The 56,307-nt window shown below is 71.9% G+C and carries 54 protein-coding genes and 1 tRNA gene (2 of these 55 cut by a window edge); 31 read left to right on the plus strand and 24 right to left on the minus strand.

The window, feature by feature from the left end; all coding sequences use genetic code 11:
• The 4 genes from H293_RS0101140 to H293_RS0101155 all read left to right on the plus strand — a co-directional run.
• On the plus strand, positions 1-236 hold the 3' portion of the coding sequence (locus tag H293_RS0101140; protein WP_020116046.1) for an energy-coupling factor transporter transmembrane component T. Its footprint begins 856 nt before the window's first position; only the last 236 of its 1,092 coding nucleotides appear in the window; its start codon lies off the left edge, out of view; the stop codon is at positions 234-236.
• Positions 233-1,963 carry an ABC transporter ATP-binding protein gene (locus tag H293_RS0101145; RefSeq protein WP_020116047.1) on the plus strand — a complete coding sequence of 577 codons (1,731 nt, stop codon included), beginning with the start codon at positions 233-235 and terminating at the stop codon, positions 1,961-1,963. Before H293_RS0101140 ends, H293_RS0101145 begins: the two co-directional genes overlap by 4 nt.
• Complete coding sequence (locus H293_RS0101150; protein WP_020116048.1) at positions 1,960-2,823, plus strand: ECF transporter S component; 864 nt, start codon at positions 1,960-1,962, stop codon at positions 2,821-2,823. Before H293_RS0101145 ends, H293_RS0101150 begins: the two co-directional genes overlap by 4 nt.
• Before the next feature lie 284 nt (positions 2,824-3,107).
• A complete protein-coding gene (locus H293_RS0101155; RefSeq protein WP_020116049.1) occupies positions 3,108-3,527 on the plus strand; it encodes an aggregation-promoting factor C-terminal-like domain-containing protein in 420 nt (139 codons plus the stop codon).
• 12 nt (positions 3,528-3,539) lie between these two features.
• On the opposite strand, the gene H293_RS0101160 is transcribed toward H293_RS0101155, so the two are convergent.
• Complete coding sequence (locus H293_RS0101160) at positions 3,540-4,790, minus strand: hypothetical protein (RefSeq protein ID WP_020116050.1); 1,251 nt, start codon at positions 4,788-4,790, stop codon at positions 3,540-3,542.
• Between the two features lie 104 nt (positions 4,791-4,894).
• On the opposite strand from H293_RS0101160, the gene H293_RS0101165 reads away from it, so the two are divergent.
• Positions 4,895-5,593 (plus strand): YoaK family protein, encoded by a 699-nt coding sequence (locus H293_RS0101165; RefSeq protein WP_020116051.1) that lies wholly within the window; start codon positions 4,895-4,897, stop codon positions 5,591-5,593.
• 25 nt (positions 5,594-5,618) lie between these two features.
• Here the strand turns inward: H293_RS0101165 and H293_RS0101170 are convergent, their stop codons facing one another.
• On the minus strand, positions 5,619-6,452 hold the full coding sequence (locus tag H293_RS0101170; protein ID WP_020116052.1) for an alpha/beta fold hydrolase: 834 nt from the start codon (positions 6,450-6,452) through the stop codon (positions 5,619-5,621).
• A 105-nt stretch (positions 6,453-6,557) separates the two neighbouring features.
• Here H293_RS0101170 and H293_RS0101175 point away from each other — a divergent pair, with 105 nt between their 5' ends.
• Positions 6,558-8,810: an XRE family transcriptional regulator gene (locus H293_RS0101175; RefSeq protein ID WP_020116053.1), complete on the plus strand. Its 2,253-nt coding sequence runs from the start codon at positions 6,558-6,560 to the stop codon at positions 8,808-8,810.
• Between the two features lie 41 nt (positions 8,811-8,851).
• Here H293_RS0101175 and H293_RS0101180 read toward each other — a convergent pair whose 3' ends face one another.
• The gene (locus H293_RS0101180) at positions 8,852-10,021 is read right to left on the minus strand and encodes a steroid 3-ketoacyl-CoA thiolase (RefSeq protein ID WP_020116054.1); all 1,170 of its coding nucleotides are present in this window, start codon (positions 10,019-10,021) and stop codon (positions 8,852-8,854) included.
• A gap of 250 nt (positions 10,022-10,271) precedes the next feature.
• Between H293_RS0101180 and H293_RS0101185 the strand changes: the two genes are divergently transcribed.
• Positions 10,272-11,510: a cytochrome P450 gene (locus tag H293_RS0101185; RefSeq protein ID WP_020116055.1), complete on the plus strand. Its 1,239-nt coding sequence runs from the start codon at positions 10,272-10,274 to the stop codon at positions 11,508-11,510.
• Here H293_RS0101185 and H293_RS48890 read toward each other — a convergent pair.
• On the minus strand, positions 11,497-12,531 hold the full coding sequence (locus tag H293_RS48890; RefSeq protein ID WP_106968223.1) for a flavin-containing monooxygenase: 1,035 nt from the start codon (positions 12,529-12,531) through the stop codon (positions 11,497-11,499). The two genes, H293_RS0101185 and H293_RS48890, sit on opposite strands and share 14 nt — an antisense overlap.
• A gap of 832 nt (positions 12,532-13,363) precedes the next feature.
• The gene (locus H293_RS0101195) at positions 13,364-15,370 is read right to left on the minus strand and encodes a bifunctional glycosyltransferase 87/phosphatase PAP2 family protein (protein WP_020116057.1); all 2,007 of its coding nucleotides are present in this window, start codon (positions 15,368-15,370) and stop codon (positions 13,364-13,366) included.
• Positions 15,371-15,680: 310 nt separating this feature from the next.
• Here H293_RS0101195 and proP point away from each other — a divergent pair, with 310 nt between their 5' ends.
• Together proP and H293_RS0101205 are read left to right on the plus strand one after the other, a co-directional pair.
• Positions 15,681-17,045: a glycine betaine/L-proline transporter ProP gene (gene proP, locus H293_RS0101200; RefSeq protein WP_020116058.1), complete on the plus strand. Its 1,365-nt coding sequence runs from the start codon at positions 15,681-15,683 to the stop codon at positions 17,043-17,045.
• An 87-nt stretch (positions 17,046-17,132) separates the two neighbouring features.
• Positions 17,133-17,804 carry an O-methyltransferase gene (locus H293_RS0101205; RefSeq protein WP_020116059.1) on the plus strand — a complete coding sequence of 224 codons (672 nt, stop codon included), beginning with the start codon at positions 17,133-17,135 and terminating at the stop codon, positions 17,802-17,804.
• Positions 17,805-17,815: 11 nt separating this feature from the next.
• On the opposite strand, the gene H293_RS0101210 is transcribed toward H293_RS0101205, so the two are convergent.
• The 3 genes from H293_RS0101210 to H293_RS0101220 all read right to left on the minus strand — a co-directional run bounded on the left by H293_RS0101210 (position 17,816) and on the right by H293_RS0101220 (position 19,673).
• Positions 17,816-18,208 carry a hypothetical protein gene (locus H293_RS0101210; protein ID WP_020116060.1) on the minus strand — a complete coding sequence of 131 codons (393 nt, stop codon included), beginning with the start codon at positions 18,206-18,208 and terminating at the stop codon, positions 17,816-17,818.
• A 157-nt stretch (positions 18,209-18,365) separates the two neighbouring features.
• A complete protein-coding gene (locus tag H293_RS0101215; protein WP_020116061.1) occupies positions 18,366-18,983 on the minus strand; it encodes a hypothetical protein in 618 nt (205 codons plus the stop codon).
• 6 nt (positions 18,984-18,989) lie between these two features.
• Complete coding sequence (locus H293_RS0101220) at positions 18,990-19,673, minus strand: hypothetical protein (RefSeq protein WP_020116062.1); 684 nt, start codon at positions 19,671-19,673, stop codon at positions 18,990-18,992.
• A gap of 67 nt (positions 19,674-19,740) precedes the next feature.
• On the opposite strand from H293_RS0101220, the gene H293_RS0101225 reads away from it, so the two are divergent.
• A complete protein-coding gene (locus H293_RS0101225) occupies positions 19,741-20,229 on the plus strand; it encodes a GNAT family N-acetyltransferase (RefSeq protein ID WP_020116063.1) in 489 nt (162 codons plus the stop codon).
• A 265-nt stretch (positions 20,230-20,494) separates the two neighbouring features.
• Here the strand turns inward: H293_RS0101225 and H293_RS0101230 are convergent, their stop codons facing one another.
• Positions 20,495-22,528, minus strand: coding sequence for an MDR family MFS transporter (locus H293_RS0101230; protein ID WP_020116064.1), 2,034 nt, complete (start codon positions 22,526-22,528; stop codon positions 20,495-20,497).
• Positions 22,529-22,690: 162 nt separating this feature from the next.
• Between H293_RS0101230 and H293_RS0101235 the strand changes: the two genes are divergently transcribed.
• Positions 22,691-23,641: a peptidoglycan-binding domain-containing protein gene (locus tag H293_RS0101235; RefSeq protein ID WP_020116065.1), complete on the plus strand. Its 951-nt coding sequence runs from the start codon at positions 22,691-22,693 to the stop codon at positions 23,639-23,641.
• A 60-nt stretch (positions 23,642-23,701) separates the two neighbouring features.
• Here the strand turns inward: H293_RS0101235 and H293_RS0101240 are convergent, their stop codons facing one another.
• Positions 23,702-24,370: an HAD-IA family hydrolase gene (locus H293_RS0101240; protein ID WP_020116066.1), complete on the minus strand. Its 669-nt coding sequence runs from the start codon at positions 24,368-24,370 to the stop codon at positions 23,702-23,704.
• 193 nt (positions 24,371-24,563) lie between these two features.
• Entirely contained in the window at positions 24,564-25,145 is a 582-nt protein-coding gene (locus H293_RS0101245; RefSeq protein WP_020116067.1) for a TMEM165/GDT1 family protein, read from the minus strand.
• A gap of 361 nt (positions 25,146-25,506) precedes the next feature.
• On the opposite strand from H293_RS0101245, the gene H293_RS0101250 reads away from it, so the two are divergent.
• From H293_RS0101250 to H293_RS0101265, 4 genes are all read left to right on the plus strand, one after another.
• The gene (locus H293_RS0101250) at positions 25,507-26,151 is read left to right on the plus strand and encodes an HNH endonuclease family protein (protein ID WP_020116068.1); all 645 of its coding nucleotides are present in this window, start codon (positions 25,507-25,509) and stop codon (positions 26,149-26,151) included.
• A gap of 71 nt (positions 26,152-26,222) precedes the next feature.
• Positions 26,223-27,902, plus strand: a complete 1,680-nt coding sequence (locus H293_RS0101255) for an alkaline phosphatase D family protein (protein WP_020116069.1) — start codon at positions 26,223-26,225, stop codon at positions 27,900-27,902.
• A gap of 231 nt (positions 27,903-28,133) precedes the next feature.
• Positions 28,134-28,580, plus strand: a complete 447-nt coding sequence (locus H293_RS0101260) for a DoxX family protein (RefSeq protein ID WP_020116070.1) — start codon at positions 28,134-28,136, stop codon at positions 28,578-28,580.
• Positions 28,581-28,803: 223 nt separating this feature from the next.
• Positions 28,804-29,367, plus strand: a complete 564-nt coding sequence (locus H293_RS0101265) for a DedA family protein (RefSeq protein WP_020116071.1) — start codon at positions 28,804-28,806, stop codon at positions 29,365-29,367.
• A gap of 497 nt (positions 29,368-29,864) precedes the next feature.
• On the opposite strand, the gene H293_RS0101270 is transcribed toward H293_RS0101265, so the two are convergent.
• The 3 genes from H293_RS0101270 to H293_RS0101280 form a co-directional block, all read right to left on the minus strand.
• A complete protein-coding gene (locus tag H293_RS0101270; protein WP_007381695.1) occupies positions 29,865-30,095 on the minus strand; it encodes a DUF2277 domain-containing protein in 231 nt (76 codons plus the stop codon).
• Positions 30,096-30,170: 75 nt separating this feature from the next.
• Entirely contained in the window at positions 30,171-31,628 is a 1,458-nt protein-coding gene (tnpB, locus tag H293_RS0101275; RefSeq protein ID WP_020116072.1) for an IS607 family element RNA-guided endonuclease TnpB, read from the minus strand.
• The gene (locus tag H293_RS0101280) at positions 31,625-32,209 is read right to left on the minus strand and encodes an IS607 family transposase (RefSeq protein WP_028807441.1); all 585 of its coding nucleotides are present in this window, start codon (positions 32,207-32,209) and stop codon (positions 31,625-31,627) included. The genes tnpB and H293_RS0101280 overlap by 4 nt, the downstream gene beginning before the upstream one ends.
• A 176-nt stretch (positions 32,210-32,385) precedes the next feature.
• Between H293_RS0101280 and H293_RS0101285 the strand changes: the two genes are divergently transcribed.
• Positions 32,386-33,300, plus strand: a complete 915-nt coding sequence (locus H293_RS0101285) for a ketopantoate reductase family protein (protein ID WP_020116074.1) — start codon at positions 32,386-32,388, stop codon at positions 33,298-33,300.
• Between the two features lie 56 nt (positions 33,301-33,356).
• On the opposite strand, the gene H293_RS0101290 is transcribed toward H293_RS0101285, so the two are convergent.
• A complete protein-coding gene (locus H293_RS0101290) occupies positions 33,357-33,869 on the minus strand; it encodes a GNAT family N-acetyltransferase (protein ID WP_020116075.1) in 513 nt (170 codons plus the stop codon).
• 133 nt (positions 33,870-34,002) lie between these two features.
• On the opposite strand from H293_RS0101290, the gene H293_RS0101295 reads away from it, so the two are divergent.
• Positions 34,003-34,989, plus strand: a complete 987-nt coding sequence (locus H293_RS0101295) for an alpha/beta fold hydrolase (protein ID WP_020116076.1) — start codon at positions 34,003-34,005, stop codon at positions 34,987-34,989.
• On the opposite strand, the gene H293_RS0101300 is transcribed toward H293_RS0101295, so the two are convergent.
• Positions 34,947-35,573: a dihydrofolate reductase family protein gene (locus tag H293_RS0101300; protein WP_020116077.1), complete on the minus strand. Its 627-nt coding sequence runs from the start codon at positions 35,571-35,573 to the stop codon at positions 34,947-34,949. The two genes, H293_RS0101295 and H293_RS0101300, sit on opposite strands and share 43 nt — an antisense overlap.
• A 59-nt stretch (positions 35,574-35,632) precedes the next feature.
• A complete protein-coding gene (locus tag H293_RS0101305; RefSeq protein ID WP_020116078.1) occupies positions 35,633-36,829 on the minus strand; it encodes an MFS transporter in 1,197 nt (398 codons plus the stop codon).
• A gap of 252 nt (positions 36,830-37,081) precedes the next feature.
• On the opposite strand from H293_RS0101305, the gene H293_RS0101310 reads away from it, so the two are divergent.
• Both H293_RS0101310 and H293_RS0101315 read left to right on the plus strand, forming a co-directional pair.
• A complete protein-coding gene (locus H293_RS0101310) occupies positions 37,082-37,630 on the plus strand; it encodes a YciI family protein (protein ID WP_020116079.1) in 549 nt (182 codons plus the stop codon).
• 61 nt (positions 37,631-37,691) lie between these two features.
• The gene (locus H293_RS0101315) at positions 37,692-38,657 is read left to right on the plus strand and encodes a YihY/virulence factor BrkB family protein (protein ID WP_020116080.1); all 966 of its coding nucleotides are present in this window, start codon (positions 37,692-37,694) and stop codon (positions 38,655-38,657) included.
• Positions 38,658-38,678: 21 nt separating this feature from the next.
• Here H293_RS0101315 and H293_RS0101320 read toward each other — a convergent pair whose 3' ends face one another.
• Together H293_RS0101320 and H293_RS0101325 are read right to left on the minus strand one after the other, a co-directional pair.
• The gene (locus tag H293_RS0101320; RefSeq protein WP_020116081.1) at positions 38,679-39,104 is read right to left on the minus strand and encodes a DUF6003 family protein; all 426 of its coding nucleotides are present in this window, start codon (positions 39,102-39,104) and stop codon (positions 38,679-38,681) included.
• Positions 39,105-39,165: 61 nt separating this feature from the next.
• Positions 39,166-40,722, minus strand: a complete 1,557-nt coding sequence (locus H293_RS0101325) for an IS200/IS605 family accessory protein TnpB-related protein (protein WP_397895334.1) — start codon at positions 40,720-40,722, stop codon at positions 39,166-39,168.
• 477 nt (positions 40,723-41,199) lie between these two features.
• Here H293_RS0101325 and H293_RS0101330 point away from each other — a divergent pair, with 477 nt between their 5' ends.
• The 3 genes from H293_RS0101330 to H293_RS0101340 all read left to right on the plus strand — a co-directional run bounded on the left by H293_RS0101330 (position 41,200) and on the right by H293_RS0101340 (position 43,586).
• Entirely contained in the window at positions 41,200-42,537 is a 1,338-nt protein-coding gene (locus H293_RS0101330; protein ID WP_028807444.1) for an MFS transporter, read from the plus strand.
• A 138-nt stretch (positions 42,538-42,675) separates the two neighbouring features.
• A complete protein-coding gene (locus H293_RS53615; protein ID WP_020116084.1) occupies positions 42,676-43,146 on the plus strand; it encodes a hypothetical protein in 471 nt (156 codons plus the stop codon).
• Positions 43,147-43,247: 101 nt separating this feature from the next.
• On the plus strand, positions 43,248-43,586 hold the full coding sequence (locus H293_RS0101340; RefSeq protein WP_020116085.1) for a hypothetical protein: 339 nt from the start codon (positions 43,248-43,250) through the stop codon (positions 43,584-43,586).
• A gap of 44 nt (positions 43,587-43,630) precedes the next feature.
• On the opposite strand, the gene H293_RS0101345 is transcribed toward H293_RS0101340, so the two are convergent.
• Positions 43,631-43,702, minus strand: a tRNA-Val gene (locus H293_RS0101345).
• Between the two features lie 211 nt (positions 43,703-43,913).
• Between H293_RS0101345 and H293_RS0101350 the strand changes: the two genes are divergently transcribed.
• The 7 genes from H293_RS0101350 to H293_RS0101380 all read left to right on the plus strand — a co-directional run bounded on the left by H293_RS0101350 (position 43,914) and on the right by H293_RS0101380 (position 50,221).
• Positions 43,914-44,684 carry a DUF4097 family beta strand repeat-containing protein gene (locus H293_RS0101350; RefSeq protein WP_020116086.1) on the plus strand — a complete coding sequence of 257 codons (771 nt, stop codon included), beginning with the start codon at positions 43,914-43,916 and terminating at the stop codon, positions 44,682-44,684.
• A gap of 79 nt (positions 44,685-44,763) precedes the next feature.
• Positions 44,764-46,140: a hypothetical protein gene (locus tag H293_RS0101355; RefSeq protein WP_020116087.1), complete on the plus strand. Its 1,377-nt coding sequence runs from the start codon at positions 44,764-44,766 to the stop codon at positions 46,138-46,140.
• 135 nt (positions 46,141-46,275) lie between these two features.
• Positions 46,276-46,464 (plus strand): hypothetical protein, encoded by a 189-nt coding sequence (locus H293_RS0101360; RefSeq protein ID WP_020116088.1) that lies wholly within the window; start codon positions 46,276-46,278, stop codon positions 46,462-46,464.
• Between the two features lie 13 nt (positions 46,465-46,477).
• Positions 46,478-47,191: a hypothetical protein gene (locus H293_RS0101365; protein WP_020116089.1), complete on the plus strand. Its 714-nt coding sequence runs from the start codon at positions 46,478-46,480 to the stop codon at positions 47,189-47,191.
• Entirely contained in the window at positions 47,188-48,204 is a 1,017-nt protein-coding gene (locus H293_RS0101370) for a DUF6895 family protein (RefSeq protein ID WP_020116090.1), read from the plus strand. The genes H293_RS0101365 and H293_RS0101370 overlap by 4 nt, the downstream gene beginning before the upstream one ends.
• On the plus strand, positions 48,201-49,121 hold the full coding sequence (locus tag H293_RS0101375) for a DUF6895 family protein (protein WP_020116091.1): 921 nt from the start codon (positions 48,201-48,203) through the stop codon (positions 49,119-49,121). Before H293_RS0101370 ends, H293_RS0101375 begins: the two co-directional genes overlap by 4 nt.
• A complete protein-coding gene (locus tag H293_RS0101380) occupies positions 49,118-50,221 on the plus strand; it encodes a serine hydrolase domain-containing protein (RefSeq protein WP_020116092.1) in 1,104 nt (367 codons plus the stop codon). Before H293_RS0101375 ends, H293_RS0101380 begins: the two co-directional genes overlap by 4 nt.
• Positions 50,222-50,301: 80 nt before the next feature.
• Here H293_RS0101380 and H293_RS0101385 read toward each other — a convergent pair whose 3' ends face one another.
• Positions 50,302-51,666 (minus strand): alpha-lytic protease prodomain-containing protein, encoded by a 1,365-nt coding sequence (locus H293_RS0101385; RefSeq protein WP_020116093.1) that lies wholly within the window; start codon positions 51,664-51,666, stop codon positions 50,302-50,304.
• Between the two features lie 160 nt (positions 51,667-51,826).
• Positions 51,827-53,452: an alkaline phosphatase D family protein gene (locus H293_RS0101390; RefSeq protein WP_020116094.1), complete on the minus strand. Its 1,626-nt coding sequence runs from the start codon at positions 53,450-53,452 to the stop codon at positions 51,827-51,829.
• A gap of 105 nt (positions 53,453-53,557) precedes the next feature.
• On the opposite strand from H293_RS0101390, the gene H293_RS0101395 reads away from it, so the two are divergent.
• Together H293_RS0101395 and H293_RS0101400 are read left to right on the plus strand one after the other, a co-directional pair.
• Positions 53,558-53,776, plus strand: coding sequence for an FmdB family zinc ribbon protein (locus H293_RS0101395; protein WP_028807445.1), 219 nt, complete (start codon positions 53,558-53,560; stop codon positions 53,774-53,776).
• Between the two features lie 57 nt (positions 53,777-53,833).
• Complete coding sequence (locus tag H293_RS0101400) at positions 53,834-54,460, plus strand: DedA family protein (protein WP_020116096.1); 627 nt, start codon at positions 53,834-53,836, stop codon at positions 54,458-54,460.
• Here the strand turns inward: H293_RS0101400 and H293_RS0101405 are convergent.
• The gene (locus tag H293_RS0101405) at positions 54,435-55,259 is read right to left on the minus strand and encodes an HAD family hydrolase (protein WP_020116097.1); all 825 of its coding nucleotides are present in this window, start codon (positions 55,257-55,259) and stop codon (positions 54,435-54,437) included. The genes H293_RS0101400 and H293_RS0101405 overlap by 26 nt on opposite strands.
• Positions 55,259-56,307: the end of a phosphoribosyltransferase gene (locus H293_RS0101410; RefSeq protein ID WP_028807446.1), read on the minus strand. 1,420 nt of this gene lie beyond the right edge of the window; only the last 1,049 of its 2,469 coding nucleotides appear in the window; its start codon lies off the right edge, out of view — the gene reads right to left on this strand; its stop codon occupies positions 55,259-55,261. Before H293_RS0101410 ends, H293_RS0101405 begins: the two co-directional genes overlap by 1 nt.

The raw sequence follows: 56,307 nt of genomic DNA on the forward strand, positions 1-56,307 counted from the left end.
CCCCGCGCACCCGATACCGCCCTGACCTCTGGACCACCCGGTCCCTCCTGGTCGCCGGTTCCGGCGCGGCCGTGGCGGCGGCGATGTTCCTCGCGAGCGTCGCCGACCCGGTCGCCCTGCACCCCGGCGTGGTGCCGCTCGTCGCCCCCGTCCTCCCCCTGTGGCCGGCCGCGGCGGTCCTCGTGGGCCTGCTGCCGGCCTTCCTCGCCCCCGCCCCCAAGGAGCCGTCGTCGTGATCCGCTTCGAGGATGTCTCCGTGACCTACGACGGCGCGTCCGAACCGACCGTCCAGGGCATCGACTTCGAGGTGCCCGAGGGTGAACTCGTCCTGCTCGTGGGCCCGTCGGGGGTGGGCAAGTCCACGGTCCTCGGCGCGGTCGGCGGGCTCGTCCCGCACTTCACCGGCGGCACCCTGCGCGGCCGGGTCACGGTGGCCGGCCGCGACACCCGCACCCACAAACCCCGCGAACTGGCCGACGTGGTCGGCACGGTGGGCCAGGACCCGCTGTCCCACTTCGTGACGGACTCCGTGGAGGACGAACTCGCCTACGGAATGGAGTCGTTGGGCCTGCCGCCGGCGGTGATGCGCCGCCGGGTGGAGGAGACCCTGGACCTGCTGGGCCTGGCTCCGCTGCGCGACCGCCCGCTGGCCACGCTCTCCGGGGGCCAGCAGCAGCGCGTGGCGATCGGCTCGGTCCTCACCCCGCACCCCGAGGTCCTGGTCCTGGACGAACCGACCTCGGCCCTGGACCCCGCGGCGGCGGAGGAGGTCCTGGCCGTCCTCCAGCGTCTGGTCCACGACCTGGGCACCACGGTCCTCATGGCCGAACACCGCCTGGAACGCGTCATCCAGTACGCCGACCAGGTGGCCCTCCTGCCGGCCCCGGGCGCACCCCTGCGGGTGGGCACACCGGCCGAGATGATGGCCGTGTCCCCGGTGTACCCCCCGGTGGTGGACCTGGGCCGCCTGGCGGGCTGGACCCCGCTGCCTCTGACGGTGCGCGACGCCCGCCGCCGGGCGGGGGACCTGAGGGAGCGGCTGGCCGTACATGTACCGACGGACAACGCACCCGCGGCCGCCGACGGCGGGACCGCCCCACCGGGGCCACCCGCACCCGACCACGAAAGCGAAACGGGTGGTGCGGGTGGGAACCCCGGAACGCCCCGCCGAAGGCGGGCGTTCCGCAACCGCTCCACCCCACAGGCGGCACCAAACCTCGCCGACGTCACCGCCCTCTCCGTCCGCCGAGCCCACGTCCAGGCCCTGCGCCACATCGACCTCACCATCACCCCCGGCGAGACCATCGCCCTCATGGGCCGCAACGGCGCCGGAAAGTCCACGCTCCTCAACACCTTGGTCGGTCTCGTGGCGCCCTCCGCCGGGACCGTCCAGGTCGGCGGCGCCGAGCCCCACCGCATCACCCCGCGCGACCTCGTCCGCCGAGTCGGGCTCGTCCCCCAGGAACCCCGCGACCTCCTCTACGCCGACACGGTCGCCGCCGAGTGCCGGGCCGCCGACACCGACGCCCACGCGGCCCCCGGCACCTGCCGCGCTCTCGTCACCGACCTGCTCCCGGGCGTGACCGACGACACCCACCCCCGCGACCTGTCCGAAGGCCAGCGCCTCGCGCTCGCCCTCGCCGTGGTCCTGACCGCCCGGCCGCCGCTGCTGCTCCTCGACGAGCCGACCCGAGGCCTGGACTACGCGGCGAAGGCCCGTCTCGTCCGCCTGCTCGGAGAACTCGCCGCCGCCGGTCACGCGATCATGCTGGCCACCCATGACGTGGAACTCGCCGCCGAGCTCGCCCACCGGGTGATCCTGCTGGCCGAGGGCGAGGTGATCGCCGACGGCCCGGCGACGGACGTCATCACGTCCTCCCCCTCCTTCGCCCCGCAGGTCAGCAAGATCCTCGCCCCACAGCGCTGGCTCACCGTCGCCGAGGTGCGGAAGGCCCTGTCATGACCCGGGACCCCGTCACGACCCGCGACCCCGTCGTGCCCCGGACTCCCGTCAGGACCCGAGCCGTCCACCTCGGCCCCCGCTCCGTCCTCACCCTCACCCTGGTCAGCGCCGTGGGTGTCGCCGCCTTCGGCTGGCCCTTCCTCGCCCCGCCCGCCTCCCAGGTCGGCGCTCACGCCCAGGACGCCCCCTGGCTCTTCGCCGGGCTGCTGGTCCTCCTCGTCGCGGTGGTCGCCGCGGCGCTAGCGGAGTCGGGGCTGGGCCCCAAGGCGGTGGCGATGCTCGGCGTGCTCGCCGCGACCGGCGCCGCGCTCCGGCCGATCGGCGCGGGCACCGCGGGCATCGAGCCGATGTTCTTCCTGATGGTGCTCAGCGGCCGCGTCCTCGGCCCGGGCTTCGGCTTCGCGCTCGGCAACGTCACGATGTTCGCGTCCGCCCTGCTCACAGGCGGGGTGGGGCCGTGGATGCCGTTCCAGATGCTGGCGATGGGCTGGTTCACGATGGGCGCGGGCCTGCTGCCGGTGCCCGCCCGCGCGCGGGGCCGAACGGAGGTCCGGCTTCTGGCCGCCTACGGCTTCTTCGCCGCCTTCGCCTACGGCACGGCCATGAACATGGCCGGCTGGCCCTTCCTGGGCGCCCTCGCCTCGGACATCGCCTTCGACCCGCACGCCGGTGTCCCCGCCAACCTGGCCCGATTCGTCGCGTACTGCCTGGCCACGTCCGTCGGCTGGGACCTCGGGCGGGCCGTGGTGACCGTGGTCCTGACGCTCACCCTCGGGCCGGCCCTCCTCAGGGCGCTGCGCCGGGCCACCCGCCGCGCGGCCTTCGAGGCCCAGGTCACATTCGAGGCGCCCGAGCGGTGAAGCGCCCCACATGACCCAGCTCACCTACTAAGGGGAACAGTAGGAACATTTCCGACATAACGCCCATCGCGCACGCCCTCTGACCTGCGCTTTGAGAGCCGGATCACATAGGCTGCCTTTCCCGGCGATTCGACCACAACTAGTAAAAGGGGTCATTGCGGACGCCGTCCGAGCCTGTTTCTGTGGACGACGTCGCACGGCGCCGACAAGCCCACGGGCCTCGGCGCCGACGCATGTCCCCCGGGCAGCGAGCGACACCACCGTCCCCGAAGAAAAGGTTCCTCGTGTCCGTCTCCCGCTTCGCCCGCCGCATCGCTTCCCCGAAGAAGGCCATCACCACCGTCGCGATGGCCGCCGCCACCGCCGGCCTGGTCCTGACCGCGGCGCCGGCCCAGGCGGCCACGACCAACTCCTCCGCCCAGGCCAAGGCCATCGCGCACAAGATGATCCCGAACGCCGCGCAGTACAACGCGTTCAGCAGGATCGTCGAGCACGAGAGCGGCTGGGACGTCAACGCCACCAACTCCTCCTCCGGCGCCTACGGCCTGGTCCAGGCCCTGCCCGGCTCCAAGATGGCCTCCGCCGGCTCCGACTGGAAGACCAACGCCAAGACCCAGATCAAGTGGGGCCTGGACTACATGAACTCCCGCTACGGCAGCCCGACCGCCGCCTGGGCCTTCTGGCAGGCCAACGGCTGGTACTGAGCCGCCGCGCGGTCACGGCCGTACGCCGTCGAAGAACCGCACCACCTGGGGGGCCGACACCAGGACCGACCCGAAGTGGTCCACGGCCCCCTGATCGACCACCCGCACCCTCGCTCCCTGACCTGCGAGGGTGCGGGCGCATGTCCGGGTGTTGCCGAGGGGCACGTCGGTGTCCCCGGCGGCTGCGTACAGCCGTACCGGCACGTCCGGCTTCCAGTCGCAGGTGTGGTCTGCGGTCCGCATGGCCTCCAGCACGGCGCCGGACGGGTGCCGCAGCCGCTGGTAGAAGGCGGGCGTGAGCAGCTGTTTCACCGAGGGCGCGAGTCCCCTGACGACGTCCTCCTGCTCGTGACTCCCGTCGAGCAGGCTCTCCACCCGGCTCGCGTACGGCGCGCGGAAGGCCTCGGACGCGTCCTTGTAGAGGGGGTGCAGGCGGCTCTGGGCGACCAGCCAGTACGCGATGTACAGCACCCCGCTGGTGTCGTTGACCCGGCCGTCGAACAGCGCGGGCATCTCCTGGCCCTCCAGGTCGTACGGGCCGCTGACCGGTGCGAGGGCCACCAGCCGGAAGTGCCGGTCGGCGCCCGCCCGAAGGGCCTTCCCGAGCGCCATCGCGACCTGGCCGCCCTGCGAGAAGCCCGTCGCGTACACCGCGCCGGTCAGCGGGCGGCCGAGCCGTTCCGCGGCCGTCCGCGCCGCGCGCAGCATGTCGACTGAGGCGGTCACGGACGAGGCGGTGTCCATGTACGGATGCGGACCCGGCCCCTTGCCGAGACCGAGGTAGTCGGGGGCGGCGACCGCGCGGCCCGCGGCCGCGTTGACGTACGACGGCACCCGCCCGAAGTCCTCGCTCACCGAGGGCGCGTAGTCGCGGTCGACCATCGTGCCGTGGGTGTCGGAGACCAGGTCGAGGCGGTGGCCGCCGCGCTTGGGCAGCGTCAGCAGCCCGGTCGCGGTGGTGGGTTCGCCGTACGGGTCGACGGTCCGGTACGTCAGCCGGTACGCCCGTAAGCCGTACCGCACCCCGTCGGCGTCGACGTCCCACCCGCTCAGGAACGACCTGACCTGCCCGGCGTCCCGGTCGGCGACCGGCGTGACGGCGACCAGGTCACCGCGTCGGGTCTGCTGCGTCCGCTCGCCTGCGGCCGCTGCCACCGGGGCCACCGCGAGCCCGGCGAGCAGCAGGGCCGCCGCCGCGGCGAGTCCCCTCCGCGTGCGCCGGCCCGCCCGCTGTCCATGAGATGTGCGCGTGTCGTCACTCATGTCCTCGACGCTACGGACGCGCAGGTCACCCCCGACATCCGAGAGTCCCCCGCATCCGTGGTGGACTTGGGTGCACCCCGACCGTCCGGCCGTCCGGAGACCCGATGAGCGAACAGAGCGGCGCCGACACGCAGGCAGCCCGCGATCCCGAGGCGCGCGGGCTGCGCCTGGTGGTCGTGCTGCTGGGGCTGACGGTGGTCAGCGGACTGATCGACGCCGTCAGCTATCTCGGCCTCGAACACGTCTTCACCGCGAACATGACCGGCAACGTGGTGGTGCTCGGATTCGCCGCGGCCGGGGCCCCCGGCTTCTCGGTGGAGCACACGCTGACCTCGCTGGTGTCCTTCCTGGTGGGCGCGATCGCGGGTGGCCGGGTCGCCGTACGGCTCGGCTCCGGCTCCCGCCGCACCTGGGCCTGCCTCACGCTCGGCGCCGAGGCGGTGCTTCTGGGGATCTCGGCCGTGGTCGCCTTCGCCGCGCCCGGCGCCACGGCCACCGCCTACACCCTCATCGCCGTCACGGCGTTCGCCATGGGCCTGCGCAACGCCACGGTCCGCAAGCTCGGCGTCCCTGACCTGACGACGACCGTGCTGACCATGACGCTGACCGGCCTCGCAGCCGACTCCCGGGCCGGCGGCGGCCCCGGCACCCGCTCCCCCCGGCGCACGGCGTCCGTGGTCGCGATGGTCGCCGGGGCCGGGATCGGCGCGTGGCTGGTGCTCCACCACGGCCTCGGGATTCCGCTGGCCGTCGCGGCGGGGCTGGTGGCCCTGCTCGCGGTGACCGCGTCGGGGCGCGAGTGACCCCTTTTTCTGGAGCTACCAGGAGCTACTTGGCCAGGAAGGCCAGCAGCGCCGAGGTGACCTCCTCCGCGTGGGTCCACAGCAGCCCGTGCGGCGCGCCCTCGATCTCGACGTACTCGGCGGACGGCAGCAGCGCGTGGAACGGCCGTCCGGTCGCGTCGATCGGCAGGATGCGGTCGCCGGTGCCGTGCAGGATCAGCGCCGGTACGTCGATCTTCGCCACGTCGGCCCGGAAGTCGGTGATCCAGGTCGGCACGCAGACCACCGAGGCGTGCGCCGAGGCACCCGCCGCCACGTTCCAGCTGCCCCGGACGGCCGCTTCGCTGATCCGGCTGCCGAGCGTCTCGTCCAGGTTGTAGAAGTCCTGGTAGAAGGCGTCGAAGTAGGCGTAACGGTCCTTCGTCACGGCCTCCAGGATTCCGTCGAACACCGACTGGTCCACGCCCGTCGGGTTGTCGTCGGTCTTCAGCAGGAAGGGCTCCAGGGAGGCCAGGAAGGCCGCCTTCGCGACCCGGCCCGAGCCGTAGGTGCCCAGGTAGCGGCCCACCTCGCCGGTGCCCATCGAGAAGCCGACGAGGACCGCGTCGGTCAGGTCCAGGGTGGTGAGGACCTTGTCGAGGTCGGCGGCGAAGGTGTCGTAGTCGTAGCCGGTGGTGGGCTGCGAGGAGCGGCCGAAGCCGCGGCGGTCGTAGGTGATGACCCGGTGGCCGGCCTCGAGCAGCGCGGGGAGCTGCTTCTCCCACGAGTGGCCGTCGAGCGGGTAGCCGTGGATCAGCACGACGGGCTGTCCGGTGCCGTGGTCCTCGTAGTAGAGCTCGATCGGCGCGCTGTTCTCCGCGCCAACGGTGATGTACGGCATGTCGGTTCTTCCTCCTTGGACGGGGAGTCCAGCTCACCAGCGGCGGCCGGTTCGCGCCAGGCAGAAACACAGGCGGAAGTAGGAAGCGCTGTTCTAATTGTCCTGATGACCAGGCACACTTCTCCTCCCTCGACCCCCTTCGGCGGCACCCTCCGCTCCCTGCGCCGGGCTGCCCGGCTGACCCTGGAGGAGCTCTCCGAGGCCTCCGGAGTCAGCGTCCGCGCGCTCGGTGACCTGGAGCGCGGTCGCAGCCGCGGGCCGCAGCGCCGTACCGTCGACGCCCTCGCCGCGGCCCTCGGGCTCGACGACGAGCAGCGCGAGCGCCTGCAGCGACTGGCCGACGCCGGCCGGGAACGCGGCGGGGCGCCGACACCGCCGTATCTCCTGCGGACCGTCCCGGACTTCACCGGCCGGGAGCAGGAGCTTGCGGAGCTGGAGTCCCTGGGCACCGGCACCCGTACGCGTGCCGTGGTGCTCTTCGGGCCGGGCGGACAGGGCAAGACCACGCTCGCCGCGGAAGCGCTGCGCCGCCTTTCCGGCTCCTTCCCGGACGGCTGTGTCTGCGTCCAGCTGCACGGCATGAGCGACTCCCCGCTGCCGGCCGACGAGGCACTGGTCCTCCTACTGACGGCGCTCGGTCTCCCGCCGGATCGGATACCGGTCGACCCCGCGGCCCGCGAGGCCGCCTACCGGGCCACGCTCGCCACCCGCCGCGCCCTGGTCGTCCTCGACGACGCGGCCGACGAGGCGCAGACCAGACCGCTGCTGCCGGACGCCGAAGGCAGTCTGGTGCTGGTCACCAGCAGGCGTCCGCTGGCCGGTCTCGAAGGGGTACGGCGGATCCGGCTCGGCGGGCTCAGCGGCGGCGAGTCGGCGACGCTCCTGGAGCGGATCCTGGGCACCCCGCGCGTCCACGGGCAGTCCGAGTCGGTCACCCGGCTGACCGAGCTGTGCGGGCATCTCCCCCTGGCCCTGCGGATCGTCGGCAACCGTCTCTCCAGCCGCCCCAGTTGGACCCCGGCCCACCTGGTGGGCCAACTCGCCGACGAGGGAGGCAGGCTGAGCGGACTGGTCGCGGGCGACCTCGCCGTACGCAGCGCCCTGACCCTCTCCTACGGCCAACTCACCCAGCCGCACCGGCTGTTGCTGCGCCGACTCTCCCTCGCACCCGGCCACGACACCGGCCCCGACCTCGCCGCCGTACTGACCGACGAGGATCCACTCACCACCGAGGACTCCCTCGACCTGCTGGTCGACCGGGGCCTGCTGGAGGAGTCCACGCCCGGCCGGTACGCCCCGCACGATCTCGTACGGCTCTTCGCGCGGGAGCAACTCGGCGCCGAGGAACCGGAGTCGGTGACCCGGGAGGTGCGGCGGCGCATGGCGGACTGGCTGTTGCGGTCGGCCTCCGCCGCGGGCCGCCGGTTCGAGGCACCCGGCGCGCCGGAGCCCTGGCCGGGCGAACCCGCCCCCGTCACCCCCGGGTCCGCCGAGGAGGCGGAGGAGTGGCTCACCGCCGAGCGCTCCAACTGGGCGGGCGCCCTGCCCCTGATGTTCGCGGCGGACCGGCACCAGGAGATCCTGCACGCCTCGCGCACCCTGTACTGGTTCTCCGACCGCTGGTGCCTGTGGCCCGAGTGGCGGACCCTCTTCTCCCACGGTGCCCGGTCAGCCGCCGCCCTCGGGGACCGGGCGGCCGGGGCCCACCAGCTCAACTGTCTCGCCTGGGCCCACTCGGTCGGCGCGAGCCGGTTCGAGGAGGCCGAGCAACTCGCCCGCCAGGCACTGGAGTTGGCCTCGGAGACCGGTGACCTGGACCAGCAGGCCTGGGCGTGGTCGTACATCAGCGGGGCCTGCATGGGCCAGGGCCGGCCCGCGGAGGCGGCGGAGGCGGCCGCCCGGGCCACCCACCTCTTCGACACCACCGGGGACTCCACCGGCAAGGCCGTCTCCCAACGCGTCCTCGGCACCGCCCTGCGCGAGTCAGGCCACGCCGAGGAGGCACTGGCCCTGCACCGGGCCCTGCTCGGCACCCGGCCCGGGGACGTGCCCGGCCTGAACGAGTTCGTCGAGGCGCTGCTGCGCTGCGAGACGGCCCGGGATCTGCTGGCCCTGGAACGCTGGTCCGAGGCTGCGGAGACCTTCCGGACCGTCGGCACCCCCCTCGACCACGCCGGCATCGACCGTCTGCGCGCCCACACCTCCCTCGGCCTCGCCACGGCCCTGGAGCACTGCGGCGACCCCGCCGAGGCCCGCGAGCTCTTCGTCCGGGCCCGCGACCTGTACACGGCGTTCGGCGACACGGCGTACGCGGCGGAGGCGAGAGCGGGGGTCGAGCGCCTCGGACACATCGACTGAGACGCGGCACCGCGAGACCCTCACCCTCCTCGACTGGACGCCTACAGCCGCTGGATGATCGTCCCCGTCGCCAGCGCCCCGCCCGCGCACATCGTGATCAGCGCGAACTCCTTGTCCGTGCGCTCCAGTTCATGCAGGGCCGTCGTGATGAGCCGGGCCCCGGTGGCCCCCACCGGGTGCCCGAGCGCGATCGCGCCGCCGTTGACGTTGACCTTCTCCAGGTCCTGTTCGAAGACCTGGGCCCAGCTCAACACCACGGATGCGAAAGCCTCGTTGATCTCGACGAGGTCGATGTCCTTGAGGGACATGCCCGCCTTGCCGAGGACCGCGCGGGTCGCGTCGACGGGACCGTCGAGGTGGAAGTGCGGGTCGGCACCGACCAGCGCCTGTGCCACGATGCGGGCCCGCGGCCTCAGCTTCAGCGCTCGCGCCATCCGCTTGGACGCCCACATGATCGCCGCGGCGCCGTCGCTGATCTGGGACGAGTTGCCCGCCGTGTGGATCGCCGTCGGCATGACCGGCTTCAGGCCCGCCAGCGCCTCCATGGACGTGTCGCGCAGCCCCTCGTCCCGGTCGACGAGCCGCCACATGCCCTGCCCGGCCCGCTGTTCGTCCTCGGTGGTCGGTACCTGGACGGCGAACGTCTCCCGCTTGAAGCGCTCCTCGGCCCAGGCGATGGCCGCCCGCTCCTGGGAGATCAGGCCGAGCGAGTCGACGTTCTCGCGGGTCAACCCCCGGCGCCGCGCGATCCGTTCGGCCGCCTCGAACTGGTTGGGCAGGTCGACGTTCCACTCGTCCGGGAAGGGTTTGCCCGGCCCGTGCTTCGATCCCGAGCCCAGCGGCACCCGGGACATCGCCTCGACACCGCAGCTGATGCCGACGTCGATGACCCCGGCCGCGACCATGTTGGCGACCATGTGGGAGGCCTGCTGCGAGGAGCCGCACTGGCAGTCGACCGTCGTCGCAGCGGTCTCGTACGGCAGCCCGACGGTCAGCCAGGCGGTGCGCGCGGGGTTCATGGACTGCTCGCCGGCGTGGGTGACCGTGCCGCCGACGATCTGTTCCACCGCGTCGGCGGGGATGCCGGCACGGCCGAGGAGTTCTCGGTAGGTCTCGCCCAGCAGATAGGCGGGATGCAGATTGGCGAGCGCGCCGCCGCGCCTGCCGATGGGGGTACGGACGGCTTCGACGATCACGGGTTCGGCGGCCATGGGTGCGGGTCCTCTCCTCCGAACGGATCCATGGAACTTCCGTAGAACACGGAACACACGCAGAACTAGTACGTGTTCTACTTCGCGCTGCTTTGCAGTCTGCTGACGAGCCGCCCGCCACCGCAAGGGTCGTGCACACAATTGGCGGCTCCTTAGCCCTTGCCTCTTGTAGAACCCGTTACTACCTTCACGGCAGCTCTGTTCCTGATGGGCCGTCAGAAAGTTGTCCAACGGCTGGAGTGAGTTGCCGATGTCGTGTCCAGCGCTTCCCGACGGGTTCGACTTCACCGACCCCGATCTACTGCAAAGCCGCGTACCGCTGCCGGAGTTCGCCGAACTGCGCCGGGCCGAACCGGTGCGCTGGATCCCCCAGCCGGGCAATGTCGCCGGCTTCCAGGACGAGGGGTACTGGGCGGTCACCCGGCACGCGGACGTCAAGTACGTCTCCACGCACCCGGAGATCTTCTCGTCGTACCTCAACACGGCGATCATCCGCTTCAACGAACGCATCGAGCGCGACGCGATCGACGCGCAGCGGCTGATCCTGCTCAACATGGACCCGCCGGAGCACACCAGGGTCCGCGGAATCGTCCAACGGGTGTTCACCCCGCGGGCCATCCGCGCCCTGGAGGAACGCCTGCGCAACCGCGCCCACGCGATCGTCGAGAGCGCGTCCGCCCTGCCCGGCGGCTCCTTCGACTTCGTCACCCAGGTCGCCTGCGAACTGCCCCTGCAGGCCATCGCCGAGCTCATCGGCATCCCGCAGGACGACCGGGCGAAGATCTTCGACTGGTCCAACAAGATGATCTCGTACGACGATCCGGAGTACGCGATCAGCGAGCAGGTCGGCCAGGAGTCGGCCATGGAGGTCATCGCCTACGCGATGAACATGGCGGCCGACCGCAAGCAGTGCCCGGCCAAGGACATCGTCACGACCCTGGTGGCCGCGGAGGACGAGGGCAACCTCAACTCCGACGAGTTCGGCTTCTTCGTGCTGATGCTGGCGGTGGCGGGCAACGAGACGACCCGCAACGCCATCACCCACGGCATGCACGCCTTCCTCACGCACCCCGACCAGTGGGAGCTGTACAAGGCCGAGCGCCCCTCGACGGCGGCGGAGGAGATCGTCCGCTGGGCGGCCCCGGTCAACGCCTTCCAGCGCACCGCCACCCAGGACACGGAACTCGGCGGCAAGCAGATCAAGAAGGGCGACCGGGTGGGCATCTTCTACGCCGCCGCCAATCACGACCCCGAGGTCTTCGAGAACCCGGACGTCTTCGACATCACCCGCGATCCCAACCCACACCTCGGCTTCGGCGGCGGAGGCCCGCACTACTGCCTCGGCAAGTCCCTGGCGATCCTGGAGATCGACCTGATCTTCAACGCCATCGCCGACGCCATGCCGAACCTCCGCGCGACCGGCGACCCACGCCGCCTGCGCTCGGCGTGGGTCAACGGCGTCAAGGAGCTGCGGGTCACGCTGGGCTGACCCCTGTTCCGGCGCTGCGGGCCGACGGCTTCCGCGAGCTGTCGGCCCGTTCCGCCACGGAGGCCCGGCCGGTCCGCCCCGCCAGATGCCGCACGACGAACTCCGCGTCCCGCCCCACGCCCTGGATCATCGACGAGGCCATCGCGTACTGGAACAGCCGCCCCACGAAATACAGCCCCGACCGCCCCTCGACGACCCCGCGCCGCTGCACCGGCTCCCCGTCCCCGTCGAACACGTCCAGGTCGATCCACGAGACGTCCGGCCGGAACCCGGTGCACCACAGCACGTTGGCCCCTTTTGGCCGGGTGCCGTCGGCCAACTCCACCCGTCCGTCGCGCACTCCGGCCGTACGCGCCACCCGCTCCACCCCGGCCGCCTTCAGGTCCCTCGACTTGACCCGGATCAGCGGCGCGCTGTGCGCGAGCACCCTGGGCCGCGTCTTCCGCCCCATCGGCGTCCGTACGGTGAACACGTGCCGGAAGAGGAAGAACAGCACTGGTGTCAGCGCCCGGGACACCCGCCGCTCGATCCGCCAGGGGATCTGCCCCGGATGCGGCCCGGACAGCAGGACGCGCCGCGACGCCGACAGCTCCAGCGCGATGTCCGCCCCCGAGTTCCCGGCCCCGACGACCAGCACCGGCCCGTCGAGCAGCTGACCCGGACCGCGGTAGGAGACGGCAGGCAACTGCCGTACTTCCGGGTCGAGTTCGGCCGCGAAGTCCGGCACCTTGGGCAGCCGGTCGTATCCGGCCGCGATCACCACGTTGTCGGCTGTGTACGCCGGTGCCCCGTCCGTCTCGACGACATACCGTGTCCCGTCGTACGACAGCCTCCGCACCCGCACCCCGGTCCGCACCGGCAGCTCCGCCCAGGCCGCGTACGCCTGGAGGTAGTCGGCGAACTCGGCCCGGGTCGGGAACGCCCAGCCGTCCCCGGGGTACGACAGTCCCGGCAGCCCGTCGAAGCGGGCGGGGCTGAACAGCCGCAGCGAGTCCCACCGCTCCCGCCAGCAGTCGCCGATCCGCTCGCCAGTCGCCGCCGAGCTGGAGGAGGGCCGCCCGGTGCACCCGGCACAGTCCCCGGTAGGCGCCGGAGAAGTCGGGCTGGGCGGCGCACCACTCGGCGAGGGCCTCGCTCCACTCCTGGGCGCGGCGCAGTTCCTGGAGGTCCTGGCAGGTGCCGATGACGACGCAGTAGACCATCCCGGTCATCCGGGCCGACATCGCCCCTTCGGCCACCGCCACCATCGCCTCGTCCAGCTGGGCGAGCCCCGCCGCGGTCTCCCCGTTGCTCACCAGGGCGAGTCCCAGCGTCATCGCCGTGCCGGCCACGAGATCGGCGTCCGCCCCTGGCCCAACGGCATCGGCCAGCCGCCGGGCGACGTCGGTCATCGGCCCGTGCTCACCGGCCCGGAAGTGCAGCTCGGCCTCCAGCATGAGCAGATAGGCGCACTCCTGACAGCCGGGATCGCTCTGCGCCAGCCGTCGGGCCCGCCCCAGCCAGGCTCCCGACTGCGCGAACTCCCCACCCCGGGCCAGCCCCTTGCACAACCAGTAGGCACACCGCAGAGCCGCACCCACGGCGCCTTCCTCGGCGTACGCGCTGAAGGCCCGCCGCAGCAGCACGATCGTCGCGTCCCCGTGCCCCAGCATGTCCGCGGCCTCGGCCAGCGCTTCGACGTCCCCGGCATCGAGCGGCCGTACGGCGTCGGCGGCCCCGAGCAGCGCATGGGCCTCACTCCAGGCCTGCCGCCGCCCGGCGTCCCGCCCTTCGGCCAGCTCCGGTTCCACGAGCCCATTGCACCGCGCCGAACCGTCACTGTCATCCGGCAGCACCCCTCGGGGGCGGGGGACTCACCGCTTCACGAGCGCCCGCTCCTCATCGGCCTCCGCCGCCACACGCACCACCCGAGCCCGCGGCCCCTGGAACAGATACGACAACCCGAACCCGCCGGCGACAACGGCCGCCCCACCCACCGCGTCCAGCACCCAGTGGTTCCCCGTGGCCACGATCGCCGAGACGGTGAACAGCGGGTGCAGCAGTCCGAGCCCCTTCATCCACCACCGGGGCGCGATGATCGCGATGACGACCCCGCACCACAGCGACCACCCGAAGTGCAGCGAGGGCATCGCCGCGTACTGGTTGGTCAGCGCGGTCAGGGTCCCGTAGTCCGGCTTGGAGAAGTCCTGCACGCCGTGCACGGTGTCGATGACTCCGAGCGCCGGCATCAGCCGTGGCGGGGCGAGCGGATAGAGCCAGAACCCGACGAGGGCCAGCAGCGTCGCGAACCCGAGCGAGGCCCGGGCCCACCGGTAGTCCACCGGGCGCCGCCAGTACAGAACGGCCAGCACGCTCAGCGGGACCACGAAGTGGAAGGACTCGTAGTACTGGTCGAAGAAGTTCCGCAGCCAGTCGACCTTGACGACCGCGTGGTTGGCCCAGTGCTCGATGTCGATGTGCAGCAGCCGCTCCAGATCGAGGACCTGCTGCCCGTGCTGCTCGGCGGTGGCCCGCCCCGCGGAGCTGCTGCCGCCGGTCGCCGCGAGTCTGACCTGCTGGTAGGCGGCGTACGTGACCCGGATCAGCAGGAGTTCGAGGAGCAGGTTCGGACGCGTCAGCACCCGCCGCAGGAACGGCAGCAGCGGCACGTGCCGGAACCGGGCGGGCACCTGAGGGGCGTACTGCGTGGGGATCGGTGTCCGGTAGTACGGCGAGGTGCGCGACAGGAAGGGGATCGCCGTGGCGGCGGCGAGCGCGGCCAGCAGCACCATGTTGTCCCGCAGGGGGTACAGCGTCGCGATGTGCGGCAGCAGCATCTTCGTCGGCAGGGTCATCACCACGACGACGGCGACGGGCCACACGTACCGGTCGGAGGCCCGCTTGCCGACCCGCCCGACGACCGCGAGCAGCACCCACAGCAGCTGGTGCTGCCAGGTGGTCGGCGAGACCGCGATCGCCGCGCAGCCGGTGATCGCGACGGCGAGCAGCAGCTGGCCGTCGCGGGCGTAGCGCACGGCCCGGCGCACGCCCAGCGCGGCGACGGCCGCGCCGAGCGCCAGGAAGAGGGTGATCTCCAGCGGTCCTGCCACGCCCAGGCGCAGCAGCAGGCCGTGCAGGGACTGGTTGGCGAGGTCGTCGGCGGGACCACCGAGACCGGTGCCCGCGATGTGGTGCACCCAGTAGGTGTACGAGTCGTGCGGCAGCGCGGCCCAGGCGAGCGCGGTGCCGGCGGCGAAGGCCGCGGCCGCGGTGAGGGCGCCCCGGCGGCGGCCGGTGAACCAGAGCAGGGCCGCGAAGAGCAGGACCGCGGGCTGGAGGGCGGCGGCGAGCCCGATGAGCAGACCGCTGACCCGCTCACCGCGGACGGCGAAGCAGGCGACGAGGACCAGCAGGACCGGGATGATGCTGGTCTGCCCGAGGTAGAGCGTGTTGCGCACGGGCAGCGACAGCATCAGGAGGCTGATCGCGACCGGCGCGGCGAGCAGCGAGGTGCGGCGGCCGACCGGCTGGGGCAGCGCGCGGGCGGCGACGAGACCGAGGGCGACGACCAGGAGCAGGGTGCCGAAGGTCCAGCCCCAGCCGAGCGCCTGTTCGGCGGCGCGGGTGAGCGGCTTCAGGACAAGTCCCCCGAACGGGGTACCGGTGAACTGCGTCGAGTCGTACAGCGACCCCTTCACATGCAGGACACCGTCCGGGCCGACCCAGGTCTCCAGGTCCGTCAGCCGCTCACCTCTGGGGGTACGCAGGACCACGGCCACCTCGCGCAGGGCGAGGACGGCCGCCACCAGCCACAGGGCGAGCCTGGCCGCACGCACCCGCGCCTGGACCTCGGTGGTCCCACTGTGCTCCGCATTCGCCACGCCGCGTCGGCCTCTCGTCCCGTTCGTGCCATGCGTCCGTGAAGAAGGACGCAGGCCACCCCGGCTTCACCTGACGTCCGCTTCGTTTTGTCCGAATGACGATAGTCCGCCCCGGCGGCCATCGCGCAGCTGGACGCGAGATGGATCACATGCGCTCGGGGAAGGCGCCTTGCCGACCAGGCACGGGGTACCTGCATACGGCACGTTTATGTACGCTCCGCGACCGGACCCGCGCGGCACGTAAGCCCGGCAAGTCCGCCTATGGTCGCTTTTTGCCCTTGTCCCCGTCGAAAGGCAGGCGAGCGAAGTTTTGCCGAGTGCCTCCGCCCTCTCTCACCCCGTCCGCACCCCTCACGACCCCGGCGCCTCCGAGGCCGTGGCCGTCGACCCGGCCCTCGTGAAGCGTGCCGTGAAGGCCGCCGCGCTGGGCAACGCCATGGAGTGGTTCGACTTCGGGGTCTACAGCTACATCGCCGTCACGCTGGGCAAGGTCTTCTTCCCGTCCGGCAATCCCACCGCCCAGCTCCTGTCGACGTTCGGCGCCTTCGCCGCGGCCTTCCTGGTCCGCCCCCTCGGCGGCCTGGTCTTCGGCCCGCTGGGCGACCGCGTGGGCCGCCAGAAGGTCCTCGCCGTGACCATGATCATGATGGCGGCCGGCACCTTCGCCATCGGCCTGATCCCGTCGTACGCCACGATCGGCGTCGGCGCCCCGCTGCTGCTCCTGGCCGCCCGCCTGGTCCAGGGCTTCTCGACCGGCGGCGAGTACGCGGGCGCGTCCACCTTCATCGCCGAGTACTCCCCCGACAAGAAGCGCGGCTTCCTCGGCAGCTGGCTGGAGTTCGGCACGCTCGCCGGATACATCGCCGGCGCGGGCCTGGTCACGCTGATGACGGCCCTGCTGTCCACCGAGGACCTGGTGTCCTGGGGCTGGCGGATCCCGTTCCTGATCGCGGGCCCGATGGGCGTCATCGGCCTCTATCTGCGGCTGCGCCTGGAGGAGACCCCGGCGTTCACGGCCGAGACCGAGAAGGCCGAGTCCGCCCGCCGGAAGGTCCCGCTGCGCGAGATGATCACCGGCCAGTGGCAGGCCCTGCTGCTGTGCGTGGGCCTGGTCCTGGTCTTCAACGTCACCGACTACATGCTGCTGTCGTACATGCCGAGCTATCTGACCAGCGAGCTCAAGTACGACGAGACGCACGGCCTGCTGGTCGTCCTCGCCGTGATGGCCCTGATGATGGTCGTCCAGCCCTTCGCGGGCGCCCTGAGCGACCGGATCGGCCGCCGCCCGGTGATCGCCGCCGGCTGCGCGGGCTTCCTGCTCCTGTCCGTCCCGGCCCTGCTGCTGATCCGCCAGGGCAGCCTGTTCGCGATCGCGCTCGGCATGGGCGCGCTGGGCCTGCTCCTGGTGTGCTTCACGGCGGCGATGCCGTCGGCCCTCCCGGCGCTCTTCCCGACCCGGGTGCGCTACGGCTCCCTGTCGGTCGGCTTCAACGTCTCGGTGTCCCTCTTCGGCGGTACGACCCCGCTGGTGGTGACCGCGCTGATCGGCGCGACCGGGAACATGATGATGCCCGCCTACTACATGATGGCCGCGGCCGTCGTCGGCGGTGTGGCCGTGTGGTTCATGACGGAGTCGGCGGGCCGTCCGCTGCCCGGCTCACCGGCTCAGCGGTAATTCCCCTGACAGGAGTCGGGAGCACGCCTATATTCATTAGCGCAACTAGTTAGCTGACCTAACTAGGCATATGAAAGGCATAGGTGTATGAGCGAGTCGCAGTTCTGGGACGACGTCGACGACTACTTCACCGCCCACCTCGCCCCGGAGGACGAAGCACTCCGGGCGGCCTTGCGCGACAGCGAGGCCGCCGGTCTCCCGGCCATCGCCGTCACGGCGCCGCAGGGCAAGCTCCTCCAGCTCCTGGCCCAGATCCAGGGCGCCCGCACGATCCTGGAGCTCGGCACGCTCGGCGGCTACAGCACGATCTGGCTGGCCCGCGCACTGCCCGCCGACGGCCGCCTGGTCTCGCTGGAGTACAGCCCGAAGAACGCCGAGGTCGCGAACCGCAACCTCGCCCGCGCGGGCCTCGACAAGGTCGTCGAGGTACGCGTCGGCCCCGCCCTGGAGTCCCTCCCCCGGCTGGCCGACGAGAACCCGCCCCCCTTCGACCTGGTCTTCATCGACGCCGACAAGGCCAACAACCCGCACTACGTGGAGTGGGCCCTCAAACTCACCGGCCCGGGCAGCCTGATCGTGGTGGACAACGTCGTACGGGGCGGCCGGGTGGCCGACCCCGACAACCCCGCCCCCGACGTCCGGGGCACCCGCACCGCGCTCGAACTGATGGGACAGCACCCGAGGTTGAGTTCCACGGCGATCCAGACGGTGGGCAGCAAGGGCTACGACGGCTTCGCGCTGGCGCGCGTACTGCCGTAACCCTTTGACGATCAAACCTCGTGGTAGAACCCGACGTTGACACTGCGCGGGGCGGTGCGGTCGCGGATGACGATCTCGCCGTTGCCGCCCCGGGGCAGCGTCACGGAGCCGCCGTAGACCAGCGGCTGCGCGTAGGCCCCGGCCACCAGTTGCACCTCGGACGAGGGATCGGGCTGCGAGCCCTGGAGCCAGGTCACCTGCCAGACACCCTCGGGCCCGCACAGGAACTCCAGGTGCACCCGGGAGACGAACAGCCAGTCGTCGGGGGTCGCGAGCCGGCACACGGACTTGTCCCGGCCCACCCGCAGCACGGTGCCCGGGTCACTGGGCGCGTCGGCCATCTGCATTCCGGCCGTGGCACCCTCCTCCGCCGCGGTGACGACGGCCATGGTGAGTTCGAGCACGTGCGCTCCTCCTGGAAGGTCCTTGCGCGGCAACCACGTCGGCTCGCCGCCGCCGCATGATAAATCGCCCGGCACGGCGGTGTCCGGCACAAGGCACGCAAGACCGGCCCGCCCCCCGACTTCGGGCGACAGGCCGGTCGTACGGACGGACGGGACGTCAGCTGTGCAACAGCCGCTCCGTCAGCTCGCGATAGTCCCGCAGCGCCAGCCGCAGTTGCTCGGTGTCGCCGGCGCTCACGGCCTTGTTCTGGCCGCCGTCGCCGGTCTGCCAGGAGTTGCGCAGGGTGCGCCGACGCTGCTTCACGGCATCGGCGAACCGGGCGGCGGCCTCCTCCAGCACGTGGTCGGCCTCCTCGACGGCGGACCGGGGTTCGTCGACGAACCCGGCGACGGCGTGCTGGAGCCGCGCGCTGAGCTTGTCGCACTCGTCGTGCGGCAGCAGCCGGGCCTCATGACGACCGGCGTGGCCTTCACGGCCAGTGCCCCCGCCCACACCCGTACCGACACCGCCGACGGCGTCGGCGGAACCGGTCCCGCGGCCGAACGCCTTGTCACGGCCGACGACGGAGTCCCCGCCGAAGCCGCTCTCGTCACCACGCCGCTCGGCGCCGGTGGTGCCCGCCGGACGTCCCTCCTGGTCCAGTTCGGGAGCCTCGCTCCCGGTGGGGGTCACCAGGGGGCTGTGCGAACCCGCGGGGTCGTCGCCCGTACCCCTGCCGGTCCGCCCCTCACCCCGGGCACCCTCGGCCCCCGGCCTGCTCGTGGCATCCGTCATGTCAGCTCAACTCCCCTTCGCGTGACGCCTGTTGAATGCCCACGGCAGATGTCCCCGGCTGTCGTCGCGACCGTCGCGGGGCTGACCGGCGCGCGCATGGGACTCGCCGGTGGGTGTACGGGACTCCTCGCGGCGCCGCGCCGGGCCGACAAGGTCCTCGAAGAGGGCCCGTGCCTCGACCATGGCCGCGCGCATGTCCTCCGTGTCCGTGCGCCCGTCGCCGTCCTGCCGGGCACTCGCCACCACGTGTACCCGCCGGTAGCCGTGCACATGGTCCGCGTGGTGCACGGACAGCGCGTTGAACTGTTCCTCGTACTGCCCGCCGTCCGGGAAGCCCCGGGCCTTGGCGAGCTCGGCGAGCAGCCGGTCCGCCTCGGCGACGGCCTCCCGAGGAGAGTCGACGAAGCGTTCCTGGGCGGCCGTCCAGCGGTCCTCGTACCGCTGACGCTCCGCCGGTTCGAGTGGCTGCTCGCGCAGGGATCCATGCCGCTCCACGCGTTCGGCGAGTTCGCGCTCGGCGGCCTTCTCGTCCCCGTTGTGCCGGGCCACGGCACGGTCGTATTCGGGCCCGAAGCGCCGCTTCAGGCCCCGGCCGTGCTGCGAGCCCCGGCCACGCAGGGTCAGGACGGCCGCCACAACGAGGACGGCCGCCACGATCACGATCAGAGCGATGATCAGGCCTGTTGACATGTCTGCCGGGTTGCCCTGAACCCTATATTCAAACCGTCTCCGCATATGTGTACGCGACAATCCAGCCATGACCTGGACCATCACTCCGGAACATCCCGCCTCCCCCACGGCAGCGGAACTCTGGCGCGCCTACTACACAGAGGTCAGCGACCGCTATTACCTCCTCCACGAGAACCGCAGAACGGACCCGGCCGAGCTGGAGAGGGAGGTGGCGAAACAGACCGGAAGCGAACTGACCCCTCCGACAGGCCAGTTGCTGGTGGCCAGATACGCGGGGGAACCGGCCGGCACAGCCGGTATACGCCTGCGCCCCGACGGAAGCGCCGAGCTCACCCGGGTCTACCTGCGCGAGGAACTGCGCGGCAAGGGCGGCGCACCCCTCCTCGTCGCAGCGGCGGAGTCCGCGGCCCGAGCCCTGGGCGCGACCCGCCTGGTCCTGGAAACCCGCAAGGACCTGGCCGAGGCCCTGACCCTGTACGCGAGGCTCGGCTACGCGGAGACAGAGCCCTACAGCGACGACATCTACGCGGACCACACCCTGGCAAAGCCCTTGTAGCCACGACGGCCCGCAAGCCGCGTACGGCGGGCAGGGGACGGGGTGGGGGGTGTCCGCCCGCAGCGGCCGGCGTCCGTTACAGAGCCCTACTCAAAGGAACCGAGCCGCCGGACCGAGGACGGATACCCCCCACCCCGGCCCCGACCCCAAACCACACCCCACGCGCTACCCAAGCCCCCACCGGAGCCGCAGCTGCGCCGCAGGCACCAGGGGCGCGGGGAACTGCGCAAAACGCCCGCCCCCACCAACCCGCACCAGACACCGCTCAACCGCCGGTGGCATACGGCTGCTCACGATCCGACCCACACAATTCGTCATTCAGATCCTTCACCAGCCGCACAAGATCGGTGGGCCGATCGGGCCCCCACCAGTCCCCCAGCAGCTCCCCGAGCGACGCCTCCCGAGCCGCCGCGAGCCGCGCGGCAACCTCCTCCCCCGGCTCGGTGAGCAACAGATCAAGCCCCCGCCGTGTCCCCAGCCCCCGTTCCTCCACCTGCCGCGCCCCCTCGATGATCACGCCCAGCGGCACGGACGTGCGCTCGGCGAGCAGCGCCGGCTCCACCCACCCGTACTTCCGGATCCGCAGCACCAGCCAGCTCGACGCGGGCAGCAGGTCGTACCCGGCCCGCGCGGTGATGTCCCGGTAGACCTCGCGCCGCCCCTCCCGGGTCCCGAGCACCGACAGCGCCCGGCACACCTCGTCGTACGACGACCGTTCCACGGGGTTGCTGGCCAGCGTCTCGGTGACGTCGGGTGCCGTGACCGACCCCCGCAGCGGGTCCTCCTTGAGGAACCAGGCGAGCACGAACCCGAGGAACGCGACGGGCGCCGCGTAGAGGAACACGTCGGTGATCGACGAGGCGTACGCGTGCAGCACCTCGGGCCTGAGCGAGCCCGGCAGCTCCGCGAGCCCCCGGGAGTCGGCCTCGATCCCGGACACCGAGACCCCGGGCGGCAGTTGGGCCCCGTGCAGGGCCTCGGCCAGTTTGTCCCCGAGCCGGTTCGCGAAGACCGTACCGAAGATGGCGACGCCGAAGGACGCCCCGATGGACCGGAAGAAGGTCGCGCCGGATGTGGCGACGCCGAGGTCCTCGTAGGAGACGGCGTTCTGCACGATGAGCACCAGCACCTGCATGACCAGCCCGAGCCCCAGCCCGAACACACAGAAGTAGACGCTCATCACCCAGGTGGAACTGCTCTCGTCGAGCCGGTGCAGGAGCAGCAGCCCCAGCGTGGTGACCGCGGTCCCGGCCACCGGGAACACTTTCCACCGCCCGGTACGGCTGACGATCTGCCCGGACAGGGTCGAGGAGAACAGCAGCCCGAACACCATGGGCAGCATGTGCACACCGGACATGGTCGGTGAGACTCCGTGCACCACCTGGAGGAAGGTGGGCAGATAGGTCATGGCCCCGAACATCGCGAACCCGACGATGAAGCTGATGACGGCGGACAGGGTGAAGGTCCGCACCCGGAACAGCTTCAGCGGCAGCACGGGCTCGGCGGCCCGCCGTTCGACCCCCACGAACACGACGGCCAGCAGTACCCCCAGCACCGCGAGCCCGACGATCTGGGGCGATCCCCATCCCCAGGTGCTGCCGCCCAGCGAGGCCACCAGCACCAGACAGGTGGCGACGGCGGCGATGAGGAAGGTCCCCAGGTAGTCGATGACGTGCTTGGTCGACTTGCGGGGGATCCGCAGCACCACGGCGATCACGGTCAGCGCGACCACACCGACCGGAAGGTTGACGTAGAACACCCACCGCCAGCTCAGATGCTCGGTGAACAGCCCGCCCAGCAAGGGTCCGAGCACGCTCGTCGCCCCGAACACCGCTCCGAACAGCCCCTGGTAGCGGCCTCGTTCGCGCGGTGTGACGAGATCGCCGACGATCGCCATCGACAGCACCATCAGCCCGCCGCCGCCGAGCCCCTGCAGAGCCCGGAAGGCGATCAGCTGGGTCATGTCCTGGGCCATGCCGCACAACGCGGAGCCGATCAGGAAGATCACGATCGCGGTCTGGAACAGCCGCTTGCGCCCGTACTGGTCACCGAGCTTGCCCCACAGCGGTGTCGCCGCCGTGGACGCCAGCAGATACGCCGTCACGACCCAGGACAGATGCTGCAAGCCACCGAGGTCGCTGACGATGGTGGGCAGCGCGGTGGACACGATCGTCTGGTCCAGCGCGGCGAGCAGCATGCCGAGCAGCAGGGCACCGATCGAGACGAGGACGTTGCCGGACACGTGGTGCTCCCTCGTGTCCCGCACATCCTCCGTCGTACCGTGCGCGTCCGCGGCCATGAAGACCTCCTGAGACTCTCGTTACCCCCCCCCATCGTGGTCGGTGTGACCGCTTACGGCCTGTTGAGTCCCATTGGAAGCCGATATTCCGGGGGCTTCCGAAAGTCGGCTGTGGAGGGGTTCTGCATAATCTCTGGAGTTTGTGAGGGGAGGGACGAACACATGGCGGAGTCGAACGGCCATCGGTGCCCGGAGTGCGGGGCACCGAGAGGGGCGGACAACACCCCGTCCTGCGGGTGCACCCGGCGCGCGTCGGACGCGCTGCGGGACACGCGTACGGCGGAGGCGGCCGCGGCGGAGGACTTCGATCCGCTGCGCATACGGCCGTACGTGGAACTGGACGACGAGACCGCACCGGTGCCGAGGGTGCCCGCGCCGGACGCCACGATGCCGCTGCGCGTGCCGACACCGCTACCGCCACCGGCCGCCCCGAGCCCCACGGATCTGAGCCTGTTCGAGGCGGAGCGGGACGCCTCCGCGCACGCCTCGACCGCGGCCGCCCATCCGCGCCGCACCCGACGCCGTACCGTCCTGCTCGCCTCCGCCGGGGCGGTCGTGGCCGTGGTCGCCGCGGCCGGTCTCGCCAGTGGGCTGTTCGCGTACGAGCCGCCGTCGCGGGACGAGGCGGCACCGCAGGACGTACGGCCGGCGGTCCCGGACGCGACGACGACCGCGGCGTCGGCACCCCCGTCCACGGCCACGGCGTCCTTACGGCCGTCCTCCGCACCGCCGTCCGTCACGGCGAGCGCGAGCCCGTCGGCCTCCCCGTCCCCGTCGAGGTCCAGCGCCTCCCCGAGCCCGTCCCGGTCGGCCGAGCCCTCGGCGACCCCGACGGCGTCCGACGCGACGAATCCGGCGGCCGGGTCCGACGCGGCGCACGAGGCGACTCCACCGGTTCTGCGGCGGGGGTCCGAGGGGGCGGAGGTGGTCGAGCTCGAACTGCGGCTCACCCAGGTCGGGCTGTACTCGCGCAAGGCGGCCGGGCACTACAACGAGGGGGTCGAGGACGCGGTCGCCGCGTATCAGTGGCAGCGGGGGATCCAGGTGGCGGAGCACGGGGTGTACGACCTGGTCACGCGTGAGCGGCTGGAGTCGGAGACGAGGCAACCGTAAGGCGGTTGTGCGGGTGCGGGACAGGCGCGGGCCGCGCCTGTCCCGCACCCCCGAGAGCTCTCAACCCACGTGGATCCGGAGCGTGCCGTCCGGCTGCGCCTCCACCCGCACCTGCGTCAGGTCCCGCACCACGACGTCCGGGCCGTGCGTACCGGCCCTCGGGCCGACCCCCACCACGGCCATCCCCGCCGCCTTTCCGGCCGCGATCCCCGCCCCGGAGTCCTCGAAGACCACGCACTCCGCCGGTGCCACGCCCAGCTCCGCCGCCCCCTTGAGGAATCCCTCGGGGTCCGGCTTGCTGGCGCCGACCGACTCCGCGGTGACACGGACATCGGGCAGTTCCAGCCCCGCGGCCGCCATCCGGGCCGTGGACAGCGGCACGTCGGCCGAGGTCACCAGCGCGTGGGGCAGTCCTCGCAGGGAGGCCAGGAACTCCGGCGCCCCCGGTATCTCCACCACCCCGTCCGTGTCCGCGGTCTCCTCCGCGAGCATGCGCGCGTTGTCCGCGAGGTTCTGTTCCATGGGCCGGTCGGGCAGCAGAACCGCCATCGAGGCGTGCCCCTGGCGGCCGTGGACGACCTTCATGACCTCGTCGCCGTCCAGCCCGTGGCGGTCGGCCCAGCGGCGCCAGATGCGTTCGACGACTGCGTCGGAGTTGACGAGGGTGCCGTCCATGTCGAGCAGGAGGGCGCGGGCGGTGAGCACGGTGGGGGCGGCGGTGGCCGTCATCGGCAGCTCCAGGACGTGGGACGTGGGGCTTCGGAGGTGTCGTCTCCGCACCCCCCGGAGGGACAAGGCGGCCCCCGCCCGCCGGTCAGGGAAAACGAGCGGAGGCCACTTTGTTTCTCCACGGTACAAAATCGGGCCGGTTCTCGCCACCACCCACCGGAGAACGCCCGTAACAGTTCAGCCGCCGTTCAGCTCAGCCGGCCACGGCCTCCCACAGGCTCCACAGCCCGAGCGCCAGCATCAGCAGCGCCGCGACCTTGGTGATCAGATTCAGCGGGACCCGCTTCATCAGGGCCTTTCCGCCGACGATGCCGAGCCCGGCCACCGCCCACAGCGCGAGCACCGCCCCGAGGCCGACGGAGAGCGGGTCGTCATACCGGGCCGCGAGGTTCGCCGTCATGATCTGGGTCAGGTCCCCGAACTCGGCGACCAGGATGAGCATGAACCCGGCCCCGGCGACCTTCCAGAAGGACTGGTCCGCCGGGTTGCGGATCTCCTCGTCACCGTCGTCCTTCTTCAGGAGCAGTACGGCCGCGCCCCCCAGGAAGAGCACACCCGTCACCGCCTGCACGATCTGCTGCGGCAGCAGGGTGAGCACACTGCCGGCCGCGACGGCGAGCGCGACATGCAGCGCGAAGGCGGCGGCGACGCCCGCGAAGACATAGGAGGCGCGGTAGCGGGTGCCGAGGACGAGGCCGGCGAGCGCGGTCTTGTCGGGCAGTTCGGCGAGGAAGACGACGCCGAAGACGACGGCCGTCACGGTGAAGCTGATCAAGGGTCCTCAATCGGTCGGGGGCTGCCCCACCGAGAGTGTTCCTGCGAAACGACGCCTCGGCACGGCAGCACACAGTCAGTGCACTACTGGCCGAAGGTCTCGCTGGCCGATCCCTGAAGACCTGCCTCCGGGCGCCGGCTCAGACGAGCTGAGCAGTATGTCGACGGTCCGGCGAAGAGCTACTCCCCTTCAACGCCATCCATCGTACGTGATCGTTTCGCCGCACATCTTTTCGCCGCACATCTTGTCGTGTCATGTACGCGTCATTAACTTCTCACCGTACACACATCTCCCCGCAACACGGAGCCGCGAGCATTCGAACGCCCGCGCTCCAACACCCCCGCCCCCCAAGGGAGTTCGCATGCCGAAGTTCTACGCGCGTCGACGGCTGAGCATACTCGGCGCGCTCACCGCGCTCATAGCCTCCGTCGCGGTTCTCAACGGCCCGACCGCCTCCGCCGCCCTCCCCACCCCGGTCAGCGCGGCCACCGCCCGCACCTACCTCGCCTCGCTCACCGTGGCGACCGAGAACCGCACCGGCTACAGCCGGGACCTGTTCCCGACCTGGATCACCATCAGCGGCACCTGCAACACCCGTGAGTACATCCTGAAGCGGGACGGCTCGAACGTCGTCACCAACTCCGCCTGCACCGCCACCAGCGGCAGCTGGTACTCCCCGTACGACGGCGCCACCTGGACCGCCGCGTCCGACCTCGACATCGACCACCTGGTCCCGCTCGCCGAGGCCTGGGACTCCGGCGCCGGCGCCTGGACCACCGCCCAGCGCCAGGCCTTCGCCAACGACGTCACCCGCCCCCAGCTCATCGCCGTCACGGACAACGTGAACCAGTCCAAGAGCGACCAGGACCCGGCGACCTGGATGCCGTCGGTCACCTCGTACCGCTGCACCTACGTCCGCGCCTGGGTCCAGGTGAAGTACTACTACGACCTCTCCGTCGACTCCGCGGAGAAGAGCGCGCTGACGAGCTACCTCGCCAACTGCTGACGATTCCGTAACGGAACCTCGCCGCGGACCTCCGTCGTTCCGTACCGTACGGGGCGACGGAGGAGGATCACGTGACGGATCTGCGGGTGGGACCACTGCTCAGGTACGTGGACGGCTCGTCCGCGACCGTGTGGGTCGAGACGAGCCGCCCGTGCACCGCCGAGGTGCGCTGCTCGGACGGCACCGGTGGCGAGGCGCCCACCTTCCAGATCGCGGGCCACTACTACGCCCTGGTGCCGGTCGACGGCCTCACCCCGGGCACGGAGCGGTCGTACGAGGTGTTTCTGGACGGCACCCGCGTGTGGCCGCTGCCGGACTCGCCCTTCCCGCCCTCGGTGATCCACACGCCCACCGAGGAGGCGCCCGTCCGCGTCGCCTTCGGCTCCTGCCGCTGGGCCGCGCCCCCGGACGGCGAGCACGACCCCGTGGGCCCCGACGCCCTGGACACCCTCGCGTCCCGGATCGCCGCCGATCCGGAGGGCGAGCGGCCGGACGTCCTCGTCCTCCTGGGCGACCAGGTCTATGCCGACGAGACCTCCCCGGCCACCCAGAGCTGGCTGGCCGCCCGCCGCGACCTGAGCGACCCGCCGGGCAACCAGGTGGCGGACTACGAGGAGTACACCCACCTCTACTACGAGTCCTGGCTCGACCCCGAGGTGCGCTGGCTGCTGTCCACCGTGCCCAGCTGCATGATCTTCGACGACCACGACGTCATCGACGACTGGAACACCTCCGCCGCCTGGGTCGAGGACATGCGCACCCTCTCCTGGTGGCGGGAGCGGCTGCTGAGCGGGTTGATGTCGTACTGGGTCTACCAGCACCTGGGCAACCTCCCCCCGGCCGAGCTGGCCGCCGACCCGCTCTACGCCGCCGTACGCCGATCCCCCGACGGAACCGACGAGTTGCGCGCCTTCGCCTGCCGGGCCGAGGCCGACGCGGCCTCCGTGCGCTGGAGTTACCGGCGCGACTTCGGCCGGGTGCGGCTGCTCATGGTGGACTCCCGCGCGGCCCGCGTCCTCGACGAGGACAACCGGTCGATGCTGGACCCCGGCGAGGCGGAGTGGCTGCGCGAACAGGCGCTCGCGGAGCGCTCCTCCTACGACCATCTCCTGATCGGCACCTCGCTGCCCTGGCTGCTGCCGCATCTGGTGCACGACGCCGAGGCGTGGGACGCCGCACTGTGCCGGGGGGAGCGCGGGGCGCGCTGGGCCCGGTTCGGGGAGAACCTGCGGCGCAAGGCGGATCTGGAGCACTGGGCGGCGTTCCCCGACTCCTTCACGGCTCTGGCGGACCTGATCGCCGAGGTGGGTTCGGGTCCCGAGGCGCCGGCGACGGTGCTGGTGCTGTCGGGGGACGTGCACCACGCGTACGTGGCCGAGCCGAAGTGGCGCTCGGGCGGACCGGACGCCCGCGTCCTCCAGCTCACCTGTTCCCCCGTCCACAACTCCGTGCCCTCCTACATCCGGTTCGGCTTCCGCTTCGGCTGGAGCGCGACGGCGCGGGCGCTCGGGAGGGGGCTCGCCCGGCACGGACGCTGTGCGCGTCCGCCGGTCTCCTGGCGGCACACGGACGGTCCCTGGTTCGGCAACCAGCTCATGACGCTGACGCTGAGCGGGCGTTCGGCGCGGCTGCGGCTGGACCACGCGCGGGAGTCGGGCGAGGGCGGGACCCGGCTGGTGACGATCTCGGAGTCCGAACTCACCGGCGGGAGCGGACGCGAGGCGTCCCCGCTCGCCAGGCACGACATCTGATACACCGTCAAGCCCGCTGGATTCGGACACACTTTCGGTCGCTGATGAGAAGCGTGGGAGCGGTTCCACGTGCGACTGCGGGTGCAACGGAAGGGATGAGAGGGGCGTACCGATGGCCAAATGTTGAACTAGCAAGCATCAAAGAGGGGCCCCTAACGTGGAGGGCCGACTCGGTCCCATCCCCCTGGGGCGAGCCCCGGTGGGACCGACCCGACCGAAGGAGTCCCCCACATGACCGGACGCCTGAACAGCGCCCAGCCATACGCCCTCGGCCTGTACCGCATCGTCGTCGGCCTGCTCTTCCTCTGTCACGGCACCGCCTCCCTCTTCGGTGTCCTCGGCGGTGCCTCGGGCACCGGCGGCACCCTCGAAGCGGGCAGCTGGCCCGGCTGGTACGCCGCCGTGATCCAGCTCGTCTGCGGCAGCCTCGTGCTGCTGGGTCTCGGCACCCGCGTCGCCGCGCTCCTCGCCGCGGGATCCATGGCGTACGCGTACTTCAAGGTGCACCAGCCGATGGCCCTGTGGCCCATGGAGAACGGCGGCGAGGCCGCGGCGATGTTCAGCTGGGCCTTCCTGCTGCTGGTCTTCACCGGGTCCGGCGCGTTCGGCCTGGACCGGCTGTTGGCGAAGCGCTCGACGCCGGAACGAAAGCGGGCGGCCGAGCCGGTGGCCGTCTGAGGCGATCACGTACGGTGCCCTCCCCGCGTCCGTGGGGAGGGCACCGGCGTGTCCGGTGCGGACGCGGCAGCCGGGTGAACATGCCGCGCTCATCTCATGAGCCCCCCGTGAATCTCCTGTCACTGCCCACGCGTACGCTGTATGGCTGTCTACGGGGGAATCACGGGGAGTCGCGGTGTTGGAGAGCCTGGGGTCAGTGACCGGCAGTCCATGGATCTACGCCATGGTCGCGCTGTCGGTGCTCCTCGACGTGTTCGTGCCGCTGCTGCCCAGCGGGGTGCTGGTCATCACGGCCGCTACGGCCGCGGCGGCGGGCAGTGCGGCGACCGGACGGGTCCCGGACGTGATGGCCCTGATCCTCTGCGCGACGACCGCCTCCGTGCTGGGCGACCTGGCGGCGTACCGCCTCGCCTTCCGGGGCGGCGCCCGCCTCGACCGCGCGATCGCCCGCTCGCGTCGACTCACCACCGCGCAGGAACGTCTCGGCGACGCGCTCTCCGCGGGCGGCGGGGCCCTGGTGGTCCTCGCCCGCTTCGCCCCAGCCGGCCGCTCGGTCGTCTCCCTCCTGGCCGGCACCGCCCACCGCCGAGCCCGTGACTTCCTCCCCTGGTCCGCCCTCGCGGGCCTCTCCTGGGCGGCGTACAGCGTGGCCCTCGGCTACTTCGGCGCCCACTTGCTGGGCGCGACCTGGCTGGCGACGGGGGTGTCGGTGGCGGCGCTGTTCGGGGCGGGGGCGGTGGCGGCGTTCGTGATGCGCCCACGACCGGGACAGGCGGAGGCGGGCTGACGGCGTCGACGACGCTGGGGGCAGGTCGGCCGGGGGCTACTGGAGCCGCGCAGCGACACGGCCCTGCGCCCGCACGCAGGCCAAGCTGAAGCAGCAGCCGACCGGCGACCGCAGGACGGACCCGGGCTACGGGCCGGTGGGGCCACACAACGGCACGGCCCCGGCAGCAGGTAGGTCAAGCTGAAGCGGGACCCGACCGGCGACGGCGGGACGGACGTCGGTCAGGGACTGGTGACCCCGCGCAACGGCACACCCCCGCACCCGCAGGACGCGCGACGGCTACGGGCCGGCCGTCCCGCGCAACGAGACGACCCCAGGTCGAGCCGCAGCAGCAACCGACCGGCGACCGCAGGACGTACATCGGCTACGGACCGTCGCCCCGCAGGGACACAGCCCCGCGCGCCGCAAGCCATGGCACCAACAGGCGCTGTCCCGGTCGGCACCCGCCCGGGGCAGCCCGCCTCACCCGGCGCTGCTCGCGGCTGGAGCCGCCCGGGTCACCCCGCCTCGCGGCGGGCCGTTCCCCTGACTTCCAGGTCCGCCAGCAGTTCCGCCGTCGCCTCCGCGATCACCTCCACCGCCCGTTCGAAGACCTCACGGTTGTGGGCGGCGGGGGCCCGGAAGCCGGACACCTTGCGCACGTACTGGAGCGCGGCGGCCCGGATCTCCTCCTCCGTCGCCTCCTCGGGCAACACAGGCGGACGAAGCGTCTTGATACTGCGGCACATACCGACAGTCTCCGTTACTGAGACCGTAGTCAGGTCTCAGTATTCCGGGTATTTCTGCCCGGAAGGTCCGTCACATCACCAGAGCGTCAACGGCTCGGCTTGAGTACGGTCTCTCGTTTCTGTCTGCCGCTGGTGCGGCAGGGTTGCGCCACCTGCCCGCCCCGCGCTCGCCTTGCGGCGGGGGCGGGTGGCGCGGGTCTTCTGGTCGGCTCCGCGAGGCTTCGACACCGCCGGGGCGGTGTCCTGGTCTCCGGCCACTCCGGTACCAGTTACTACGACTGCCGCGAGAGCGGCGAGATTGAGTGCGGCGTTGTCGTCCCGGTCGATGACCAGGTGGCAGGCGTCGCACTCGTAGATCCGGATGTGCAGCGGCAGTTTGGCTTTCACCGCGCCGCACCTGGAACAGGTCTTGGAGGAGGGGTACCAGCGGTCGGCGACCACGAGGCGGGTGGCGTGGCGCTGGCGGGTCTTGTAGTCGAGCTGGCGGCGGATCTCGCCGAATCCGGCGTCGGCGATCCGGCGGGCAAGGCGCCGGTTGCGGAGCATCCCGGCGACGTTGAGGTCTTCCACCACGATCGTGCCGTACTCGGCGGCCACCGCGGTGGTGAGCTTGTGCAGGGAGTCTTCGCGGAGGTTCGCCACCCGGTGATGCACTTTGTTGCGTGCGGCGTTCGCCTTCTCCCACCGCTTCGACGGCTTCTGCCCGGTGCGCCGGTCAGGGCCCTGACGGCGGGACACGATCCGGGAGGCGCGGCGCAGCTGCTTGCGCGCCCGGTCGTAGTGCCCGGGGTTGGGCACGGTGCGGATCTCGCCCGTGCTGTCGGCGATGACCCCGAGGGTCTTCACCCCGAGATCGATCCCGGCCGCCGTGTCCGGCCGCGCCACGCGTTCCAGGCCGCACTTCACCTCGGTCTGGAAGGACACGAACCAGCGTCCGCGTTCGTGCCGGACTGTGGCGGACAGGATGCGGGCGGTCCCGGCCTCGACGCGGCCGAGGAGCCCCGCGGTGGGCTCGTGGGTGCGGATCGCGCCGAGCCGGGGCAGCGTCACATGCCGGCCGTCGGTATCAACACGCATCACGCCGGTCGTGAAGCGGCAGGACAGGCGTGCCTTCCGCTTCGACTTGAAACGCGGCATGCCGACTCGCTTGCCCTTGCGCTGTCCGCGCTTGGACTTCGCGTAGTTGTCGAACGCTGCGGCGGCGTTCGCGAGGCCGGTGGAGTACGCCTCCTTGGAGTTCTCCTCCCACCAGGCGACGAACCGCGAGTCGGTGTGCTTGGCCGCGTTGAACGCCTTCCGCAGGGAGGGCAGCGACCACGGCCGCCATTGCGTCAGCCCAGCCTCCGAGACGCCGTACGACTCCTCCGCGCGGCGCTGCCACCACGACGCTTCAACCCACGCGACAGCCCAGTTGTACGCGGCACGGGCGGCGCCGCAGTGCGAGCGCAATGCGGCCTCCTGGGCGGCATTGGGGTCCAGTGCGAACCGGAACGCCCGCACCACGAACCCGGGCTGCGGCCGGAACTTCTTCATCCGGCGTCCTCGGCCATCGCCACGGCCACCGCGCGAGCTGCCCGGATCTTCGCGGCCCGACGCCCATACAAGCGGACGCACATCGAGGTGAGCACCTCGGTGATGTCGCGCACTAGATCATCGACGGTATCCGTGGGGTCGAGGACGACCAGGCGCCGCCCGGACGCAGACAGGGCGGCCTCCAAATGCTCGACACCGAACCGGGCCAGCCGGTCACGATGCTCGACCACGATCACAGCCGCCTGCGGATCGGACAGCAGGCGGTGCAGCTTGCGGCGCCGCCCGTTCAATCCCGACCCGACCTCGGTGACGACCTCGGCGACGGGCAGGCCAAGCCCGTTCGCCCCGTCCACCACCCGTGACGCCTGCCGATCCAAGTCCGCCTTCTGGTCGGCCGACGAGACACGGCAGTACGCCACCACCCGCCCCGAGGCCGCAGAGACGGCCGGAGCTGGCTCAGCAACCAGCCACGTCCCGGACGGCGCCTGGCGGACCGGAACGGGCATCTTCCCGTCCTTCACCCATCGCCAGGCGGTCTGGTAGCTCACACCCTGCTGCCGCGCCCACTCCGAAAGCTTCACAAGGCCAAAATAATCGAGATGCACGACTAGAAGTGACTATGAATGACTAGAGAATCTGTAGCAGCTTTCACCCCTCCCCGAGCAGATCGGCGCTTCCGCCCGCCCGTTCCGAATGCCATGATCTCGCCGAGGCGGCCACCGGTCCCGGGGCCGACCGACGAGAGGAACAACCCGACATGGCGCACGACTCCGCGCACCACAAACGCACCGTGGCCGTCCTGGGCCCGGGCGGCACCGGCGGCCTCCTCGCCGCCCTTCTGGCCCGCGCCGGACACCGGGTGATCTGCCTGGCCGGCGACGACACGGCGGACACCCTGCGCACGGCCGGCATCAAGGTCCGCAGCGGCACCTTCGGCGACTTCACGACCCCCGTCGAGGCCGACACCGAGCTGCGCGAACCGGTCGACGCCTGCGTGATCGCCGTCAAGCACACCTCCCTGCACTCCGCCCTCGACCGCGTCCCGCCCTCCGCCCTGGGCGACGGCCTGGCCGTCCCCCTCCTGAACGGTGTCGAGCACCCGGCGACCCTGCGCGCCCGCTACCGCCCGGACCGGGTCGCCCCCGCGGTGATCCGGGTCGAGTCGACGAGGGTCGCGCCGGGCGTCATCGAGCACGGCAGTCCCTTCGCCGAACTCGACCTGACCGGCGACGGCGTGCCCCGCGAACGCCTGGACGCCCTGGCCTCCGTCCTGGCCGCGGCCGGCCCCACGACCCGCGTCCTGGACGACGAGACGGCCGCCCTGTGGGCCAAGATGTCCTTCCTCGCCCCCTTCGCCCTCCTCACCACCCTGCACGCCCTCCCCCTCGGCGAGGTACGCACCCGTCACCGCGATGAACTGACGGCCCTGGTCGAGGAGACCGCCGCGGTCAGCGCGGCCTGCGGCGGACCCGCCGACCCCGCCCAGGCCCTCGCCCGCTACGACGCCTTCCCGCCCGGCACGAAGTCGTCGATGCAGCGCGACGCGGAGGCGGGCCGCCCCCTCGAACTGGACGCGATCGGTGGGGCGTTGCTGCGCGCGGCGGACCGGCACGGGGTGAAGGTACCCGTCGCGACCCGGGTGGTCGGGGAACTGGCGGACGCCGGCCACTGACGGCCAGCCCGACCCGTCACCGCCCGACCCGTCACCGGCCGTCCCTGCGCGCACTCTCAGCCGTCGTCCCCGCCGGTCAGGTCGAACCGCCAGTCGTTCGACGTGATCCAGTGCCCCTTCGGGTACTCGAACTCGGCCTGGCCGAGCAGCGTGAAGCCCGCCCGGCGGCAGACGCCGTTCGACGCGGTGTGCTCCACGCTCGGGAACGCGTGCAGATACCGGTGTCCGCCGGTGGCCCGTGCCTCCGCCACCACGGCGCGGGCCGCCCGCGCGGCCAGTCCCCGTCCCTGGAACTCCGGCAGGATCCCCCAACCGGTCTCCCATATCAGCGAGTCCTGCCACTCGCGCTCCCAGAACCCCACCGAGCCGACGGTCTCCCCGCCCTCCGCCAGCGTGACGCGGTACATCCGCCCCGACGACAACTCGACGTACCGCCGATGCCGGTCGACGAGCTTCTCCTCGCTCTCCGGCCCGCCCAAGTGGTCGGTCATCTCGGGGCTGTTGGTCCGCTCCAGCAGCCAGAAGTCGCCCTCCGCCCAGGGCACCAGCCGCACCTGCTCCGTATCCATGCCGACCACCGTAGGCGCAGGGTCTGACAACGCCTCCGACCTGCGGATTTGCCGAACCGGCAACAAACCTCGCGCGACCCCGTCGCCGCCCCGCATGCTCGTCGTGGCCCGTATCCGTACGTACGGAGGACGCATGGCACACCTCACCCACCGTCTGGTCCCCGGTCCCGCTGGCCGGATCCACCTCGTGGAACAGGGCACCGGGCCCCTCGTCCTGCTGCTGCACGGCTTCCCGGAGTCCTGGTACTCGTGGCGGCACCAGTTGCCGGTGCTGGCGGCGGCCGGATACCGCGCGGTCGCCGTGGACGTGCGCGGATACGGCCGTTCCTCGAAGCCGGAGGCGGTGTCGGCGTACCGGATGACCGAGCTGGTGGAGGACAACGCGGCCGTGGTGGAGGCGCTCGGCGAGCGTTCCGCGGTGGTCGCCGGGCACGACTGGGGCGCGACGATCGCCGCGCACTCGGCGCTGCTCCGGCCGGAGGTCTTCCACGCCGTCGCCCTGCTGAGCGTGCCGTACACCCCGCCCGGCGGCCCCCGCCCCAGCGAGGTCTTCGCCGGGATCGGCGGGGAGGAGGAGTTCTACGTCTCCTACTTCCAGGAGCCCGGCCGGGCCGAGCGGGAGATCGAGCCGGATGTACGCGGCTGGCTGGCCGGCTTCTACGCCGCGCTCTCGGCCGACACGATGCCCACCGCAGACGCCCACCTCCCGGCCGCCGACCCGCACTTCGTCGCACCCGGCGGGCAGTTGCGCGACCGCTTCCCCGCCGGCCGCCTCCCGGCCTGGCTCACCGAGGACGATCTCGACGTCTACGCCGGGGAGTTCGAGCGCACGGGACTGACCGGTGCCCTGAACCGCTACCGCGCGATGGACCGGGACTGGAAGGACCTGGCCGCCTACGCGGGCGCGCCGATCCGACAGCCCTCGCTCTTCCTGGGCGGCACCCTGGACGCCTCCACCACCTGGCTGTCCGACGCCATCGACGCCTTCCCCACCACGCTGCCCGGTCTGCGTGCCGCCCACCTCCTCGACGGCTGCGGCCACTGGATCCAGCAGGAACGCCCGGAGGAGGTCGGCCGTCACCTGACCGAGTGGCTGGGGTCGGTCGCGAGCGGGCGGTAGCGCACGTTCACCGCGGCCGTGCGGTCGCCGCCGTCGTGGCGTTCGAGGCGGACGGGAGCGCCGCCGGGGTGGTCGAACAGCCGGATGCCGTCGCCGAGCAGGACGGGCACGATGTGCAGATCGATCTCGTCGATCAGCCCGCGCTCGAGGAGCTGCCGGCCGATCGTGGGCGAGAAGACCTCCACGTTCTTGCCGCCGGCGGCTTCCAGGGCGATCCGGACGGCCTCGGCGATGTCGCAGCTCAAGAAGGTCACCCCGGTGGCGGGCGGCGCGTCCTCGGGGTGGTGCGTGAGGACGAACAGCGGACCCTTCCACGCGCCTCCGTAGACGGCACCGGCGTCGGGGAAGGCGTCCCAGCCGTCCCGGCCGCCCAGCACGGCCCCGGTGGTCGCGGCGTACTCCTCGACGAGGCCGGGCCGGAACGAGAACCCCGTCATCCAGTCCATCGCGTGCCCGGGACCGGCCACGAACCCGTCCAACGACATCGTGAAGTGCCAGAGCACCTTGCCCGCGGCGGTCTGCGGTGCCATGTCCGCCACCGAAGTCGTCTGCGTATGCGCGTGCGCGTGCTGAAGGTTCTCCATGGCTGTTCCTTTCTCACGGCGCTCCTCGTCCTCCTTGAGACCGGCCCCGCGCGCGGAAGTCATCGCCGGAGCGCCGACTCGCGGTTCTGCCGAGCGGCCGGCCCTGCTCCACGCGCGGCCACGGCCATGACGGCGACGGCGGTGAGCACCATGCCCGCGCCGACGTAGAGCGGTGCGGTGTAGCCGAGACCCGCGGTGATGGCGAGGCCTCCGGCCCAGGCCCCCAGGGCGTTGCCGATGTTGGACGCGGACACGTTGGCGCCCGCGGCCAGCGCGGCGCCCTGCGCGTGGTCGGTGACGCGGGTGATCATGCCGGGCACGCCGGCGAACCCGAACACGCCCATCAGGAACACCAGCACCACCGACGCCGTGGCGCTCTCGGCGAGCAGTCCGAACACGGCCAGGGTGACGGTGAGACCGGCCAAAGCGAGGAGCAGCGTACGGTCGCGGTCGTGGTCGGCGGCCCGACCGCCGACCATGTTCCCGACGACCAGGCCGACGCCGTACACCATGAGCAGCCAGGCGACATCCGCCGAGGAGAAGCCGCCGACCTCGGTGAACGTGTAGGCGATGTAGCTGAACGCGCCGAACATCCCGCCGTAGCCGAGCGCGGTGGCGACCAGGGTGAGCCAGACCTGCCCGGACCGGAACGCGCCGAGCTGGGCGCGCAGGCCGGTGGGAGGCGCCGGTTCCGTCGTCGGTGTCGTAACGGTGCGGCCCGGCACGCACGCGATGATCCCCGCGAGCGCGAGCAGGCCGACCGCGGTGACCGCCCAGAACGCGGCCCGCCAGCCCCAGCGCTCCCCCACCAGCGCGCCGAAGGGCACGCCGAGCACGTTCGCGACGGTCAGCCCGGCGAACATGACGGCCACCGCGCGGGACTTGCGCTCCGGCGCGACCAGGCTGCGCGCGACCAGGGAGCCGATGCCGAAGAACGAACCGTGGCACAGGGCCGCGACGATCCGCCCCCACAGCATCACCGGGTAGCTCGGCGCGATCGCGGACAGCAGGTTGCCGAGGACGAACAGGACCACCAGGCCGACCAGAACCTGTTTGCGGGGCAGCCGTGCGGTCGCCGCGGTCAGGACGATCGCGCCGACCGCGACGCTCAGCGCGTATCCGGAGATCAGCCGGCCCGCGGCCGCCTCGGACACCGCGAAACTCGACGCCACCTGCGGCAGCAGGCCCGCGACCAGGAACTCGGTCAGCCCGATGCCGAACCCGCCGACGGCCAGCGCGAGCAGCCCGCTTGGCATCCGTCGCCGTTCGGCCGCCGGGCTATGCACGGCACTCCTCAAGATCCGCGTCCATGAACCGACCCTCGCCTCCCGGCCGGGGCCCGGTCCATGGACAAAGCACCGACGACGCTTGGACGAAAGCGGGGCCGATGTTCACGACCGGGGGGCCAGAGCGGTGAACCAAGTGGCTCTACGACGATTTCGGCGCGCGGGCGCTCCCGGGCCACATGTCATTGAGATGCCGACGTAGATCGACAAGGCTCTGGGGCCATGGAGTTCTTCTGCTACCACCGTGACCGGCCCGGCTCGCTGCCCCTGCGGGAGGAGCTGACGGAGGCGCACTGGTCCTACATGGACCGGTTCGCGGACGAACTGATCGCCCGTGGGCCGACGTTCGGCGCCGACGGGGAGACACCGACCGGCAGCGTGCACATCGTCGATCTGCCCGACGCCGCCGCGGCGCGCGCGTTCGCGTTCGACGAGCCCAACTACCAGGCCGGCGCGTACCGGGACGTGCTGCTGCGTCGCTGGCGCAACCTGCTGGGCCGCACCATGTGGGACTTCCCCGGCGGGCGGACCGGTGACGACCGGTATCTGGTACTCGGTCTCGGCACGGGCGAGGCCGTCGATCTCGCCGTGCCGCCGGGAAGGGACGACCTGATCGCCTACGGTCCCCTGCTCTCCGACGACGCCACCGCCTGGCTGGGCACGGCGGCCCTGGTCCGTGCCCCGGACCCGGACCGGGCCCGAGCCGTGCTGACCGCGGAGCGGTACGCGGCCGTGGAGGTCCACGCGTGGGAGTTCGGCGGGCGGCGCTGACAACCCGGTTCTCGGGGCAATCGCACAGGGACCAGCCGTCCGAGCAAGGAGCGTCCACGCCATGGGTACCGCCGTCCGCGTCCCGCAGACCCGGGACATGATCGGGGACGAGCTCTCCGGAGACGAGGCGTTCACCGCCCTGCGCCACTACGGCGGCCTGCGGCTGCTGGCCGACTCCTTCGCCCGGTTCCGTTACGCCGACGGCTTCACCAACGCCCGGGCCCTCGCCTTCCAGGTGGTCCTCGGGCTGGTGCCGTGCACGGTGGCGCTGGTCGGGCTTGCCACGTCGGTGCACACGGAGGGCGTGGGCCGGATCATCGAGCTCACGCTGGGCCGGATCGTGCCGGGCGCGAGCGCCGACATCGTCGAGGACGCCTTCGACGGCACCCGGCGCACCGCGCACGGCAGTGTGTGGAGCACGCTCGCCCTGTGGCTCGGCCTGGGCTTCGCCCTGCTGAACCTCGCCTCGGCCATGGGCCAGATCGAACGTGGCGCGAACCGGATCTACGGCATCGAGCGCGACCGTCCCTTCCCGCGCAAGTACGCGCGCGGGATCGTGCTCGCGATCGCCGCCGGTCTGCCCCTGGTGCTGGGGTTCGTCGTGCTGGTCGCCGGCGAGGCCGTGGGCGACGCGGTGGCCGAGTCCGCGGGCCGGGAGGGCGGCGGACCGCGCTGGTGGAGTGTGCTGGACCTGCCGGTGGGGCTCGCGCTGGCCTGGGTGGCCTCCGCCGTGATCTTCCGCTGGTCGCCGCGTCGCGTGCAGCCCGGTTACACCTGGCTGGCCTTCGGCTCGGCGGTGCATCTGCTGCTGTGGGTGTCGGCCACCTGGCTGCTCGCGCTGTACGTCGAGGAGAGCGGTGCGTTCGGCGCGGTGTACGGGCCGCTCACGGCCTTCATCGCCCTGCTGCTGTGGGCGAACCTCACCGCTGTCGCGCTGTTCCTCGGCATCGCGTTCGCAGCCCAGCTGGAGGCGGCCCGCGCCGGCATCGAGTCGGCCGTGCAACCGGATCCTGGTCCGGGTGCGTGAGGCCGTACGGCGGTCTCGGCGTCAGCCCTGCGCGGCGGCGGTGACGGTCGCGGGGTCCACGCCGGTCAGTTCGACGACGCGGTGCGGTGGCACGCCGGCGGCCAGGGCGCGTCCGATCAGGCCGTCCCGGCCGTCCGCGGTGTCGCGGTAGGCGAGCAGCTCCTCCTCGACCCCGGCGAGGGACTCCGGGGCCAGGTGGTGGCGGACCCGGCTCAGTTCCTCGTCGCTCAGCGGCACGGGCAGCCGTTCGGCCCCCTCGGGCACGGCGGCGGTCTCCTCCGGCGGCAGCAGACGCAGGTGCGGGGAGGTCGGCGTGGAACCCTGGGCATCCAGCCACGCGCGGACCGCGGGAGTCTCCATGCACGCGAGCTCGCCGACTGCGGCGGGGGCCACGCCGAGCCGCGCGGACGCGTCGTCGAGCAGGAACAGGTAAGCGTCGTCGGTCATCCTCGGCTCCTTCTCGACACTGATTCCTCCACAGGGTCTGATCGACCTCCCACTACCGTTCCTAAAGACTGAGCGGGAGTGAGTCCTGTTGCCAGAACCCGTGCTCAGCCGTGTGCCCCGAACGGTGTTGGGCACACTGGTCGCCCGCTTTCGCTCCACGGCCCGGCGGCGCGCATCCCGTGCGCGGTCCGGGAACAAGGGGGCGGGTTCCCTCGCGCCGACCAATCTCCGGTCGGGCCTGGACGATCCGATGCCCCGCACCATCACTCTGGTGGGGCGGGGGCGGTGTCGTCCGTCGCCGGATCGGATGTCCGAGGGCGCGTCGCCCGATCGCGATGCTCGCCGCATCGTGCCGGGAAATCTTGCGGGTTGCCGTGGAGAGCGGCTGCTGCCAGTGCCGGGCCCCCCAGCGGCTGGTGTAGGCGGGGTCGACCGCGACGACGGCGATGTCCTGCTCGGCGGCCATCGACACCAGCCGGGCCTTGAGCTTCGCAGTGGGGAAGCGGGAGATGAGGCGGCGGAAAGGTTTGTTGCGGCCGTGCTTCTCGCGGCTGGTGCCGTCGCTGAAGTCGAGGTCTTCGATGGCGATCGCGGCGGCCCCGCATCGGCGGGCGTGGTGCAGCAGCCTGCTCAGCGCGTGCCGGATCTGCGCGTCCCGGTGCCCGCTGCTGCCGGTCAGGTCGTAGAAGAAGCGCTGCGGCTCGCCGATGGGGTTACCGTGCACATCGAGGTGCCAGGCGGCGAGGTGGTCGTCGTTCATGTCCACTCCCACCACCCCCCGGGCAAGCGCCGCTTCCAACGGCAGGGTGGGGGCGGCGGCGCGCTGCCAGGACGCGGTGACATACCAGCGGCCGCGTGCCGTGTCGCGGTGGATGCGGTAGGCCACTGCCCGGTTCGCGGTGACCCGATCACGCCACTCCTGCCCCCGGTGTTGGAACCGTACGGTGGCGTCGAGGACGTAGCGGCCGTGCGGTGCGTTGGCCAGGCGGGTCAGCGGAGCCGGGAGCTTGACCGAGAGTCGGCCGGTGTCGGTGACGCGGATCGTCTCGTTGCCGAAGCGCTTGCCCGACTCCCCGTCGGCGGCCAGGAACATGCGCACCGCCCGCCAGCGCTCCCGCCACGCCTGCTCGTCCAGGCCGGCCGCCTCAAGGTGGTGGCGGGTGTTCGCGAGGCGTTTGCCGCCCCGCGCCACCCGTACCCGGCCCGCCGCCCAGTCCGCCTCCACCACCGCGAGCCGGTCCTTCAAGGCGTGCAGGCGGCGGGACTTGGCATGCCACTCCGCCCGGCTCCCATAACCGCGCACCAGCCCCTCCCGCTTGTCCCCCTTGGCGCCCAGCGGCCGGGCCAGCCGCGCCTCGATGGACGTGATCTGCCCTCGCAGCCAGGCCATGTGGGCGGCCTGCCCGCGCCTGGCCAGCGCCCACTGGTCATGGCTGGCCTTGGTGATGCTGCCCGCCCAGCGCGCCGACGACTTCCCCGTCAGTGACCTTTTGCGCACCGCCCAGGACGGCGCATCATGACCCAGCCCCTGTCGGGACCGCTCCGCGAGATCACCGGCCGCCAGCGAACCCAGGAACACCCCGACCTCGGCCAGCACCGCCGCATCCAGCGCAGACACCCTCAGCCGGTCCCGAACAGCCACCCCAGCCGGACCGGGCGCCACGAACGACGCCGCCAACTCCCGCAACCCGCCCACCCGCTCCCCCTCCCGCCAGGTCGAAGACCCCTGTCACGGCAGTCAACGAGCAGCCACGGAGAAGGTCACCCATTCGCCCCAGGAACTCCCGTTCCCCTCCCAACAGCAAAGGACCACAGAACATCCCACGCCGGAGGAGACTCTCATGACGCACAACGGAACATGCGCATCCAGCACGGACACTCACCCACGCTCACCGAGGTCACTCATGCTGGGCAAACCGGCAACAGTTCCCGACCCCGCATGGTCCGGCTAATGTGCGGGGTCGGGGAGCGACCCGGGAGGAGCGAGGACATGGTCGGTATTCCGAGCGCGCTGTGACGTCGTAGGCCCTCCGGCCTGTCATCGCGTGCTGCCCTCGACGGTGCGGCACCGCCGGCTTTCGATCCGAGGATCCCCGTGCCGTCCTCCTCTTCCGCTGTACCCGATTCCGATCGATCCGATCGATCCGTCCCGTCGAGTCTGTGGCGGGACGGCGACTTCCGTAGCCTCTGGGTGGGCCAGACGGCCTCTCAACTCGGCGAACACACAAGGCTTTTGGTGCTGCCGCTCTTCGCCGTCCTGACCCTCGACGCCGGTGCCGGCGAGTTGGGCGCCCTGCGAGCGGTGGGGCAGGCGCCGATCCTGCTGCTCTCGCTCTTCGTCGGCGCGTGGGTGGACCGGTGGCGGACCCGTACGGTGATGGTGCTGTCGGACGTCGGCCGGGCCCTGGCCCTGGGCGCCGCCGCCCTGGCCGGGTTCCTCGGCCGGCTCGGTCTGCCCGCGCTGTTCGTGGTCGTCTTCGCCGTCGGCGTCCTGTCCGTGTTCTTCGACGTCGCCTACCAGTCGTCTCTCGTGCGGCTGGTGAAACGCGATCAGCTGGTGCGGGGCAACAGCGCGCTGGAGGGCAGCCGGTCCGCGGCGCAGATCGGCGGTCCCGCCCTCGGCGGGGCGCTGGTGTCATGGCTTTCGGCGTCGGTCGCCGCCGCCGTCGGCGCGGTCTTCTTCACGCTGTCGTTCCTGTCGATCCGACGGATCCGGCGGAGCGAAGCGGTCCCGGAACTCCCGGAACTCCCTGAACTCCCGGAGCGGCGGCCTGCTCGCACCGGACGACGCATTCTCGAGGGCCTGCGTTTCGTCGTCGGCGACGCCTCGCTGCGGACCGTGTGCCTGGCCTCGGCGGCCTTCCAGTTCTCCTTCGCCGCGCTGATGACCGTCCATCTGCTCTTCCTGCCGCGGGAACTGCATCTGTCGGGCACCGTCGTCGGGCTGTCGCTCGCGGCGACGGGGCCGGGCGCGCTCCTGGGATCGCTGCTCGCCGCCCGTCTGCCGGGCCGGTTCGGTCATGGTGCGGTGCTCGTGTCCGCGGCGGCACTCGGCGACGGCGCGTTCATATGGGTGCCCGCGCTGCACGGCTCCTCGGCGACGACGGTCGCCGCGCTCCTCGCGGTCGGCTTCGTGTTCGGGGCGGGCGGCCAACTGGTGAACGTCACGGTGATGGCCGTCCGGCAGGCGGTCACCCCGGACGGGATGCAGGGCCGCGCGGCCGCCACGATCACGTTCGTCGGCATGGGCCTGACCCCGCTCGGCTCCGTGCTCGGCGGATACCTCGCGCAGGAGTGGGGGTTGCGCACCAGCCTGCTGGTGACGGTCGCGGGCATGCTGCTGTCGCCGGTGGTGATGGCCCTGTCCCCGCTCGCCCGCCTGGGACGGACCCTTCCGGAACCCGCGGAACACGCCGGCCGGACGTCCGACTGATGTGTACGGGACCAGCCGGTCGCCGCCCGGTGCGATTGAGCGCTGCGGTTGGCCGCTCCGAGCGCCACGGCAGCCGCAGAGCGGCGATCACCATGACGATGGACCGTTCGGACGGGGGCCAGGTGGCAGGCTCGCTGCATGGCAGACGACATCGTGGGGAATCAGGTCGCCGACCTTCAGGCAGAGTGCGCAGAACAAGCCCGCAAGAACCGCTTCCGCCGGCGGTTCTGGCGGTTCGCCCACGCCGCGCTCGGACTGCCGGCCGCCGTGCTCGCCGGGATCTCGGGCGCAACGGGGCTCGCTTCAGCAGACGCCCGTGTCCCAGCGGCAGTACTGGCACTGGTCAGCGCGGGGCTGAGCGCCGCCATCGCCTTCCTGAAACCGGAGGTGCATCAGCAAGCGGCTCACGCACGCCGCAGGGCCTACCTGGCATTGGAGGTCGAGGCCCGCTTCGCACTGACCCAGGCGGCGTCCAGGGGAGAAGCCGTATCACTGTGCGTCTACCGAAGTCTGCTGGAGCGCCGAAGGATGATCATCGCGGGTCAGGTCGACGAGCTCGTGCAGCGGATCGCTGTGGGAAGCCCCACCGTGGCGGAGGCCGACGAATGAAGATGCTCGCACTGGCCAACTGGAGTGCCCGGTCACACCCGTTCGCATGAACCGCCTGAAGCCACTCGCCACCCAAAATCGAACAGGCGTAGCATTGTCTTGTGGCTGAGACCTATGACTTTCCGAGTGACCTCCTCGCCGGTCAGGAGGAGCTGCATCAGGTCCGGGCCGAGCTGTCGGCCCTGCTCAAGCGGCTCCCCTGGTCGGTCGCGCCGCTGGACGGCTTCAGCGACGACAACGGCTGGCGGAAGGTGGAGCGCCCCGCCTCCCCCGGCTGGACCCCCGACGAACAGGCCGAGGTGGAGAAGCTCCGGCAGCGTGAGCACGAACTCGCGGTCTTCGTCACCACCCACCGCTTCTGGAGGGAAGTGGAGACCCCGGACCGCGTCGACGCCCGGACCGAGCTGAAGCAAGCGTCCCGCAAGCAGGAAGCGGGCTGAACGACGAAGGACCCCGGCCGAGACGGCCGGGGTCCTTCGTGATGTGGGCGCGGACGGTTTCGAACCGCCGACATCCTGCTTGTAAGGCAGGCGCTCTACCCCTGAGCTACGCACCCGAGACGAGTCGACAGCCTACCTTGCCCGGGGCCCTGCCCTGCAAACCCTTACCCGCGGGACCGGCGCGATCAGGGTCGGTACGGGGGAAAACCCCACCCCCGATCCGGGAGCGGCCCGGATCCCCCGCCCGGGCCCCGGTCCCTAGGGTCGAAGCAAGGTCGCGGACTGCCCGCGCCCGCCCGCCCAGGGCTAGATCAGGGGGAGATCGACATGGTCCGTTCCGTTCCCGCACGTGCCGCCGCCGCGGCCGGGATCCTCGCGCTCGTCGTCGCGGGGGCCACCGCCTGCGGCGCCTCCGCCGGGGACGACAAGACCCCCGATCACGAGTCCTTCGCCCTCCAGGGCCGCACCCTGACCGTCGACTCCGACGACTCGGCGCTGGAGATCGTCGCCGCCGATGCGAACAAGGCGGGCACGATCGAGGTCACCCGCTGGTTCCAGGGGACCGTCGCCGTCGGCAAGGACCCCGAGGTGACCTGGTCGATGAAGGACGACCGGCTGGTGCTGCGGATGAAGTGCAGCGGTGTCGTGGCCGACTGCGCGGCCAAGCACCGCATCGAGGTGCCCCGGGACATCAGCGTGAAGGTCGTGGACGGCGACGGCAGCGTCCGGGCCCGGGGTTTCACCCGGCCGCTGAGCATCAGCACCGGTGACGGTTCCGTGCGGGTCACCGACTCCAGCGGGCCGCTGGAGCTGCGCACCGGCGACGGGTCGATGCGCGCCCAGGTCACCTCCCGCCGGGTCACCGCCCGTACCGGGGACGGCTCGCTCCACCTCGAACTGGGCGCTGTACCGGAGCGGGTGGAGACCCGCAGCGGCGACGGCTCCGTGACCGTCGAGCTGCCGAAGGCCACCTACCGCGTCGACACGAAGTCCGGTGACGGCGGGGTCGACGTGTCCGTGCCCCGCTCCGACTCCAGCGACCACTTCGTGTCCGCCCAGAGCGGAGACGGGAAGATCACAGTGCGAACCGCGAACTGACCGGCCCGTGTGTTCGTCCCTTACCGGTGGGAGAATGACACCGGGCACCGCCAGGACGAACACAGCACGGGAGAGGGATGTGACGGCGACACCATCGCAGTCGTACTCGTCGTCGTCGGTGCCGCGCGCACACCGCCGGGCGCTCAGGGACACCCTCACGCTCGTCGGTCTGCCCCTGCTCGCCGCCCTCGCGCTGCCGGCCGCGTTCGCCGGCGGCGGCACCCGGCGCTGGTTCGGCGGGCGCGCGGAGAGCCAGCGGGCCGAGGCACAGGCCGCGAAGGACGCCGCCGCGGCCGCGTTCTACGAACTGGACACCGCCCAGCGGGATCTGCGGATCTCGATAGAGACCATCACCGCGGTCGACGACTCCCCCGCCGCCCGGCGGGCGGTCGCCGACTTCCAGGCGATCAGCGGACGCATCGACGAGGCCAGCCGCCACTACATCGAGGCCGTGGACGCCCATGACCTCGACCGGGACGACCTGGAGGCCTCGGTCGCCGCACACGCACGTACCGAGCTCACCCGGGCCAAGGACGAGCTCGGCAACGTCAAGAAGGAGCTGGACCGGTTCGGCGACAGCCTAGGCCCGCTGCTCGACAAGGCCGAGACCCGGCTCGCCCGCCTCGCCCCGGCCGTGGAACGGGCCCGGCAGGGGCTGCTGGCCGCCTCCAACGCCCTTGACGCGGTACGGGAGTCGGGGCTGAAGGCGGACGACCTCGCCGCCCGGCTCGCCACCCTCGGACCCGAACTGACCAAGCTGAACCAGGGTGCCGGGCAGCACGGCGTGGCGCAGACCCTGGAGCGCGCCGAACTGGTCGCGCGGGAGGCCGAGTCGATCCGGGTCGAGGCCGAGCGACTGCCGGAGCGGGCCGCGGAGATCGACCACCGGCTGGTCTCCCTGCGCACCCGCGCCGAGGCCCTGACCACGCGCGCGGGCCAGGTCGACCCGGTCCTGAGCGAACTGCGCCGCCGGTTCACCGCCGCCTGCTGGCAGGACCTCCAACACGTGCCGGACCAGGCCGCGGAGAGCGTCCGGCAAGCCGAGCAGAAGCTCCGCGAGGCCCGCGTCGCCCGCGACGAACAGCGCTGGCCGGACGCCACCTCGCTGCTCTCCACGGTCCGCGCCCTGCTCAACACCACCGACGAGTCCGTGTCCGCCGCAGGCGACCGGCTGCGCCGGCTGAACGCCGTGCAGAAGGACCCCCAGCAGGAGATCGACCGCACCCGCTTCGCCCTGCGCGACGCCCAGCGCCTCGCCATGACCGGCCGCACCACCCCCGATCCACGGCACGCACGCCCCCTGGACGACTCGGTGGCCCGCCTGGACCGGGCGATCGCCACCCTGGAGGGCCGCCACCCCGACTACTGGCACTTCCTCACCGAGACGGAAGCGGTACGGCAGACGGTGGCCCGGGTGGTCGCGCAGATCCGTGAGGAGCGCGGCGGCGCGCACTAGAACTGCTCGTCAACTACTCGCGAGCAGGCAATTGAATCCCGCACGAACTAGACAAATCACCCTTTTTTGCATAGATCGCCCCAATGCGGTGACATGTACTGAGACCCGCAGATCTCTCGCAAAGGAGATGGTGGTATGTCCTCCACCGAATTCCAGCTCGAGGACCTCACCGAGGTTCCCGGCACCGACGTCGAAGCGGCTCTCGACCCCGTCGAGGCCGACGGGGTCTACCGCGACAGCCGCCAGTGCGCGGCGCTTGCTCTGACGTCCTCGTCGAGCAACCTCCTGCTGTCGCCTCCGACGCCACGGCCGAAGAAGGGCTGACGGGAGAATCCGAATGGAGCAGTCAGGCACTTCGACCCGTCTGGCGGGCGCGGTGCAGGGCCTCACGTCGGAACTGGTCTCCGCTCTTCGGAGCGGAGACCGCTTCCGACTCGCAGGCACGGTCGCCGAGGGGCAGGGCCCCGGGACGACCGCCGACCCGTCCCTCGCCGCCGTACGGGTGGTGGGCGCCGATGTCGTCCTGCCGAGCGTCCTGCTGCGCTGCCCGCCCCCCGCACCGGACGACCTCACCGTGTTCGGCAAAGCCGTGCACGCCTATCCGCCTCCCGTCCAAGCCGCTCCCACGTCGGTGTGGAGTTACTGGGCCATGAGGCGGGCGCTCCTGCGGCTGGACGCGTCCCTCGACGGCGCATGGGGCGATGACACCGAACCGGGGGCGGCCTGGCTCGACGACGCGCCATGGCAGTTCCTGACCCACCAACTCGCCGTGCTCGCCGCGCTCGCGCTGCCCGGCGAGGACTGCGCGGTGGCCCGTGCGGCACGCCGCCGTCCCCTCGACGTCGCCCGGGGATTCGTCCGGGCGGTCCGCCGCCGCGACTGGCTCCAGGCAGCCGGAGCGGGACGCTGGCTGGTCCTCCTGGACGACGTGCCGCGGACACTGGGCCTGGACACCGGGCTGGAGTTCGTGGCGCAGATGGGCGGCGAGGACGCCCGGGTGGCGCTCCAGGTCGAGGCCGCCCAACTGATGCGGACCGGAGTGCTGGTGTGACGGCGCCCGAGGCCGGGGTGCCCCCCGGGTTCCGGTCGACCCCAGGGGTCCGGGCGACGCACGAGATCCGGGACCTGGCCGAGGCCGCGTTGACCTGGGTGTCCGCCCACCGCCACGGATTCGCGCTCGGCGACGACGCGCTCGCCGAGCACGGCAACGTGAACACCACCTGGAAGCCCCTCGGGGAGCTGGCCCAGGTGTGCGTCTCAGTACGACGGCACACCGATCCTGCCGACCCGCTCCACGTGACGGCGTCCGACCTGCTGTCGTTCGCATGGCACCAGACCGGGCGTGGCGCCCTGTTCACGGAGTTGCAGCGCCTCGAACCCTTCGCGACCTATCCGCTGGAGGTGTACGCGGCCTTCGCGTCGGCCGGCCTGCGCCACGAAGGCTACGAGCGCGCCACCGCGACGGTGGCCCGCACCCGCGGCTGGCACGTGACGGAGCAGGAACCGAACCGGCGCATGAGTGTGCTCAACTCCGAGCGCCGCAGCGGCATCCCGGAGCACGGGGACATGGCGCGGGCGCTGGACCGCACCTGGCTCGCCGGCCTGCCTGAGCCGTGGACGTTCGAGCTGGCCGCCGGCTACACGCTGACCCATGTGATCTTCCATCTCACCGACTGGGGCCTGACCCCGCGGGCCGTGCCCCCGCCGGTCGCGGCCTACCTCCGGCACTGGCTCCCGCCCTGGCTCGACACCTGTCTGGAGGACGAGCAGTGGGACCTGAGCTGCGAACTGCTGGCCGTGGCGAGCAGCCTGCCCGGTCCGCCGGAGCGCGCCCTGCTCCAGGAAGCGTGGGCAAGGCTCTCGACGGCCCAGGACGACTCCGGCTTCGTCCCGGAGGTCGGCGGACCAGGCAGCCGTACGACCGCGCCCGCCTTCGTCGACTGCTACCACTCGACGCTGATGACGGCCTTCGCCGCCGTGCTGACCGTGAGCCGGCTGCGCGAGGCGGCCGAGGACGACGCGGAGGCGGACGCGGTGAGCGGCGGACAGGGAGTGCCGGGATGACCCACACACGCCTCATCCACCAGGTCGGGGTCGGCGCCCTGGAATGGCTGCACGCCCACCGCGACGGATTCCGGTTGGAGTTGGACGTCGACCCGGAGGTCGGCTTCCTGGAACGCTTCAAACCGGTCGGCGAACTGGCCCTGATCTGCAAGGTGTTGTTCCGCGAAGGCGTGGCCGGGTCCCGACAGGCCGCACTGGCACGGCAGTTGATCGACCACGCCTGGTGCCACACGCTGGACGGCGGCCGGATGCTGGTGCGCGGCCAGCACACCGAACCCATCTCGCCGATCCCCTTCGAGGTGTACCTGCCGTTCAAGGAGCTGGGCTACAGCAGCCCCGAGACCGAGCGGGCCTTCCGGCTCAACCAACGGCTGGACAGCTTCGCCGCCCTGGAGATGTCACCGGTCCGCCGCCTCGGCCTGTCCGCCTTCCAGCGCCGCTTCGGCCTGCCTCCCCGGCCGCCGGAAGCCGACCTCGTCGGCGCGACCTGGCTGGGGCGCGCACCCGAACCCTGGACGGTGGAGGGGCACATCGCCTACGACATCACCCACACCGTCTTCCATCTCACCGACTGGGGAGAGAAGCCCGAAGGTCTGCCGGCCGAGGTCGCCGACTACCTCGCGACCTGGCTTCCGGTCTGGCTGGACGACTGGCTCGACCTGCAACGCTGGGACCTGCTCGGAGAGCTGCTCGTCGTCGACGCCTGTCTGCCCCACCCCACGTTCGACGAGCGGGCCTGGGAGGGGTTCGCCGCCGCCCAGCAGCCGGACGGCGCGATGCCCGCCGTGCGCACCATGCCGCAGGGCGAGCCCGACGAGGTCTTCGACATCGTCTACCACCCGACGCTGGTCGCCGCCTTCGCCTCCGTACTGGCCACGTCCCGCGCCCTGACGCACCTGGTGCGCACCCCGTCATGACAGCCGGCGCACTCCCCTGGCCGGGCGGTCCGCTCGACCTCATCGACGTACTCCCGCCCGGCGTCCCGCAGGCGGAGGACGACGAGAGGGTACGGCGGCGGCTCGACGCGGCCGTCGCCGCCGTGGACGCGCCCGACGTCGTGTTCGCCCTGTCCCGGCACGGTCGCCGCACCGTGCGCACCGGAGGCACCGCACCTCCCCCGCCCGTGCCCCGCGAGCAGCTGCGCTACGAGATGGGTTCGGCCTCCAAGACGTTCACCGGACTGCTGCTGGCCCACCTGACCCACACGGGCCTGCTGTCCGCCGGCGAGCCGGCCGCCGCCCTGCTGGATCCCGCCCGGCGACCGGACCCGGCCCGGCGGCCCGGCGAGCACCCCGTCACCCTCGCCCACCTGATCACCCACACCTCCGGTCTGCCCGGCCTGCCCCCCGACTTCTTCGTCCGGGCGCTGCCGGAGTGGCGCACCAACCCCTACGCCCGCTATCCCGCCGAGCGCGTGGTCGACGCCTTCCTGCGCCATCGGAGGCACCGCAGGCCGGGCACCCGCTGGCACTACTCCAACTTCGGTGTCGCCGTCCTCGGCCACGCCCTGGCGGCGGCGACCGCCACCCCGTGGGACGAGCTGCTGACCGGTCAGGTGCTGGGCCCGCTCGGGCTGAGGGAGACCACCCTCCTCCCGGGCTCCCCGGACACCGAAGCCACCGGGCACCGCAAGGACGGCACGACGCCCGTGCCCCCGCTGACCGTCGGCGGCTTCCAGGCGGCCGGTGCCGTCCGGGCGACCCCGCACGACCTGCTCACGTTTCTGGAAGCGCATCTGGATCCCGCGGACCGGACCCTGACCGGAGCCCTGCGCGCGGTCCGCCGCCCGGTGCTACGGCGCGGGCTCGGGCACCGGCACGTGCACACGGTGGCCTGGTTCCGGCACCCCACGGAGCACGGTCCGATGTACTTCCACGGCGGGGCGACCCTCGGTCAGCAGGCCTTCCTGGGCTTCCGGCCGGACACCGGGACGGCGCTGGCCGCCATGTGCACCCGCCGCTTCCGCGTCCGCGACGCCTTCGTGCCGACCGCGTACGCGCTGCTGGCCGAGATGTAGCGGGGCGTCGGCGACTTCACGGCACGGCGCGGGGGCAGGGCCCGCAGACCCTGCCCCCGCGCCGCGCTGTCAGCCCGTCCTCAGACGCGCTGCCACAGGCCCGGAGCGAGGGCGGGCTGCCAGCCGGTCTGCGCCTGATGGGGCTGCAGGCACTCGTACGCGACGCCGTCGAGGGTCACCCGCTCCCCGACCTCGTACACCCGGCCCGCGGCCCAGGAACCCTCCTGGCCGTCCTCGGGGGCGGATGTGCCGCTCCCGCTCGTGCTGGTCTTCAACGTGAGGCCGTAGGTGCTGAGCACCGGGTTGATCGGCTGGTAGAAGGTCGTGCCGCCGCGCGTGCAGTCGCCGGAGCCCCCGGAGGTGACGCCCTGGGCCTGGACTCCCGAGATGTAGGAGCCGCCGGAGTCACCCGGCTCCGCGCACACCGTCGTACGGGTCACGCCGTCGACGGTGCCCTCGGCGTAGGTGACGCTGGTGTCGTGCTGCTGGATCATGCCGCAGTGCCAGCCCGTGGTGGAACCGGACCGGCACACCGCGGCGCCCACCAGGGCCTGCACCGAGCCGGCCGTCTGCACGTCCTGGCCGCCCTCGCCCTTGACGGCGGAGGTCGCGGTCCAGTCGCTGTTGACGCCCACCCACGACATGTCCTGCCCGGGGAAGACGGACGCCTCGAAGGTGCCCTGGGCGACCTGGTTGTACCCGGTGGTCTTCGATCCCGCCTGCCCGCAGTGGCCGGCTGTGGCGAACCCCTGCTGGTCGCCCTTGGTGACGCCGAAGCCCACGGAACAGCGGAACGTGTCGTCGATGTAGAAGGCGTCACCCCCCTTGATGTCGTAGAGGGCGCGCGGCTGGTCGGCCGACACCTTGACGTCCACGAGCGCGCTGTCGACGCCGGCGGCCTCGATGAGCGTGTCCGCGGCGGCGCGGCTCGTCGCCTGCAGCGTCACCCGGTTGGTCCGTACGTCGACGTACCGGACCGGCGTCTGGAGGCCCTTGCCGGTCACGGCACGGTCCAGCTTGGTCTTGGCCGCCTTCAGGTCCGCCAGCGGGGTGGCGACGACCACGGCCCGCGCGCCGCCGGCCTCGATGGCCGGGGTGTCCGCGACGTCGGTGCTCGCGACCGTCAGGGCGGCGGAGGTGGGGCCGTTCACCCACGCTCCCGCGAAGCGCTTGCCCAGCGCGTTCTGGAGCCGGCCGGCGCGCGTGCCCGCCTCGGCCTCGTTCACCAGGCGGGTCCTGGCCTGGGCCTCGGTCAGGCGCAGATCGCGCTCCATGGCCCGCAGGACCACGGGTGAGGGGCTGTTCGCGCCCAGCGTCTCGGCGGCGGAGGGTGCCGGCGTCGGCGCGGGGGGCTCGACGGCCGCGGCCGCGGGCAGCCCCGTGAGCACGAGTGCGCCGAGTACCGTCAATGCGGCACAGGCGGCTGAAGCGGATCTGTGGACCATCAGGCGTCTCCTCAGGTCGGGTACAAAACATCTCGAATGCCTAGGCTTTGCCGAAAACGACTCAAGGGATGTCCGTTTCCCGGTCGTTCCGCGCATCGGACGACAAGAGGGGGCCGCCCGGCGGAGCAGGTGATGCCGCCGGGCCGCCGCACCGGGTACGTCAGACAGGCTTGAGGCCGGGGTCGCCCGCCTCCGTCACGAAGGACGCGGCGGTCGAGACCGGCGCCCCCGGGGTCGTCACGGCGGACACGGTCCTGAAGTCGGCCCGCGCCTTCTGCCGGTCGAGGGTGACCCGCACATAGCCGCGCCGCCCGTCGTAGAACTTCAGATGCGGGTTGGCCTTGAGATACGTGTCCCACGTGGAGGGTTTCTCGGCGCCGTCCCGGCCGCTCGCGACCGACGTGGCGGTGAACTCCGTGCCGAGGGTCCGGGAGGCCGGGTCGTCGAAGTCGTCCTTGATGTCGAAGGCGTACGCGGCGTGCAGGTCCCCGGTCATCACCACCAGGTTCTCGACCCCGGCCGCTTTCGCGCCGTCGAGGATCCTGCGGCGCGAGGCCCGGTAGCCGTCCCAGGCGTCCATGGACATCTTGGGTGCCGCGGTGAGGTCGAGTTTGCGCTGCGAGAAGCAGACCTGTTGCGGCATCACGTTCCACAGGGCCTGCGAGGCGCGCCAGCCGTCGATCAGCCAGCTCTCCTGCGCCGCCCCGGTGATGGTGCGCGCCGGGTCGTCCTGCAGGGGGCCGCCGGAGTGCGTGGTGTCCGCGTACACCTGGTCGGCGCGGTACTGCCGGGTGTCGAGGACGTCGAACTGGGCGAGCGTGCCCCACTGGAGCCGGCGGTAGAGCCGGGCGTCGGGGCCGTTCGGCAGTTGTGCGGCGCGCAGCGGCTGGTTCTCCCAGTAGGCCCGGTAGGCGGCGGCGCGGCGCAGCAGGAAGTCCTCCGGCGGGTCGTCGTTCTCGCTGACGGCGCCCGCGTAGTTGTTCTCGACCTCGTGGTCGTCCCAGGTGACGACGAAGGGGTGCGCCGCGTGGACCGCCCTGAGGTCCGGGTCGCTCTTGTAGAGGGCGTAGCGCAGCCGGTAGTCCTCCAGGGTCATGGCCTCGCGGTTGAAGAGGTCGGGCAGCTTCCGGTCGGTGTAGGCGCGGTGGCCGCCCGCGGAGGTGACGGCGTACTCGTACAGGTAGTCGCCGAGGTGCAGGACCACGTCGACGTCGTCCTGGGAGAGGTGGCGGTGCGCCGTGTAGTAGCCGTCGAAGTAGGCCTGGCAGGAGACGGCGGCGTAGGAGAGGGACGCGGCGGCGGCCGTGGTGGCCGGTGCCGTGCGGGTACGGCCCGTCTCGCTGATCCAGGTGCCGGCCTTGAACCGGTAGTAGTAGACCCGGTCGGAATCGAGGCCGTCGACGTCGACGTGCAGGGTGTGGTGGTACTCCGGATAGGCGACGGCCGTACCACTGCGGACGGGGGTGCCGAAGCTCTTGTCGGAGGCCAGCTCCCACTGGACGACGACGGATTGCTGGGGCAGACCGCCGTCGGGCTGGAACGGGGCGGGGGCGAGCCGGGTCCACAGCAGCACGGAGTCGGGCAGCGGGTCCCCTGAGGCGACGCCGAGCGTGAACGGATCACTGCCGATGCGCGCCGCGTCGAGTTCGCGGGAGCCGGAGGCACCCCGGGCCGGCAGGTCGGCGCTGAACGCGAGGGCGGCGGCCGCCGCGGTGACCGTGAGAAACCGCCGTCGGCCCAAGTGCCGTGCGGCGGCGCGCAGTTCGGGGTGGTGTCGCGAAGCCAAGGGGGCTCCTCCCGCGGTTGATCGCCGGCAGAGAACCCCCGCATGCTAACCAGACAATGATCAGATTTCGGACATGCCTGTCGGAGCGCCGGTTAACCTGTGCTCATGCCTCGCTACGAATACCGCTGCCGGACCTGCGGCGACACCTTCGAACTCAGCCGCCCCATGGCCGAGTCCTCCGCCCCGGCCGACTGCCCGGCCGGCCACGACGACACCGTGAAGCTGCTGTCGACGGTGGCGGTGGGCGGCTCGGCGTCCGCTTCGGCGCCGGCCCCCCAGGCGGGCGGCGGCGGAGGATGCTGCGGCGGCGGTTGCTGCGGCTGACCGCCGTACGGACGCTTCTTCAGGCTGCCTTCAAGTCCGCGTCCCTAGCGTGGGCCCATGTCAGCCATCGACTGGGTCAACGGCCTCATGGACGCCCTCGGCGCGCCCGGCGCCGGGGTCGCCATCGCCCTGGAGAACCTCTTCCCGCCCATCCCGAGCGAGGCGATCCTGCCGCTCGCGGGCTTCGCGGTGAGCGCCGGCCGGATGAGCCTGGTCGCCGTGCTGCTGTGGACGACGGCGGGCTCGGTGATCGGCGCCCTCGCGCTCTACGGCGTCGGCGCGCTCCTCGGCCGGGACCGCACGGTGGCACTCGCGGCGCGGCTGCCCCTCGTCAGGGTCGCGGACATCGAGAGGACCGAGGCCTGGTTCCTGCGGCACGGCACCAAGGCGGTGTTCTTCGGCCGGATGGTCCCGGTCTTCCGCAGCCTCGTCTCGATCCCGGCCGGCGTCGAGCGCTTGCCGCTGCCGGTGTTCCTGACGCTCACCACGCTGGGCAGCGCCCTGTGGAACACGGCGTTCGTCCTCGCGGGCCACGCCCTGGGCGCCAACTGGACCCAGGTCACCGACGTCGTGTCCGCGTACTCGAAGGTCGTCCTTGTGGCCGCCGCGCTCGCGGTCGTGGCGTTCGTCGCCGTACGACTGCTGCGGCGGCCCTCGTCTACTGAGGCGTCCGAGCCGTCCTGAGCAGCTCCCGCAGGATCCGCTCCCCCGCCAGCACTCCCCGCTCCGGCAGCGCGCTGATCGCCGGAGCGGTCCAGTTCTCGTCCGCCAGCTCTCCGTGCCCCGGCCGCCAGCCCCGGTCGGCCGCGAGGAGCAGGTCGGTGTCGAGCAGCGAGTCGCCCGCGGCCAGCGTCAGGGCGGCCCCGGTACGCCGGGCCACCTCGCGCACGGCCGCGCTCTTGGTGAGCGGCTTGGGGACGGCGTAGATCTTGCGGCCCTGGAGGGAGACCGTCCAACCGCGGCTCTCGGCCCACACCGCGAGCTCCTTCACCCATTCCTCGGGCAGCAGTTCGCGCTCGACGACGAGGTAGGCGAAGAGGTCCTCGGCGATTCGGTGCTTGCGCAGCCACAAGGGGTCGGCCGTGGCCTGGAGGTGCGCGCTGATCTCGGCCAGCGAGGCGCACTCGTCGGCGAGGCGGGCGGTGACCCGTTCGTGCCAGTCGAGGTCGGTGACGCCGTCGACCAGCAGGTGGCCGCCGTTCGCGCAGATCGCGTAAGCGGGCGGCGGGCCGGGCAGGTTGATGCGCTGGTACTGCTTGCGGGTGCGCGTGGTCGTCGGCACGAAGACCGCCTCGTCCCCGAGCTCGCAGAGCAGTCCGGCCGCGGTCTCCGTCATGTACGACAGCGGCCTGCTCTCGTGCACCTCGACACAGAGCAGCCGGGGCGCCCGCGCGTCCGGCATGGTCAGCGCGAGGGCGGCGGCGGAGTAGATGAGCGTACGGTCGAGGTCGCTCGCGACCAGCACCGGAGCCTGGGCGGCCATCAGACCGACACCGCCTTGCCGTCGGCACCCGTCGCACCCCGCGTGTACTTGGGGTGGATCAACCCCACGCAGGTGTACGGGAGTTCGGCGACCTCTTCCACCGGGACACCTCTCTGCTCGGCCAACAGGCGTACGTGGTCCAGGTCCGCGCCCGCGCCTGCCCTGGCCAGGATCTTCCAGGGCACCCGGCGCAGCAGCACCCTGGTGGTCTCGCCGACGCCCGGCTTGACGAGGTTGACGTCGTGGATGCCGTACTCCTCGCTGATGCGCTCGACGGCGGCCCAGCCCTCCCAGGTGGGCTCGCGGTCGCCGGCCAGCAGTTCCTTCACGGTGGCGTCAACGGCGTCCACGACCTCGGGGAAACGGGCGGCGACGGCGTCCAGGAAGTCCACCGACACGTCCGCGCCCGCGAGTTCGCGGTAGAACTTCGCGCCGTGGAAGTCGTCCGGGCCGACCAGGTCCGCGCGCAGCACCGTGCGCGAGATCAGGCCCGACACCGTGGAGTTGAGGCAGGCGGAGGGGATGAGGAAGTCCTCACGGGTGCCGTACGTCCGCACGCACGAGCCCGGGTCGGCGAGTACGGCGATCTCCGGGTCGAAGCCCGGGGCGCCCCCCTCGGCCTCGAACTTCCGCACCGCTTCCGTCAGTTCACGGGTGATCGCGCCCTTGCCGGTCCAGCCGTCGACGAAGACGACGTCGGCCGGGTCGTGGTGGTCGGCCAGCCAGCGCAGGGCGTTGGCGTCGATGCCGCGGCCGCGGACGATCGAGACGGCGTAGTGCGGCAGGTCGAGACCGTGGCGGAACTGCGCCCAGCGGCGCATCAGGACGCCGACGGGGGTGCCGGCGCGGGCGAGCGAGACGAGGACCGGGCGGGGCGAGCGCTCCTGGAGCACGATCTCCGTGACCGCGCCGACGGCCTGGGCGAGCCTCGCCGAGGACTCCCCGAGGGCCGTCCGGAACAGCTCCTGGTACTGGTCGCTCGGCTGGTACTCCATCGGCAGCGACTCCGCGTAGTGCGCGCCGCCGCTCTGGATGGCCTCCTCGCGCT

It is taken from the genome of Streptomyces canus 299MFChir4.1, assembly GCF_000383615.1.
Lineage (GTDB): Bacteria > Actinomycetota > Actinomycetes > Streptomycetales > Streptomycetaceae > Streptomyces > Streptomyces canus_C.

Coding starts and splice junctions, on each gene's coding strand:
- H293_RS0101150 (WP_020116048.1), top strand. CDS start 1,960: ATGACCCGGGACCCCGTCACGACCCGCGACCCCGTCGTGCCCCGGACT.
- H293_RS0101160 (WP_020116050.1), bottom strand. CDS start 4,790: ATGAGTGACGACACGCGCACATCTCATGGACAGCGGGCGGGCCGGCGC.
- H293_RS0101165 (WP_020116051.1), top strand. CDS start 4,895: ATGAGCGAACAGAGCGGCGCCGACACGCAGGCAGCCCGCGATCCCGAG.
- H293_RS0101170 (WP_020116052.1), bottom strand. CDS start 6,452: ATGCCGTACATCACCGTTGGCGCGGAGAACAGCGCGCCGATCGAGCTC.
- H293_RS0101175 (WP_020116053.1), top strand. CDS start 6,558: ATGACCAGGCACACTTCTCCTCCCTCGACCCCCTTCGGCGGCACCCTC.
- H293_RS0101180 (WP_020116054.1), bottom strand. CDS start 10,021: ATGGCCGCCGAACCCGTGATCGTCGAAGCCGTCCGTACCCCCATCGGC.
- H293_RS0101185 (WP_020116055.1), top strand. CDS start 10,272: ATGTCGTGTCCAGCGCTTCCCGACGGGTTCGACTTCACCGACCCCGAT.
- H293_RS0101205 (WP_020116059.1), top strand. CDS start 17,133: ATGAGCGAGTCGCAGTTCTGGGACGACGTCGACGACTACTTCACCGCC.
- H293_RS0101215 (WP_020116061.1), bottom strand. CDS start 18,983: ATGACGGATGCCACGAGCAGGCCGGGGGCCGAGGGTGCCCGGGGTGAG.
- H293_RS0101220 (WP_020116062.1), bottom strand. CDS start 19,673: ATGTCAACAGGCCTGATCATCGCTCTGATCGTGATCGTGGCGGCCGTC.
- H293_RS0101225 (WP_020116063.1), top strand. CDS start 19,741: ATGACCTGGACCATCACTCCGGAACATCCCGCCTCCCCCACGGCAGCG.
- H293_RS0101230 (WP_020116064.1), bottom strand. CDS start 22,528: ATGGCCGCGGACGCGCACGGTACGACGGAGGATGTGCGGGACACGAGG.
- H293_RS0101235 (WP_020116065.1), top strand. CDS start 22,691: ATGGCGGAGTCGAACGGCCATCGGTGCCCGGAGTGCGGGGCACCGAGA.
- H293_RS0101240 (WP_020116066.1), bottom strand. CDS start 24,370: ATGACGGCCACCGCCGCCCCCACCGTGCTCACCGCCCGCGCCCTCCTG.
- H293_RS0101250 (WP_020116068.1), top strand. CDS start 25,507: ATGCCGAAGTTCTACGCGCGTCGACGGCTGAGCATACTCGGCGCGCTC.
- H293_RS0101260 (WP_020116070.1), top strand. CDS start 28,134: ATGACCGGACGCCTGAACAGCGCCCAGCCATACGCCCTCGGCCTGTAC.
- H293_RS0101265 (WP_020116071.1), top strand. CDS start 28,804: ATGGTCGCGCTGTCGGTGCTCCTCGACGTGTTCGTGCCGCTGCTGCCC.
- H293_RS0101270 (WP_007381695.1), bottom strand. CDS start 30,095: ATGTGCCGCAGTATCAAGACGCTTCGTCCGCCTGTGTTGCCCGAGGAG.
- tnpB (WP_020116072.1), bottom strand. CDS start 31,628: ATGAAGAAGTTCCGGCCGCAGCCCGGGTTCGTGGTGCGGGCGTTCCGG.
- H293_RS0101285 (WP_020116074.1), top strand. CDS start 32,386: ATGGCGCACGACTCCGCGCACCACAAACGCACCGTGGCCGTCCTGGGC.
- H293_RS0101290 (WP_020116075.1), bottom strand. CDS start 33,869: ATGGATACGGAGCAGGTGCGGCTGGTGCCCTGGGCGGAGGGCGACTTC.
- H293_RS0101295 (WP_020116076.1), top strand. CDS start 34,003: ATGGCACACCTCACCCACCGTCTGGTCCCCGGTCCCGCTGGCCGGATC.
- H293_RS0101300 (WP_020116077.1), bottom strand. CDS start 35,573: ATGGAGAACCTTCAGCACGCGCACGCGCATACGCAGACGACTTCGGTG.
- H293_RS0101305 (WP_020116078.1), bottom strand. CDS start 36,829: ATGCCAAGCGGGCTGCTCGCGCTGGCCGTCGGCGGGTTCGGCATCGGG.
- H293_RS0101310 (WP_020116079.1), top strand. CDS start 37,082: ATGGAGTTCTTCTGCTACCACCGTGACCGGCCCGGCTCGCTGCCCCTG.
- H293_RS0101315 (WP_020116080.1), top strand. CDS start 37,692: ATGGGTACCGCCGTCCGCGTCCCGCAGACCCGGGACATGATCGGGGAC.
- H293_RS0101320 (WP_020116081.1), bottom strand. CDS start 39,104: ATGACCGACGACGCTTACCTGTTCCTGCTCGACGACGCGTCCGCGCGG.
- H293_RS53615 (WP_020116084.1), top strand. CDS start 42,676: ATGGCAGACGACATCGTGGGGAATCAGGTCGCCGACCTTCAGGCAGAG.
- H293_RS0101350 (WP_020116086.1), top strand. CDS start 43,914: ATGGTCCGTTCCGTTCCCGCACGTGCCGCCGCCGCGGCCGGGATCCTC.
- H293_RS0101360 (WP_020116088.1), top strand. CDS start 46,276: ATGTCCTCCACCGAATTCCAGCTCGAGGACCTCACCGAGGTTCCCGGC.
- H293_RS0101365 (WP_020116089.1), top strand. CDS start 46,478: ATGGAGCAGTCAGGCACTTCGACCCGTCTGGCGGGCGCGGTGCAGGGC.
- H293_RS0101375 (WP_020116091.1), top strand. CDS start 48,201: ATGACCCACACACGCCTCATCCACCAGGTCGGGGTCGGCGCCCTGGAA.
- H293_RS0101380 (WP_020116092.1), top strand. CDS start 49,118: ATGACAGCCGGCGCACTCCCCTGGCCGGGCGGTCCGCTCGACCTCATC.
- H293_RS0101385 (WP_020116093.1), bottom strand. CDS start 51,666: ATGGTCCACAGATCCGCTTCAGCCGCCTGTGCCGCATTGACGGTACTC.
- H293_RS0101395 (WP_028807445.1), top strand. CDS start 53,558: ATGCCTCGCTACGAATACCGCTGCCGGACCTGCGGCGACACCTTCGAA.
- H293_RS0101400 (WP_020116096.1), top strand. CDS start 53,834: ATGTCAGCCATCGACTGGGTCAACGGCCTCATGGACGCCCTCGGCGCG.
- H293_RS0101405 (WP_020116097.1), bottom strand. CDS start 55,259: ATGGCCGCCCAGGCTCCGGTGCTGGTCGCGAGCGACCTCGACCGTACG.